This window comes from Microvirga sp. Mcv34 (assembly GCF_024519725.1).
Classification (GTDB): Bacteria; Pseudomonadota; Alphaproteobacteria; order Rhizobiales; family Beijerinckiaceae; genus Microvirga.
In genome coordinates this window covers 1-40,728 of sequence record NZ_JALJRK010000047.1, presented here as the reverse complement: position 1 = coordinate 40,728, position 40,728 = coordinate 1, and the positions used below count along the sequence as shown (strand labels likewise).

Annotated in this window: 43 protein-coding genes, 3 tRNA genes and 1 pseudogene; 31 read left to right on the top strand and 16 right to left on the bottom strand. The window is 64.3% G+C overall.

Annotation, left to right across the window (positions count from 1 at the left end):
- Positions 1-265: 265 nt before the first annotated feature.
- Complete coding sequence (locus OC446_RS20925; RefSeq protein WP_262030952.1) at positions 266-790, bottom strand: CoA-binding protein; 525 nt, start codon at positions 788-790, stop codon at positions 266-268.
- A gap of 49 nt (positions 791-839) precedes the next feature.
- On the opposite strand from OC446_RS20925, the gene OC446_RS20920 reads away from it, so the two are divergent.
- Together OC446_RS20920 and OC446_RS20915 are read left to right on the top strand one after the other, a co-directional pair.
- Entirely contained in the window at positions 840-1,274 is a 435-nt protein-coding gene (locus tag OC446_RS20920) for a PaaI family thioesterase (RefSeq protein WP_262030951.1), read from the top strand.
- A 17-nt stretch (positions 1,275-1,291) separates the two neighbouring features.
- Positions 1,292-1,534 carry a hypothetical protein gene (locus OC446_RS20915; RefSeq protein WP_262030950.1) on the top strand — a complete coding sequence of 81 codons (243 nt, stop codon included), beginning with the start codon at positions 1,292-1,294 and terminating at the stop codon, positions 1,532-1,534.
- Between the two features lie 5 nt (positions 1,535-1,539).
- Here the strand turns inward: OC446_RS20915 and OC446_RS20910 are convergent, their stop codons facing one another.
- Complete coding sequence (locus tag OC446_RS20910) at positions 1,540-2,109, bottom strand: glutathione S-transferase family protein (protein WP_262030949.1); 570 nt, start codon at positions 2,107-2,109, stop codon at positions 1,540-1,542.
- 34 nt (positions 2,110-2,143) lie between these two features.
- Between OC446_RS20910 and OC446_RS20905 the strand changes: the two genes are divergently transcribed.
- The 3 genes from OC446_RS20905 to rpsI all read left to right on the top strand — a co-directional run bounded on the left by OC446_RS20905 (position 2,144) and on the right by rpsI (position 3,400).
- Positions 2,144-2,281: a hypothetical protein gene (locus OC446_RS20905; protein ID WP_262030948.1), complete on the top strand. Its 138-nt coding sequence runs from the start codon at positions 2,144-2,146 to the stop codon at positions 2,279-2,281.
- A 174-nt stretch (positions 2,282-2,455) separates the two neighbouring features.
- The gene (gene rplM / locus OC446_RS20900; protein WP_009492703.1) at positions 2,456-2,920 is read left to right on the top strand and encodes a 50S ribosomal protein L13; all 465 of its coding nucleotides are present in this window, start codon (positions 2,456-2,458) and stop codon (positions 2,918-2,920) included.
- Between the two features lie 3 nt (positions 2,921-2,923).
- A complete protein-coding gene (rpsI, locus tag OC446_RS20895) occupies positions 2,924-3,400 on the top strand; it encodes a 30S ribosomal protein S9 (protein WP_262030947.1) in 477 nt (158 codons plus the stop codon).
- A gap of 56 nt (positions 3,401-3,456) precedes the next feature.
- Here rpsI and OC446_RS20890 read toward each other — a convergent pair whose 3' ends face one another.
- Complete coding sequence (locus tag OC446_RS20890) at positions 3,457-3,957, bottom strand: hypothetical protein (protein WP_262030946.1); 501 nt, start codon at positions 3,955-3,957, stop codon at positions 3,457-3,459.
- Between the two features lie 286 nt (positions 3,958-4,243).
- Here OC446_RS20890 and argC point away from each other — a divergent pair, with 286 nt between their 5' ends.
- Positions 4,244-5,212, top strand: a complete 969-nt coding sequence (argC, locus tag OC446_RS20885) for an N-acetyl-gamma-glutamyl-phosphate reductase (protein WP_262030945.1) — start codon at positions 4,244-4,246, stop codon at positions 5,210-5,212.
- A gap of 243 nt (positions 5,213-5,455) precedes the next feature.
- On the opposite strand, the gene OC446_RS20880 is transcribed toward argC, so the two are convergent.
- On the bottom strand, positions 5,456-6,340 hold the full coding sequence (locus OC446_RS20880) for a fumarylacetoacetate hydrolase family protein (protein WP_262030944.1): 885 nt from the start codon (positions 6,338-6,340) through the stop codon (positions 5,456-5,458).
- A 383-nt stretch (positions 6,341-6,723) separates the two neighbouring features.
- Here OC446_RS20880 and OC446_RS20875 point away from each other — a divergent pair, with 383 nt between their 5' ends.
- The gene (locus tag OC446_RS20875) at positions 6,724-8,064 is read left to right on the top strand and encodes an OmpP1/FadL family transporter (RefSeq protein ID WP_262030943.1); all 1,341 of its coding nucleotides are present in this window, start codon (positions 6,724-6,726) and stop codon (positions 8,062-8,064) included.
- A gap of 74 nt (positions 8,065-8,138) precedes the next feature.
- Here the strand turns inward: OC446_RS20875 and phaC are convergent, their stop codons facing one another.
- Positions 8,139-9,944 (bottom strand): class I poly(R)-hydroxyalkanoic acid synthase, encoded by a 1,806-nt coding sequence (gene phaC, locus OC446_RS20870; RefSeq protein WP_262030942.1) that lies wholly within the window; start codon positions 9,942-9,944, stop codon positions 8,139-8,141.
- Between the two features lie 111 nt (positions 9,945-10,055).
- Here phaC and OC446_RS20865 point away from each other — a divergent pair, with 111 nt between their 5' ends.
- The 7 genes from OC446_RS20865 to OC446_RS20835 all read left to right on the top strand — a co-directional run bounded on the left by OC446_RS20865 (position 10,056) and on the right by OC446_RS20835 (position 16,823).
- Positions 10,056-10,457 carry a hypothetical protein gene (locus tag OC446_RS20865; protein WP_262030941.1) on the top strand — a complete coding sequence of 134 codons (402 nt, stop codon included), beginning with the start codon at positions 10,056-10,058 and terminating at the stop codon, positions 10,455-10,457.
- Between the two features lie 43 nt (positions 10,458-10,500).
- On the top strand, positions 10,501-11,721 hold the full coding sequence (locus OC446_RS20860; protein ID WP_262030940.1) for an LL-diaminopimelate aminotransferase: 1,221 nt from the start codon (positions 10,501-10,503) through the stop codon (positions 11,719-11,721).
- A gap of 97 nt (positions 11,722-11,818) precedes the next feature.
- Positions 11,819-13,141: a homoserine dehydrogenase gene (locus OC446_RS20855; protein WP_262030939.1), complete on the top strand. Its 1,323-nt coding sequence runs from the start codon at positions 11,819-11,821 to the stop codon at positions 13,139-13,141.
- Positions 13,142-13,196: 55 nt separating this feature from the next.
- A complete protein-coding gene (gene glpX, locus OC446_RS20850) occupies positions 13,197-14,195 on the top strand; it encodes a class II fructose-bisphosphatase (RefSeq protein ID WP_262030938.1) in 999 nt (332 codons plus the stop codon).
- A gap of 117 nt (positions 14,196-14,312) precedes the next feature.
- The gene (locus tag OC446_RS20845) at positions 14,313-14,756 is read left to right on the top strand and encodes a GNAT family N-acetyltransferase (protein ID WP_262030937.1); all 444 of its coding nucleotides are present in this window, start codon (positions 14,313-14,315) and stop codon (positions 14,754-14,756) included.
- A 101-nt stretch (positions 14,757-14,857) separates the two neighbouring features.
- Positions 14,858-16,669 (top strand): single-stranded-DNA-specific exonuclease RecJ, encoded by a 1,812-nt coding sequence (recJ, locus tag OC446_RS20840; RefSeq protein WP_262030936.1) that lies wholly within the window; start codon positions 14,858-14,860, stop codon positions 16,667-16,669.
- A gap of 79 nt (positions 16,670-16,748) precedes the next feature.
- Positions 16,749-16,823, top strand: a tRNA-Glu gene (locus OC446_RS20835).
- An 88-nt stretch (positions 16,824-16,911) separates the two neighbouring features.
- On the opposite strand, the gene OC446_RS20830 is transcribed toward OC446_RS20835, so the two are convergent.
- The gene (locus tag OC446_RS20830; RefSeq protein ID WP_262030935.1) at positions 16,912-17,214 is read right to left on the bottom strand and encodes a hypothetical protein; all 303 of its coding nucleotides are present in this window, start codon (positions 17,212-17,214) and stop codon (positions 16,912-16,914) included.
- A gap of 217 nt (positions 17,215-17,431) precedes the next feature.
- Between OC446_RS20830 and OC446_RS20825 the strand changes: the two genes are divergently transcribed.
- Positions 17,432-17,665, top strand: coding sequence for a DUF6894 family protein (locus OC446_RS20825; protein WP_262030934.1), 234 nt, complete (start codon positions 17,432-17,434; stop codon positions 17,663-17,665).
- Between the two features lie 63 nt (positions 17,666-17,728).
- Here OC446_RS20825 and OC446_RS20820 read toward each other — a convergent pair whose 3' ends face one another.
- The 3 genes from OC446_RS20820 to OC446_RS20810 form a co-directional block, all read right to left on the bottom strand.
- Entirely contained in the window at positions 17,729-17,983 is a 255-nt protein-coding gene (locus tag OC446_RS20820) for a hypothetical protein (RefSeq protein WP_262030933.1), read from the bottom strand.
- Between the two features lie 93 nt (positions 17,984-18,076).
- Positions 18,077-18,685 (bottom strand): 2-dehydro-3-deoxy-6-phosphogalactonate aldolase, encoded by a 609-nt coding sequence (locus OC446_RS20815; RefSeq protein WP_262030932.1) that lies wholly within the window; start codon positions 18,683-18,685, stop codon positions 18,077-18,079.
- Between the two features lie 105 nt (positions 18,686-18,790).
- The gene (locus tag OC446_RS20810; RefSeq protein WP_262030931.1) at positions 18,791-18,988 is read right to left on the bottom strand and encodes a hypothetical protein; all 198 of its coding nucleotides are present in this window, start codon (positions 18,986-18,988) and stop codon (positions 18,791-18,793) included.
- Between the two features lie 396 nt (positions 18,989-19,384).
- On the opposite strand from OC446_RS20810, the gene OC446_RS20805 reads away from it, so the two are divergent.
- The 3 genes from OC446_RS20805 (at position 19,385) to speB (ending at position 22,260) form a co-directional block, all read left to right on the top strand.
- A complete protein-coding gene (locus OC446_RS20805) occupies positions 19,385-19,900 on the top strand; it encodes an Lrp/AsnC family transcriptional regulator (RefSeq protein WP_262030930.1) in 516 nt (171 codons plus the stop codon).
- 99 nt (positions 19,901-19,999) lie between these two features.
- Positions 20,000-21,199: an ornithine--oxo-acid transaminase gene (gene rocD, locus OC446_RS20800; protein ID WP_262030929.1), complete on the top strand. Its 1,200-nt coding sequence runs from the start codon at positions 20,000-20,002 to the stop codon at positions 21,197-21,199.
- Between the two features lie 20 nt (positions 21,200-21,219).
- On the top strand, positions 21,220-22,260 hold the full coding sequence (speB, locus tag OC446_RS20795) for an agmatinase (RefSeq protein ID WP_262030928.1): 1,041 nt from the start codon (positions 21,220-21,222) through the stop codon (positions 22,258-22,260).
- A gap of 156 nt (positions 22,261-22,416) precedes the next feature.
- Here speB and OC446_RS20790 read toward each other — a convergent pair whose 3' ends face one another.
- Positions 22,417-23,391 (bottom strand): DUF1624 domain-containing protein, encoded by a 975-nt coding sequence (locus OC446_RS20790; protein ID WP_262030927.1) that lies wholly within the window; start codon positions 23,389-23,391, stop codon positions 22,417-22,419.
- Positions 23,392-23,436: 45 nt separating this feature from the next.
- Between OC446_RS20790 and OC446_RS20785 the strand changes: the two genes are divergently transcribed.
- The 3 genes from OC446_RS20785 (at position 23,437) to OC446_RS20775 (ending at position 25,407) form a co-directional block, all read left to right on the top strand.
- The gene (locus OC446_RS20785; protein WP_262030926.1) at positions 23,437-24,192 is read left to right on the top strand and encodes an SIR2 family NAD-dependent protein deacylase; all 756 of its coding nucleotides are present in this window, start codon (positions 23,437-23,439) and stop codon (positions 24,190-24,192) included.
- A gap of 127 nt (positions 24,193-24,319) precedes the next feature.
- The gene (locus OC446_RS20780) at positions 24,320-24,940 is read left to right on the top strand and encodes a cold-shock protein (protein ID WP_262030925.1); all 621 of its coding nucleotides are present in this window, start codon (positions 24,320-24,322) and stop codon (positions 24,938-24,940) included.
- Positions 24,940-25,407 (top strand): DUF192 domain-containing protein, encoded by a 468-nt coding sequence (locus OC446_RS20775; protein ID WP_262030924.1) that lies wholly within the window; start codon positions 24,940-24,942, stop codon positions 25,405-25,407. Before OC446_RS20780 ends, OC446_RS20775 begins: the two co-directional genes overlap by 1 nt.
- Before the next feature lie 86 nt (positions 25,408-25,493).
- Here OC446_RS20775 and OC446_RS20770 read toward each other — a convergent pair whose 3' ends face one another.
- A complete protein-coding gene (locus tag OC446_RS20770; protein ID WP_262030923.1) occupies positions 25,494-25,754 on the bottom strand; it encodes a PilZ domain-containing protein in 261 nt (86 codons plus the stop codon).
- Between the two features lie 387 nt (positions 25,755-26,141).
- Between OC446_RS20770 and OC446_RS20765 the strand changes: the two genes are divergently transcribed.
- The 3 genes from OC446_RS20765 to OC446_RS20755 all read left to right on the top strand — a co-directional run bounded on the left by OC446_RS20765 (position 26,142) and on the right by OC446_RS20755 (position 26,659).
- Positions 26,142-26,218: transfer RNA gene (locus OC446_RS20765), tRNA-Pro, on the top strand.
- 37 nt (positions 26,219-26,255) lie between these two features.
- Positions 26,256-26,561: an ETC complex I subunit gene (locus tag OC446_RS20760; RefSeq protein WP_262030922.1), complete on the top strand. Its 306-nt coding sequence runs from the start codon at positions 26,256-26,258 to the stop codon at positions 26,559-26,561.
- A 21-nt stretch (positions 26,562-26,582) separates the two neighbouring features.
- Positions 26,583-26,659: transfer RNA gene (locus OC446_RS20755), tRNA-Arg, on the top strand.
- Positions 26,660-26,720: 61 nt separating this feature from the next.
- Here the strand turns inward: OC446_RS20755 and OC446_RS20750 are convergent.
- Positions 26,721-28,529 (bottom strand): PHA/PHB synthase family protein, encoded by a 1,809-nt coding sequence (locus OC446_RS20750; RefSeq protein WP_262030921.1) that lies wholly within the window; start codon positions 28,527-28,529, stop codon positions 26,721-26,723.
- A gap of 401 nt (positions 28,530-28,930) precedes the next feature.
- Between OC446_RS20750 and OC446_RS20745 the strand changes: the two genes are divergently transcribed.
- Positions 28,931-29,338: a hypothetical protein gene (locus OC446_RS20745; RefSeq protein ID WP_262030920.1), complete on the top strand. Its 408-nt coding sequence runs from the start codon at positions 28,931-28,933 to the stop codon at positions 29,336-29,338.
- Complete coding sequence (locus tag OC446_RS20740) at positions 29,335-29,652, top strand: c-type cytochrome (protein WP_262030919.1); 318 nt, start codon at positions 29,335-29,337, stop codon at positions 29,650-29,652. The genes OC446_RS20745 and OC446_RS20740 overlap by 4 nt, the downstream gene beginning before the upstream one ends.
- A 156-nt stretch (positions 29,653-29,808) precedes the next feature.
- On the opposite strand, the gene OC446_RS20735 is transcribed toward OC446_RS20740, so the two are convergent.
- Positions 29,809-30,336: a hypothetical protein gene (locus tag OC446_RS20735; protein ID WP_262030918.1), complete on the bottom strand. Its 528-nt coding sequence runs from the start codon at positions 30,334-30,336 to the stop codon at positions 29,809-29,811.
- Between OC446_RS20735 and OC446_RS20730 the strand changes: the two genes are divergently transcribed.
- Positions 30,335-30,529 (top strand): hypothetical protein, encoded by a 195-nt coding sequence (locus OC446_RS20730; protein WP_262030917.1) that lies wholly within the window; start codon positions 30,335-30,337, stop codon positions 30,527-30,529. The two genes, OC446_RS20735 and OC446_RS20730, sit on opposite strands and share 2 nt — an antisense overlap.
- Before the next feature lie 57 nt (positions 30,530-30,586).
- On the opposite strand, the gene OC446_RS20725 is transcribed toward OC446_RS20730, so the two are convergent.
- Together OC446_RS20725 and OC446_RS20720 are read right to left on the bottom strand one after the other, a co-directional pair.
- Complete coding sequence (locus OC446_RS20725; protein WP_262030916.1) at positions 30,587-31,573, bottom strand: phasin family protein; 987 nt, start codon at positions 31,571-31,573, stop codon at positions 30,587-30,589.
- Positions 31,574-31,657: 84 nt separating this feature from the next.
- Positions 31,658-31,855 carry a hypothetical protein gene (locus OC446_RS20720; protein ID WP_262030915.1) on the bottom strand — a complete coding sequence of 66 codons (198 nt, stop codon included), beginning with the start codon at positions 31,853-31,855 and terminating at the stop codon, positions 31,658-31,660.
- A 362-nt stretch (positions 31,856-32,217) separates the two neighbouring features.
- Here OC446_RS20720 and OC446_RS20715 point away from each other — a divergent pair, with 362 nt between their 5' ends.
- On the top strand, positions 32,218-33,423 hold the full coding sequence (locus OC446_RS20715; RefSeq protein ID WP_262030914.1) for an efflux RND transporter periplasmic adaptor subunit: 1,206 nt from the start codon (positions 32,218-32,220) through the stop codon (positions 33,421-33,423).
- Positions 33,423-36,569, top strand: a complete 3,147-nt coding sequence (locus OC446_RS20710) for an efflux RND transporter permease subunit (RefSeq protein ID WP_262030953.1) — start codon at positions 33,423-33,425, stop codon at positions 36,567-36,569. The genes OC446_RS20715 and OC446_RS20710 overlap by 1 nt, the downstream gene beginning before the upstream one ends.
- A gap of 13 nt (positions 36,570-36,582) precedes the next feature.
- Here the strand turns inward: OC446_RS20710 and OC446_RS20705 are convergent, their stop codons facing one another.
- Complete coding sequence (locus tag OC446_RS20705; protein ID WP_262030913.1) at positions 36,583-36,957, bottom strand: hypothetical protein; 375 nt, start codon at positions 36,955-36,957, stop codon at positions 36,583-36,585.
- Positions 36,958-37,102: 145 nt separating this feature from the next.
- Here OC446_RS20705 and OC446_RS20700 point away from each other — a divergent pair, with 145 nt between their 5' ends.
- Together OC446_RS20700 and OC446_RS20695 are read left to right on the top strand one after the other, a co-directional pair.
- Positions 37,103-39,136, top strand: a complete 2,034-nt coding sequence (locus OC446_RS20700; protein WP_262030912.1) for a prolyl oligopeptidase family serine peptidase — start codon at positions 37,103-37,105, stop codon at positions 39,134-39,136.
- A 302-nt stretch (positions 39,137-39,438) separates the two neighbouring features.
- A pseudogene (locus OC446_RS20695) lies at positions 39,439-40,728 on the top strand (hypothetical protein); the annotation flags it as partial.

The following is a 40,728-nucleotide window of genomic DNA, read 5'->3' as shown; positions in this document are numbered from 1 at the left end:
CCGTCTCCGGACTTGATCCGCGGATCGGTCCCGGCCACCCTGATCCGAAGAGCGCCGTGCCTCAATGGATTGGGATCACCGGCACGAGGCCGGTGATGACGTAGGGGGTGTCTCTCGGTAGAGCGACGTGAGCGGGCGTCATCCCCGGAGGCCGGGAAGGGGATCTGCGACCAAGCGCCGAGCGATGGTGTCCCTTCCCGTCCTATGGCTGCGCCATCTCTGGCCCGGAATGACAGCGGGGAGCACTCTTCCGAGCGGGCGAGCGTCAAGGCCGGTTGAGGCTCAGTTTCTGGAATCCTTTGCCCGACAGAACCGGCTTCTTGGAACTCAGCATCCGGGAGTTCACGCCCTGCCAGGAGATTTCGCCGGAGAGGCGTCCGAACTCGATCTTCGGGCAGCGGTCCATGACGACCTTCAAGCCTTTCGCTTCGGCCTTGGCGGCGGCTTCGTCGTTGCGGACGGAGAGCTGCATCCAGAGCACCTTGGGCAGCGGGTCGAGCGCCAGCGCCTCGTCGGTGATGGGACCCGCGGCTTCCGAATTGCGGAAGATCTCCACCATGTCGATGGGAACGGGCACCTCCTTGAGGGAGGCGTAAACCGTCTTGCCGAGGAGCTCGCCACCGGCCAGTCCCGGATTGATCGGGATCACGTCGTAGCCCCGCTCCAGCAGGTACTTGGTCACGATCCAGCTCGGACGGGCCGGATTCTGCGAGGCGCCGACCAGCGCGATGGTCTTCACGCTGTTGAGGATGCCGCGAATGTAATCGTTCGGATAATTGTCGTGCTTCATGAAGGAAACGTATGGGATAGGGCAGGGCAGTTCAATGAGCATTTGACGCATGGCTTCGCATCATCCGATCATGACGAAAGACGAGTTGACGGTGTTCCTCGACCGGGAATTCCCGCAGATGCATGCGGGAGGCCGCAGCTACTTCGTGGACGAGATCGGGCCTCTCTCCGCCCGGATGCGCATGGAGTACCACGAGCGCCATTTGCGTCCCGGCGGCACCATCTCGGGGCCGGCCATGATGGCGCTGGCGGACCTTGCCCTCTATGCGGCCATTCTCGCTCATATCGGCCCCGTGGCGCTCGCCGTCACCACGAGCCTCAACTTCAACTTCCTGAGAAAGCCCGAGCCCCGCGCGCTCATCGCCGATTGCCGCCTGCTGAAGCTCGGCAAGCGTCTGGCGGTCGGCGATGTGTCGATCACATCGGAGGGGAGCCCCGACATGGTCTGCCATGCAACCGGGACCTATTCGATCCCGGAGCGATGAACATGCGGACCGCACGGATGATCACCCTCATCGGGGTGCTGATGACTCAGCCCGTGATGGCTCAACCTTCCTCCTGGGAGTGGAAGGATGCTCACCGCAAATGCGCGTCGGCTATCGAGGGCAACGAAACTTGGCCCTCTGAGCCGGTCAAAGCATGTGCGGCCATGCATATGTGCGCCAATGAAGCTGTTCTCAGCAACAAGCAGCAGATGCTTCTGCTGTCGGCTATCCGGCGTATTCCCAATTGTCAGGATCCCTGATCTTCCTAGGCAGATCCTTGGCTCTTGGGCACACGCGCATCATCGATCTCCCGCGCCCGGACGGCCGCGGGACGCGAGCTGATGCGCTGCCAATAGGCGTCGAAGGCCGGGCGCTTGTCGAGCGTGCCGAACATCATGCCCCAGCCGATCTGAGAGCCTACATAGACGTCCGCCGCCGTGAACCGGTCGCCGGCGATGTACTCGGATTGGGTGACGGCATATTCCAGGGCATCGACTACGTTCTCGATGCTGCCATAGCCGACCATGCCGCGCCGGTCGGCCGGGACCTCGAAACCGAACGCCTTGTTGCTCAAGGAGGCTTCCACCGGACCCGCCGCGAAGAACATCCAGCGGTAATAGGCGGCCCGCTCCGACAGGGGCGGGGCAAGTCCGGCATCCGGGAACGCATCCGCCAGATAGGCGCAAATCGCGGCCGCCTCGGTGACGACCTTTCCCTTGTGGAGGATCGCCGGCACCTTGCCCATGGGGTTGATCGCCAGATAGCCCGGCGATTTCATGTCCGGGCCGAAATCGAGCACTTCCGTGCGATAGGGGCAGCCCGTTTCCTCCAGCATTCAGCGGACGATACGGCCGCGGGACATGGGATTCGTGAAGAAGATCAATTCGTCGGTCATCGGAAGCCTCTCCGAATCTGGCAACGGCACGAGCCGCACGGCCAAGCATAGCGGTAATCCGCCCGAAGCCAATGGTATGTGGTATCCTAATGCCGCTTTTGTGGTGTTATGATACCATTATGCCTCTAGCCGTTGTTTTATAAGGGTTTTACGGGACTTACTCCGATGAAAATGCGGTTGACTTCGGCGCTCGATCTTACTAAACAGCCCTCACTCGCCGTCGCGTCTCGCGGCGGTTTGTCGTTTTCAGAACCTGAGCCATACGGCTCCAACGGGATACAGCGCAATGAAGACTACGACTTCGCTGAAGCCCGCCGAGGTCGAGAAGAAGTGGGTTGTGATCGACGCGAAGGGCCTGGTTGTGGGCCGTCTCGCTTCGGTCGTTGCCATGCGCTTGCGCGGCAAGCACAAGGCGAACTACACGCCCCACGTCGACTGCGGCGACAACGTCATCGTCATCAACGCCGACAAGGTGGTGTTCACCGGCCGCAAGCGCGAGCAGAAGGTGTACTATCACCACACCGGTTATCCGGGCGGCATCAAGGAGCGCACCGCGAAGTTCATTCTCGACGGCCGCTTCCCTGAGCGCGTGGTCGAGAAGGCTGTGGAGCGCATGCTTCCCCGCGGCCCGCTTTTCCGTCAGATCATGGGCAACCTGCGCGTCTATGGCGGCGCTGAGCATCCGCATACCGCTCAGCAGCCTGAAGTCCTGGACGTTGCTGCCCTCAATGCCAAGAACGTGAGGGCCTAATCCATGGCGACTCTTCAGTCTCTCGCCGATCTGGGCCAGAACGCCCAGGCCGCCGCTCCGGAAGCTCCGAAGCATGTCCAGAAGCTCGATTCACTCGGCCGCGCTTATGCCACCGGCAAGCGTAAGGACGCTGTGGCCCGCGTGTGGATCAAGCCCGGTTCCGGCAAGATCGTGATCAACGGCCGTTCGGCGGAAGTTTACTTCGCCCGTCCCGTGCTGCGCATGATCCTCGCTCAGCCGCTCCAGATCGTCCAGCGCGAAGGCCAGTACGACATCACCGTCAACGTCGACGGCGGCGGTCTCTCCGGCCAGGCCGGCGCGGTCCGTCACGGCCTCGCCAAGGCGCTGACCTACTACGAGCCGGAGCTTCGCGGCCCGCTCAAGAAGGAAGGCTTCCTGACCCGCGATCCGCGCGTCGTCGAGCGTAAGAAGTACGGTAAGAAGAAGGCCCGCCGCAGCTTCCAGTTCTCGAAGCGCTAAGGCTTATTCAACCAGATATCTCGGAAAGGGCGGCTCTCGGGCCGCCCTTTTCTCATTCAGGCCAGGGCGCGTTCCAGTTCGGCCTTGGTCATGCGCGAGCGGCCGGGAATGTCCCGTCGGCGCGCCCGCTCCATGAGTTGCGCCTTGGTGGCGGAAGACGAGGTCTTGCGCGCGGCTGCGGCCTTCTTGGCGATGTCCCGCGGCTGCTTGGAGAATTGCCGGCCCTTGCGTGTGTCGGCCCGCTTCTTCTCGGTCGTGCGCTTGTATTCGCCGTCCGTCAGCGCCTTGCGGCTCTTCGCCGGCAGATAGCGCTCCCCGGTCTCGCCGCTCTTTCGGCCTGACTTCGTGCCCCAATCCTCATCCTCCCATTGCCGGAGGTGATTGTCGGCGGATTTCCGGCCCTCGTAGCCGCCGCCTTCCTTCTTGTATTCCGCGACGGCCATCTGGGCCTTGCGGGCGGACCACTGGCCGGGTTTGCCGCCCTTGGCCCCCTTCGTCACCTTCGCCTTCACCATCTCCCAGAGCTTGGGATTGGTCTTCTTCGCTGTGCCTGCCATGCGAGCCGCCTGTCTGACCTGAAACTGCGGGAGCAACCTCGGGAGGCCTCGCGGGTTCCGACGCGGTTCCTTGACAAGCATGGCCTTGCGGCCGCATAGATCGCGCCATGACGATCTTTTCAGACATCCGACGTCGTGACTTCGCCGCGCCTGCGCGCCTGCGATGAGGGCCGTTCGTCCGCTCGTCTGCCAGCCGCGCCGGGAGCGCGGCTTTTGTTTTTCTGAAACCTTGCAGGGCTGAAGCGTTTCGCCCTATCTCCAGCATCGACGACAGATTGGATCGACCATGACCGCGACGCTCGACAGATCATCAGGCCTCGACCAGCAGACCAGGACGGTCTTCATCGACGGCGAAGCCGGCACGACGGGCCTCGGCATCCGCGAGCGCCTGAGGGACGTGAAGGGCGTCGCCATCCGCAGCATCGATCCCGAGCGGCGCAAGGATCCCGCGGCCAAGCGCGAGATCCTGGCCGAAGTCGACCTGGTGGTGCTCTGCCTGCACGACGATACCGCCCGGGAGACCGTGAGCCTCGTCGACGGCCTTGCCGGCAAGAAGCCCCGCATCCTCGACGCCAGCACCGCCCACCGGGTCGCTCCGGGCTGGGTCTACGGCTTCGCCGAGCTCGACCCGGCGCAGCGGGAGGCGGTCGCCAGGGCCGACCGGGTCGCCAATCCCGGCTGCTACCCGACGGGCGCCATCGCGCTCATCCGGCCGCTGATCGATGCGGGCCTGGTCCCGGCCGACTACCCGATCAGCGTGAACGCCGTCAGCGGCTATAGCGGCGGCGGGCGCTCGATGATCGAGGCCTATGAGGCCGGCACGGCGCCTTCCTTCGAGCTCTACGGTCTCGGCTTCGAGCACAAGCACGTGCCGGAGCTGCAGAAATACACCGGCCTGACCCGCCGGCCGATCTTCATCCCGTCCGTCGGCAACTTCCGGCAGGGCATGCTGGTGAGCGTGCCGCTGCATCTTGACCTGCTGCCCGCCAAGCCCAAGGCGGCCGATCTCGAGGCGGCGCTGCTGAACCATTATCGGGACGGCGGCCTCGTCAGCGTCGTGCCGACGCTCCGGGACGGCAAGAGGATCGAGCGGATCGAGCCGGAGGCCCTGAACGACACCGACCGGCTGGAGCTCTTCGTCTTCAAGAACGACAGCTACAATCACGCCGTCCTGGTGGCGAGGCTCGACAATCTCGGCAAAGGCGCGTCCGGTGCGGCCGTGCAGAACATCCAGCTCATGCTGGGGCTCGCGTAGGGCCTGTCATCGCCAGCCTCGTGCCGGCCATGACGAAGAGGTGACGCAACGGGCACTTGCTGGAGCCCTCATCCTGAGGGATTGCGTCAGCAATCCGTCTCGAAGGGCGAGGGCGGCTCCAGTGCGCGTGGGACGATCCTTCGAGACGCAGCTGCGCTGCTCCTCAGGATGAGGGCTGTGGGCTGGCAATCAGGCGTGGATGGCCGGGACGAGCCCGGCCATGACGCAGGGCCTACAGGGCCGTCAGTTCCCCTTCCAGCTCTTGCTCGTGTCGAGCGCCGGTCCGTCGAAGGCGACGAAGCGCTGGCGCTGCTCGCCGAGGCCTTCGATGCCGAGGGACACCACGTCACCGGCCTTCAGGTAGCGCTGGGGCTTCATGCCCATGCCGACGCCGGGCGGCGTGCCGGTGGTGATCACGTCGCCGGGCTCCAGGATCATGAAATGCGAGACGTAGGACACGATCTGCGCCACGTTGAAGATCATGGTCTGGGTCGAGCCGTTCTGCACGCGCTCGCCGTTCACGTCGAGCCACATGGACAGGTTCTGCGGGTCGGGGACCTCGTCCTTGGTGACGAGCCAGGGGCCGAGCGGTCCGAAGGTCGGGCAGCCCTTGCCCTTGGTCCAGGTGCCGCCGCGCTCCAGCTGGTATTCGCGCTCGGACACGTCGTTGCAGACGCAGTAGCCGGCCACGTAATCGAGCGCCTCGTTGGCGCCGACATAGGACGCCCGCTCGCCAATCACGATGGCGAGCTCCACCTCCCAGTCGGTCTTCTGCGACCCGCGCGGGATGATCACGTCGTCATTGGGCCCGACGATGCAGGACGGCGCCTTGTTGAAGACGATCGGCTCAGCGGGGATCGGCGCTCCCGTCTCCGCTGCATGGTCGGCATAGTTGAGACCGATGGCGATGAAGTTGCGCACCTGTCCGACGCAGGCTCCCAGGCGCTGCCCCGAAGGAGCGACGGGCAGGGTGGAAGGGTCGGTCCTGCGGATGCGCTCCAGAGCCCCGGACGACAGGGACGAGCCGTCGATCTCGGACACGATGCCCGACAGATCCCGAATCTGGCCGCTGGAATCGATCAGTCCCGGCTTCTCCTGTCCAGCATCTCCAAATCTCACCAGCTTCATCAAGCGCTCCTCTCGTAACGGCACGTGCATAATTGGCGCGAATGCGCCGAGCTACAATGCATGTTCTAGCCGCAAATATGTTGCCGTTTTGCCACGAGCGCGAACAAAGCGGCGGATGTCCACGTCATGGCGACAGTCGGCTCACCCCAAGATGAGAGCCGACTATACATCGGTTTACATATGAACCATTGGCGCGTACTTGCCGCTTATTCGGCGCCAGTTACGTAAATGGAAGTAAAAGAAGAAAGGAAGAAGCCGAATTTAGAAATTGTTAATCCGCTCTTCGGCTTTCACGAAAGGATTGCGGCCAAAATTAAGCATTGGCACATTGCCCTTACGGCGGGATTCTCCCGCACAAAAAAGCATAAGGGCAGGAAATCTCCATGGGTCTTCTCTCTCGTTCCTTGTCGCTGGCCGCGGTTTCCGCCGCAGCGCTCATCGTCGCCCAGGGCAACGCGCATGCGGGTGCCTTCGCGCTGCGCGAGCAGAGCGCCACGGCGCAGGGCTACTCCTTCGCCGGCGCGGCCTCCGGTTCGGGTTACCTCTCCTCCATGTTCTGGAACCCCGCCGTCATCACGATGATGCCGGGCTGGTGGAGCGAGGGACATGCTTCGCTCGTTATTCCGCAGGTCGACATCAACCCGCTTCCGTCCGTTCCGACCTTCGTGTTCGGCGGCTCGGGCGATATCGGTGAGGACGCGCTCGTTCCGTCCGGATACAGCTCTTTCCAGATTAACGACACGTTCTGGGTCGGTCTCTCGAGCACCTCGCCCTACGGCCTCGTGACCGATCCGCGCCAGAACTGGTCGGGTCAGCTCTACTCGCGTTCGTCCCGGATCTTCTCCGTCAACGTGAACCCGGTGCTCGGCGTGAAGGTGAACGACTGGTTCTCGTTCGCGGTCGGCCCGTCGCTGCAGTATTTCGACATCCGCCTCAAGCGGGCGGTGCCGTTCCCGGGCGCTCCGGCCGCTTCCGCGACCCTACCCGGCGCTCCGAGCGCCATTCTGGACGGCGACGATATCGGCTTCGGCTTCACGGCCGGTGTGACGATCACGCCGTTCGCCGGCACGACGATCGGTATCGGCTATCGGTCCCAGGTCGAGCACGAGCTCGAAGGGAGCCTGGAGGCGCCTCGCGGTTCAATCGCCGCCTTGGGCCCGTTCTCGAACGTTCCGATCACCGCGAAGCTGAAGACCCCCGACCAGCTCACGATCGGTATTTCCCAGGTCATCACGCCCGCGATCACGGTCCATGCCGGTTTCGAATGGACGAACTGGAGCGTGCTCAAGACGCCGCTCGTGACTGGTCCCGGCGGCGTTACCGTCACGGACATCCCGCTCAACTACGAGGATGGGTACTTCTACTCCCTCGGCGCGGATTACAAGCTGAACGATCAGTGGACCCTGCGCGCCGGTCTCGCCTACGAGCAATCGCCGATCGATACGGAGATCCGCTCCACCCGTCTCCCCGACAACGACCGCATCTGGGCGTCGATCGGTGCGGGCTACCAGTGGAACGACCGCCTGTCCTTCGACGTGGCCTACACGCACATCTTCACGAGGGAGACGGATATCCGCATCCTGCCCGGTCACCAGGACTTCGAGGGCCTTCCCTTCGTGGCGAACGTCGATGCCTCCGTGGATATCATCTCGGCGGGCCTGCGCTATCGTTGGGACGACCCGAAGGTTGCGATCCCGGCGGTTCCGCTCGTTCGCAAGTACTGAGCGACCACGACCCGACAGCAGAAAGGCCGGCTCATGCGCCGGCCTTTTTTATTGCGCGGTAAAGCCCGAAGGGTTCAGGATTTTTCCAGAACGTAGGTGCCCGGTGCATCGCAGAGCGGCTCCAGCTTGCCGCCGCCCGGCTCCCGTGCGGCGACCATCCTGGGGGCCTGGGCCTTGATCCAGTCGAACCAGTAGGGCCACCAGGAGCCCGAGGTCTCGGTCGCCTGCTTCATCCAGTCTTCCAGTTCGCCGTCGACGGGACCACCGGTCCAGAACTGGTATTTCGGCTTGCTGGGGGAATTGACGACGCCGGCGATGTGGCCGGAGCCGGCAAGCACGTAGCTCACCGGTCCGCCGAACATCTTCGAGCCGACGAACACGGAGCGGGCCGGGGCGATGTGGTCTTCCTTCGTGGCGAGGTTGAAGACCGGCACCTTCACCTTCTTCAGGTCCAGTTTCACGCCGGCCAGTTCCATCTCGCCCTTGGCGAGCTTGTTCTCGAGATAGCAGTTGCGGAGGTAGAAGGCGTGGTTCGCCGCGGGCATGCGGGTGGAATCGGCGTTCCAGTAGAGCAGGTCGAACGGGAAGGGCGACTGGCCCTTCATGTAGACGTTGACCACGTAGGGCCAGATCAGGTCGTTGGGCCGCAGCATGTTGAACGCGTTGGCCATGCGCGAGCCTTCGAGATAGCCGCGCTTCTTCATGGTGGCTTCGAGGCTGCGCACCTCTTCCTCGCCGGCGAAGATCTTCAGATCGCCCGCATGGGTGAAATCCACCTGCGCGGTGAAGAAGGTCGCGCTGTCGATCCGCTTGTCGCGCTTGGCCGCCATGTAGGCGAGGGTGGTCGCCAGCAGGGTGCCGCCGACGCAATAGCCGATGCCCGTCACCTTCTTCTCGCCCGTCGCCTGCTCGATGGCGTCGAGCGCGGCGAAGATGCCGTCGACCATGTAATGCTCGAAACCCTTCTCCGCATGCTGCTCGGCCGGATTGACCCAGGAAATGCAGAAGACGGTGAGCCCCTGCGAGACCGCCCAGCGGATGAAGCTTTTCTCCGGATTGAGGTCGAGGATGTAGAACTTGTTGATCCAGGGCGGCACGATCAGCAGCGGCCGCTTGAGGACCTTTTCCGTGGCAGGGGCGTATTGGATCAGCTCGATCAGGTCGTTGCGGAAGATGACCTTGCCCGGCGTGGTGGCGATATTCTCGCCGACCTTGAACCGGCTCGTGTCCGATTGCCGGATCTTCAACTCGCCACGCCCGGCCTCGATGTCCTCCGCCAGCATGCTCATGCCGCGCACGAGATTGGCCCCGTTCTCCTTGAGGGTTTCGCGGATCAGCTCCGGATTGGTCAGGAGGAAGTTCGACGGCGAGAGAGCGCTGGATAGCTGCTTGAGATAGAACTGCGCCTTATGCCGCGTGCGTTCATCGAGTCCCTCAGCATTCTCGACGAGATCCTCCGCCCAGCGGGAGGAGATGAGATAGGCCTGTTTCAGGAAGTCGAAAATCGGGTTCTCGGACCATTCCGGGTCCTTGAACCGGTTGTCCCTCGGCTCCGGCTCGGCCACGGGGTCGGCAGCTTCGCCCTGCGCACGTTTCAGGGTCGAGGCCCAGAGCGACAGGAATTGCGTGCCGAGGCGGGACTGGGCCTCGAAGCTCTTCTGCGGATCGCTCATCCAGACCTCGGCTACCCGCCCGAGGGATTTTATGGCTTCCGATGCGTCACTTGAGAGTTCGGGTGAGGCTTGGCCTTCCTGGACGGGCTTGAGGTAGGCGGCCGCGGCCTTGCCGGCTCCCTCGACGAAGCGCGCCATGTTACGGGAGAGTTCCTCGAAGTCCGGCACGGGGCTTTGAGTCTTCTCCTCACCGTATGGCTTGTCCATAAGGCGATCTCCCTCTATCGCAGCAGCATTGCTCGCAAGCCGCATTTCCGACATCTTAACGTTCGACCCGTCGGGTATGCCAGAGTCATGTTGCAGATCTTAGGTATCACAATGCGTATGAAGTCCTTTTCGATCCGCTGTGCTTCGGCTGCCGCCGTGACGATGCTCGTTGCCGGCTGCAACGGCAGCTTCAATCCCGTTCGGGACGTGGCAGCGGCCGTTGGGGCAGGCCCGCAGACGGCGGCGAGCCAGGATTTCGTAGTTCAGTCCAGGCCGACCAACCTGGAATACATGCCGATCGGCGCGGCGGTCCAAGGCCGGCCGACGCCGGCACGCACGGCCGATGAGGTCAAGGCCGCCGAGGCGGAGCTCGATGCCCTGCGGAGCCGGAACGAAGCCGCCGGCGCCGCGGCCGCGGAACTCGGCAAGACGCCGCCCCCGGAGCCGGTCAAGCTTCCGGCCAACGGGTCGCAGCAGACGCGCCAGAAGACGAATTCCAAGAGAAAGCCTTAGAACCTATACCGGAATCCCGTGATTCCGCCCGAGGACGAGACCCATGCCTGACTTTTACCGGATTAAGCGCCTTCCGCCTTACGTCTTCGAGCAGGTCAACCGGATCAAGGCAGCCGCCCGGGCCAACGGTGCCGACATCATCGACCTCGGGATGGGCAATCCGGACCTCCAGGCACCCCAGCACGTCATCGACAAGCTCGTCGAGACGGTTGGCAAACCGCGCACGGACCGCTATTCCGCCTCCAAGGGCATCGGCGGTCTGCGCCGCGCCCAGGCCGGCTACTACGAGCGCCGCTTCGGCGTGAAGCTCAACCCCGACACCCAGGTGGTGGCGACCCTCGGGTCCAAGGAAGGCTTCGCCAACATGGCCCAGGCGATCACGGAGCCTGGCGACGTGATCCTGGTGCCGAACCCGAGCTACCCGATCCACGCCTTCGGCTTTCTGATGGCGGGCGGCGTCATCCGCTCCGTTCCGGCCGAGCCTACCCCTGAGTTCTTCGTCGCGGCCGAGCGGGCGGTGGCCCATTCCATTCCGAAGCCCGTCGCGCTCGTGGTCTGCTACCCGTCGAACCCGACCGCCTACGTGGCCTCCCTCGACTTCTACCGGGACCTCGTGGCCTTCGCGAAGAAGCACGAGCTGATCCTGCTGTCGGACCTCGCCTATTCGGAGGTCTATTTCGACGAATCGAACCCGCCGCCCTCGATCCTGCAGGTGCCCGGCGCCATCGACGTGGCGGTGGAGTTCACCTCCATGTCCAAGACCTTCTCCATGGCCGGCTGGCGCATCGGCTTCGCGGTTGGCAACGAGCGCCTGCTGGCGGCGCTGGCCCGGGTGAAGTCCTATCTCGACTACGGCGCCTTCACGCCGGTCCAGGTGGCGGCGACTGCCGCCCTGAACGGGCCGGACGACTGCATCCGCGAAATGCGCGCCACCTACAGGCGGCGCCGGGACGTGATGGTCGAGTCCTTCGCCAAGGCGGGCTGGGACGTTCCCGTGCCGACCGCCTCCATGTTCGCCTGGGTGCAGATTCCGGAGAAGTTCCGGTCGATGGGCAGCCTCGAATTCTCCAAGCTCCTGGTGGAGAAGGCCGATGTGGCCGTGGCGCCGGGAATCGGCTTCGGCGAGCACGGCGACGAGTATGTGCGCATCGCTCTTGTGGAAAACGAGCAGCGCATCCGCCAGGCGGCGCGCAACATCCGCAAGTTCTTCGATCACGCGGACCAGACGCTCCACAACGTGGTGCCGATGGTGCGTCGGGGCTGATTTTCGCAGGGGCGGAATCCACCGGATGCCGCCTCCGCATGGACAGGACACCTTGGCGGTCGTAAAAGCAGCCCGACAATTTGAGGAGCTGTTGTTCGTGACACGTCCCCTTCGGGTCGGCATTGCCGGCCTCGGCACCGTCGGCGCATCGGTCGTTCGCATTCTCGACCGCCAGAACGAGGCTGTCGCCCAGCGTGGCGGCCGGCCGGTTGAGATCGTGGCCATCTCGGCCCGCGATAAGACCAAGGATCGCGGCTTCGACCTCTCCCGCTTCACGTGGTTCGACAGCCCGGTCGAGCTGGCGCGTTCGGCGGATGTGGATTGCGTGGTCGAACTGGTCGGCGGTGCGGACGGCGCAGCTCTCGAGACGGTGCGGACGGCCCTTTCGCTCGGGAAGCACGTGGTCACGGCCAACAAGGCGCTGCTCGCCAAACATGGCCTCGAACTGGCGAAGCTGGCGGAGGAGAAGGGCGTGTCCCTGGCCTTCGAGGCCTCCGTCGCGGGCGGTATCCCGGTCATCAAAACCCTGCGCGAGGCGCTGCCCGCCAACCGGATCTCGCGCCTCTACGGCATCCTGAACGGCACCTGTAACTACATCCTGTCGCGCATGGAGCTCGAAGGCCTCACCTTCGCCGAATGCCTCAAGGATGCGCAGCGGCTCGGCTATGCGGAGGCCGACCCGACCTTCGACGTCGAAGGTTACGATACGGCCCATAAGCTCGCGATCCTGACCAGTCTCGCCTTCGGGACCGAGATCGACGCGGACGCGATCTATGTGGAGGGCATCTCCTCCATCACGCCGCTCGACCTCGCCATGGCGAAGGAGCTGGGCTTCCGCATCAAGCTGCTTGGCGTCGCCGAGCGCACCAAGACCGGCATCGAGCAGCGCGTGCACCCGACCATGGTGCCCCGGACCTCCTCCATCGCCCAGGTCATGGGCGTGACCAATGCGGTCACCATCGACGCCGACGCGGTGCGCGAACTGACCCTCATCGGGCCGGGGGCAGGGGGCGATGCCACCGCCTCCGCCGTCGTGGCCGATATCGCCGATGTGGCCACCGGCAACGTCCAACCGCTCTTCGGCACCCGGACCGACCGCCTGGAGAAGGCGGCCCGCGCCCCCATGCAGCGCCACGAGGGCGGCTATTACGTCCGCCTGACGGTCCACGACCGTCCGGGTGTCGCCGCGGGCGTCGCGACCCGCATGGCCGAGGCGGACATCTCCCTGGAGAGCATCCTGCAGAAGCGCTCGGAAATTGCCGCGACCCAGGACCCGCACGGGCGCTCCGGCGCGCCGGTCTCGCTGGTGCTGATCACCTATGCGGCCACGGAAGCTTCGATCCGCTCGGCCTTGGAAAAAATCACGAGGGATGGTCTTATCGCCGAGCCGCCCCAAGTCATTCGCATCGAACGCGAGTAACGCAACACCGGTCCATTCCGGACCCCGACGATCACAAATGGGAGACGACAAGTCCATGTCGCAAGGCATTACCGTCCAACCGGGCCAAATCATCGAGCGCATCCTGACCCTGGAGCTCGTCCGCGTCACCGAGCGCGCGGCGGTGGCCTCCGCCAGGCTGCGCGGCCGCGGCAACGAAAAGGCAGCCGACCAGGCCGCCGTGGATGCCATGCGCCGTGAGCTGAACAAGCTCCCCATCGACGGCACGGTGGTGATCGGCGAGGGTGAGCGCGACGAGGCGCCCATGCTCTTCATCGGCGAGAAGGTCGGCAACAAGCAGGGGCCGAAGGTCGATATCGCGGTCGACCCGCTGGAGGGGACGACGCTCTGCGCCAAGGACATGCCGGGCTCCATCGCCGTGATGGCCATGGCCGAGGCCGGCACTCTGCTGGCGGCTCCCGACGTCTACATGCACAAGATCGCCGTCGGCCCGGGCTATGCCGCCGGCGTGGTCGATCTCGACGCCTCGCCTGAGGAGAACCTGAACAACCTCGCCAAGGCGAAGGGCGTGAAGGTGAACGAACTTACGGCACTCGTGCTCGACCGTCCCCGCCATGCCGACCTCATCGCGGCCATCCGCAAGACCGGCGCCGGCGTCCGCCTGATCTCGGACGGCGACGTCGCCGGCGTGATCTTCACCACGAAACCGGCGGAAACCGGGATCGACATCTATCTCGGCATCGGCGCCGCCCCCGAGGGCGTTCTGGCGGCTGGCGCCCTGCGCTGCATCGGCGGCCAGATGCAGGCCCGCCTCATCCTCGACACCGAGGAGAAGCGCTCCCGTGCGCTCCAGATGGGCGTGACCGATCCGAACCGGAAATACGACATGACGGACCTCGCCCGTGGCGACGTGATCGTGGCCGCGACCGGCGTGACCGACAGCGCGCTCACCCGCGGGGTTCACTTCGGCAAGGACGTGATCACCACCGAAACGGTGGTCTACCGCTCCGCCACCGGCACCGTGCGCCGCATCTACGGCGAGCACCGGGAGCTGTCGAAGTTCCACCTGGACTAGCTCGTCCCGAGGTTCTGAGAGCAATCCAGATCGAGTCATGGCCGGGCCTGTCCCGGCCATGCACGTTTGGGGCCGAGCAAGGCCAAACATGACGATGCGGCAAGTCAGGGAAGTGACATGATCGAAATCCGCCCCATCACCGAAAGCGACGGGGCCGCCTGGGAGCCCCTCTGGCAGGCCTACCTGACGTTCTATCAATCGTCCTTGCCGCCCGAGGTGACCGATGCCACGTGGCGCCGGTTCTTCGATCCGGCCGAGCCCATCAATGCCCTGGTGGCCGTTCTCGACGGCAGGATCGTCGGCATCGTCCACTACCTCTATCACCGCTCCACCTGGACCACGGCCGATTACTGCTATCTGCAGGATCTGTTCACGGCCGAAGAAGCGCGGGGGCGCGGGGTGGCGCGGGCCCTCATCGAGGCCGTGTACGAAAAGGCCAAGGCCCATGGCGCTGCGCGGGTTTACTGGCTGACCCATGAGAGCAACACGACGGCCCAGGCTCTCTACGACAAGGTCGCCGCCCGCAGCGGCTTCATCCAGTACCGCCACCTGCTGGGCTGACGCCGGTGTTCGGTGGGCGAAGGGCAGCCATGACCACCGAAGAGCAGCTGGGGTACTTTGCCAGGATGCTTTGACCACGATTCGCGGATAAAACTCCCGCTGTGACCGAATCATCTCCTCTTCTGCTGCCGAAGCCGTTTCTCGGCGTCACCCATTCCGCCCTCGGGCGCACCTGGATCGAGCGCTGCGATGCCGCCCAGGGGACCATTGCGCTCGCCATCGCCCAGACCCATGGCCTCCCGGACGTTCTGTCCAGGGTCCTGGCCGGGCGCGGCGTGGGCATCCATGACACGGAAGGTTTCCTGAACCCGCGCCTGCGGGATCTCATGCCGGATCCGCATGTGCTGACCGACATGGAGGCCGCCGCCTCCCGGCTGGCCGATTCCGTGCAGCGCAACGAGAAGGTGGCGATCTTCGGCGATTACGACGTGGACGGAGCCTGCAGCGCCGCGCTGCTGGCCGAGTACCTGCGGGCCTGCGGGCTGGACTATGCCATCCACATCCCGGACCGGATCACGGAAGGCTACGGCCCGAATGTCGATGCCATCCGGGCGCTGAAGCAGCAGGGCGCCGATATCCTCGTGACGGTCGATTGCGGCACGGCGAGCCTCGAACCCCTGGCGGAGGCGAAGCGTCTCGGTCTCGATCCCATCGTCCTCGACCACCACCAGGCGCCTGAGCAACTGCCCGACGCGCTCGCCATCGTGAACCCGAACCGGCAGGATGATCTCTCGGGGCTGGGCCATCTCTGCGCGGCCGGCGTGGTGTTCCTGTTCCTCGTCGCCCTGAACCGGACGCTGCGCTCCCGCGGCTTCTTTCAAGGCCGGGCCGAGCCCGACCTGATGGGGAGCCTCGATCTCGTCGCTCTTGCGACCGTTGCCGACGTGGTGCCGCTCATCGGCCTCAACCGGGCCTTCGTGCGCCAAGGGCTGGCGATCATGAAGAGCCGCCGCCGGGTCGGGCTGGCGGCGCTCCTCGATACGGCGGGCCTCGCCGGAGCGCCGGAAAGCTGGCATCTCGGCTACCTCGTCGGGCCACGCATCAACGCGGGCGGCCGCATCGGCGATGCGGCCTTGGGCTCGCGGCTCCTGCTGACCGAGGATCCCGTGCAGGCCGGGCGTTTGGCCGCCGAGCTCGACCGGCTCAACCGGGAGCGTCAGGCCATCGAGGTCGTGGCGGTCGCCGAGGCCGAGGCGCAGGCCATGATGGCGCTGGAGCGCCTGCCCGACATGCCCGTTCTCGTGACGGCATCCGCCGAGTGGCACCCGGGCGTGGTCGGCCTGATCTCCGCCCGCACCAAGGAGCGGTTCCGCCGGCCGGCCTTCGCTTTCACGCTGAATCCGGACGGTACGGCCACCGGTTCAGGGCGCTCCGTCCCCGGGGTCGATCTGGGCTACGCGGTACGCGCCGCCGTCGATGCGGGCATCGCCATCAAAGGCGGCGGCCATACGATGGCGGCCGGCGTAACGATTCAGGCCGTCGATCTGGAGCGGTTTCTCGGCTTCGTGACCGACAGGCTCGGCGATCCGGTGAGCGCCATGCGCCTGAAGGACAATTTCGCCATCGACGCGACCCTGACGGCCGCCGGCGCCCAGCCCGCCGTAGTCACGGCGCTGGAACGGGCCGGGCCCTTCGGCCAGGGCCAGCCGGAACCTGTCTTCGTCTTTCCCCAGCATCGGCTCGTCGAAGCGCGCGAGGTGGGCAGCGGCGGGCATATGCGTGTGAAGCTCAGGGGCGGCGACGGCAGCATCATCGGCGGCATCGCCTTCCGAGCTGCCGGTCAGCCCCTCGGCATCGCGCTGTCGCAGGCCATGGGCAACACGCTCCACGTGGCCGGGACGCTCTCCATTGATCGTTGGGGCGGCAACGAGAAGGTCGAGGTGCGGATCATGGACGCGGCGAGGCCGGAATAATTCCAATCAGGTGCTTGCGATGCGTCACGAACCCATCTATAGGTTCGCCCACTTCGGAGGCACTGCCACGAAGCAATGCGCGCCCTTCGTCTATCGGTTAGGACATCTGCCTTTCACGCAGGAAAGAGGGGTTCGACTCCCCTAGGGCGCGCCACTCTCCAATCCCTTAGATCCAGCTCTTTTCAGCCTAGAGGTTCGATACCTCGCGGGTTCGATATTATGCCGATATTGGCGGGCGTCGCTCAGGCCGGGTTGCCCTTGATCTTGGTGACCATCTCCCAATTGTCGCCGGTGGCGATGAGGCAGGCTTTTCCGTCCGGCAGGGTCATCACCATGGTCCACGAGCCTTTCGACGAGGCGAAGACTTCGAGCACCTGTCCGGGCTGGGCGAGGCCGATCCCGACCGGATCCTCCTTGTACTGGTCGGCCAGCAGCTTCACGAGCTGTTCGCGCGGGCCGCACGACGTCTGCGCGGTGGTGGGCGTGATTCCAAACGCGGCGATCGCGCCTATGAGGGTGGCGGAAGCGAGAGGGCGACGGATCATGACATGCCTGTAACGGTTGACCCGCTATTACCCTTGGCGTGCCAATCAACGCGCGCTCATGAAAAAAGCTCCATGGAACGAGCGGGTGTGCGGCACCCTTGCGATAGGCGTCATCATTTCCGGAAAAGACGTGTATAGGAAAATGCAGGTGCCTGATCGAACCTGCCGCCCGCAAGGGCGTTCTTCCCGCCAAACATCCATCCGAAGCTTGATCCCCATGCCCCGCTATTTCTTCAACATCCGAGACGGCTACGACGTCGATGAAGACGATGAGGGGATTGAACTCCCCGATCTCGAGGCCGCTCGGGCCGAGGCCCTGGCCACCGTCGAGGAATTACGGGACGAGCTGGCCGACGCGGGCAATATCGAACTCGAGATCACCGACGAGACCGGTCGGCGCCTCCTGACTGTCCCGTTTTTCCGCAGCGGGCAGGGCGGACGCCGCCGCTGAGGCGGTCGAAAAGGAAAGGCCCGGCACGAGGCCGGGCCCGGATTGGCGAAGACAAGAACCCGATCAGCACTCGGTCTTCTTCTTGGTGGTCGTGTCGCCGAACTCGTCCGTCTTCTGCTTGGTTTCCGTGGTGCAGCCCACTGAACCCGTGCTCGTGGTGACCGAGGTGGAGGACGTCGTGCTCGGCTCCGTCTTGCGCTCGATCGTCGTCTGGCTGCCCAGAATGCCCTGTTCCTTCTTGATGGTCGTGGTGGTGTCCTGGGCGAAGGCGGCCGTGCTGAGAAGCGAAGCCGCAAGAATCAGTACCGTCTTCTTCATCGTGAATTCCTTGAACAAGCATTTCTCCCTGAGAACGGCTTTCGCTCCCAGGGGTTCCTGCTCAGGTCATTCAGAACGAACAGAGTTTGCGGATCAGGCCGTCAGGTTTCGCCAGGACTGCGCGAAATCGCGGGCATTACGCCCGATGTCCTCGACACTCATCGCAGGCGTGAAGAGGGCCGATCCGAGACCGAAGCCGTTGGCGCCTGCATCCACATAAGGCTTCATGTTGTCAGGCTTGATGCCGCCGACCGGCAGGACGAGCGCGTCCTTCGGCAGAACGGCCCGCCAGGCCTTTACGACGCCAGGGGGAATAGCTTCGGCCGGAAAAATCTTGATGGCGTCCGCCCCGGCCTTGAGGGCCGCGAAAGCCTCGGTCGGAGTCGCGACGCCGGGGGTGCAGAGGAGGCGGTTCGTCTTGGCGGACCGGATCACGTCCAAGTCCGCATGGGGCATGACGATGAGCTTGCCACCCACATCATGGACGCCCACCACCTGCTCCGGCTCCAGGACAGTTCCCGCACCGACAAGCACGTCCTTCGGCATGGTCTTGGCCAGGATCTCGATGCTGCGGAAGGGCTCGGGCGAGTTGAGAGGTACCTCGATGATCCGAAAGCCGGCCTCGACCAGCGCGAAGCCGACAGCCTCGGCATTTTCGGGCTTCAGGCCACGCAGAATGGCGACCAGAGGAAGATCGGTCATATAATCCCGCAGCACAACAGCACCTCCAATCCCGACGTGAAACAGCAACTGCCCTCATGGCGCTGACGACAGGCCGGTACTAGTTGGCAAAGGGGGAGGCGGGTTTCAACCTCTTGCGGTCTGCGGCGGCAGAAATCGTACGAGGTAAGAAACGGCGCTGCGAAGCGTGTCGCGGCCGTCCGTGCTGTGTTCGATGAACCAGTCCTCCAAAGCCGCGTCGGGATACATCTCCTCAACTCCAGCAAAGAACTGCATCAGCTTGAGCGAGTCGAAGCCGAGAGAGTGAGTCAGTGACATATCCATGCCGACTGTACTTCTGCAATTCTCGCTAAGGGATCTGCAAAGCGCCGAAATGCTGTCGGCGACATCCGTCTCCGAAAGAAGATTCACTGATCTTGGCCCTCAAAAAGTGACGTAGAGTTATACTCAAGCTTCAAGGCTCTTCAACAATGAAACGATATAGAGCTGTGAAAAATGAACACGATCAGGTGTCTATTGTGCAATATAGTATCCATACATTGTGGCCTGATTGTGAAGAACGTTCAACTTCCGACTGACGAACCCTGGTGGGTGCAGCAGCCGGTTGTGGCGCTGCCTCATTCCTTATGTGGAATTGCAACGCTCATGCTTCGTAGGTTAGAGACCTGACGATCTGTCGTCGGCCCGTGCCGTTCTCGGGGGCCCTGTGCGAGCCGAACCATGAAGCCGCCTTCGAAGCTGCTGAGTCGCAGCGTCAAACCTTCCCTCGACCGGATCGACCTGATGATCCTCGATGCCCTGCGCGACCATGGGCGCATCACCTACCAGGCTCTGTCGGAGCGGGTCGGGCTGTCGGCGCGTCCCTGCCTCGAACGCGTGAGGCGCCTCGAACAGAAGGGCGTCATCCGTGGCTATACGGCTCTGATCGAGCCGTCCGCGCTCGGGCATGACATCATTGCGCTGGCCGGGATCAGCATGCGCGATCCCTCCACCGGAACCCGGCAGCGTCTGGAACGAGCACTGACAGCCAATCCTGCTGTGATCGAACTCCAGGTCGTCAACGGCGAGTATGATTATGTCGCCCGAATCGTGGCTCCGACGCTGGCCGCTTATGAGGCTCTGACCGAGGCCTACCTGGCAGATCCGGGGTTCGGAATCGGCCGCATCCACACCACCTTCGTGCTCAAAACCCTCAAGGAATTCGAGGGCTATCCGGTGACCGACCGCCAGGATTGAGCGCGGGCACCTTGCCCTACGACAGAAACGGCTGTGGGTGCACGGGAATTCAGCCTCGATCGAGGAGTGAAGCTCATAAGCTTATCCATGGAGGAACCCATGGATTTCATAGCTCTCGAACGATCGGTCACGGCTGCCAATTACGATCCCCTGCCTGTCGTCCTGAAGGAGGCGAAGGGCGTCTGGGCCACAGACACGGAAGGCCGGCGCTACCTGGACATGATGAGCGCGTATTCGGCCGTCAGCCTGGGCCACGGCCATCCGCGCATCCTGAAGGCGATGATGGAGCAGGCCTCGAAACTCGCCGTCACCAGCCGCGCCTATCACACGGAACTGCTCGGCCCCTTCCTGGAGCGCCTCGTCCAGATCACCGGCCTCGACATGGCGCTTCCCATGAACACGGGAGCGGAAGCCGTCGAAACCGCCATCAAGGCCGCCCGGCGCTGGGGCTATAACCGGAAGGGAATCGCGAAGGATCAGGCGGAGATCATCGTCGCGAACAACAACTTTCATGGCCGCACGACCACCATCGTGGGATTCTCGTCGGATGAATCGTATCGCGAGGGCTTCGGTCCCTTCGCGGGGGGCTTCAAGCTCGTGCCGTTCGGCGATGCCGATGCGGTCGAGCGTGCGATCACGCCCAATACCTGCGCCATCCTGATCGAGCCGATCCAGGGTGAGGCGGGTATCGTCGTGCCGCCCGAGGGATACCTGAGGGACCTGCGCGCCCTCTGCGACAGGCACAACGTGCTGCTGATCCTCGACGAGGTGCAGTCGGGCCTCGGCCGCACCGGCCGCTGGTTCGCCCATCAGCACGAGAACATCAAGCCGGACGGGCTGATCCTCGGCAAGGCCCTGGGCGGCGGCGTCTATCCGGTCTCGGCCTTCGTGGCGACGCAAGAAGTCATGAATGTCTTCAATCCCGGCTCTCATGGTTCCACGTTCGGCGGCAATGCCCTCGCGGCGAGGATCGGCCTGGAGGCGCTCGCGGTGATCGAGGAGGAGCACCTCGTCGATCGCAGCGCGGAGATGGGCGGCTACCTGCAGGACCGCCTGCGCGCCATGCGCAGCAATATCGTGAAGGAGGTGCGCGGCCGCGGCCTGTGGGTCGGCGTCGAGGTGGATGCGAACGTGGTTTCCGCCCGCGCGGTCTGCGACGCGCTGCTCGAGAACGGCGTCCTCTCGAAGGATACCCACGGGACGGTGCTGCGCTTCGCGCCGCCTCTCACCATCACCCGGGACGAGATCGACTGGGGGATGGAGCGCATCGAGCGGGTTTTCGCCCGCGCCGTTCATTGATGCAGAGGGAAATTCCATTGATGGCACAGAACCTCAAGAAGATGAGTGAGCCTGCGAGCCGGGAGCAGCGGCTGGAGAATTATCAGCCGTTGTCCGGGATGGTGGTGCCGCGCTTCGCCGGCATCTCGACCTTCATGCGGCTGCCCTATCTCGCCCCCACGCATGCGCCCGATGAGATCGACATCGCCATCCTCGGCATTCCGTTCGACGGCGCCACCACCAACCGTCCCGGAACCCGCCTCGGCCCGCGCCAGGTGCGCGAGGCGTCCTCGCTCATGCGCCTGGTCAATTACGGAACCCTGGTCGCGCCCTACGATCTCTGCGCCTGCGCGGATGTGGGCGATGTTCCGGTTAATCCCGTCGACGTGCAGGATACGCTTCGGCGCATCGAGGCGGAGGTGTCCTATCTCTATCAGGGCGGCGTGACGCCGCTCTCCATCGGCGGCGACCATATCATCTCGTATCCGATCCTGCGGGCGCTCGCCGCCAAGAGCGGCCCCGTGGGAATGATCCATGTGGACGCGCACAGCGACACGGGCGACACCTATTTCGGCGGCCAGAAGCTCACCCACGGAACGCCCTTCCGCCGGGCCATCGAGGACGGCGTGCTCGATCCCAAGCGAATGGTTCAGATCGGGATCCGGGGCCACATGTATGCCGCCGACGAGCGCGAATGGGCGCTCGAACAGGGGATCCGCATCATCGACATGGAGGAGGTGGCGGAGAAGGGCATTCCCTATGCGATCGCCGAAGCGCGGCGGATCGTCGGGATGGACCCGACCTATTTCACTTTCGACATCGATTCCATCGATCCCGCCTTCGCGCCCGGCACCGGGACGCCGGAGATCGGCGGCTTCACCAGCCGTGAGGCGCTGCAGCTCGTCCGCGGCTTCCGGCACCTGAATCTGGTGGGCGCCGACATGGTCGAAGTGTCTCCGCCGCTGGATCAATCCGGTGGCACCGCGCTGGTGGGAGCGTCCATCGCGTTCGAACTCCTCTGCCTTCTGGCGGAAGCGAGGGTGGAGCGCGCCGCGAAGGAGACGCGGCTGAACGTGGTTTAGCCCTCACCTTTTGTCCACCCAACCACGCACCACGTCGTCACCGACCTTGTGAAGGTGATCTCGATTGGAAGAGCACAGCGCCTCACGGAAGCGAGATGGCCGGGCCTGATCCCCGGATCAAGTCCGGGGACGGCCATGACATGCGGGAGGACGCCTCTACGAGGGTGGGCTCTGGCGCATGCATTGCTGTGCCGCCCGCGAGATCCGCATGTTGTCCTCCGCGGCGGCCTTGTTGGCGAGGAGCCTTTGCCAGAGTCCGCGCTCCGGGACCTGTTGCAGGATGCAGGAGCAGACCGACGGGCAGAGGGCAGGGTCTCCGTTCTGCATCAGGCAGATCTGCCGGCAGGCCGCCGACGGGGACGGCCCCACGATCTGGGCGACGCCGTAGAGGACCCCGAGCAGGACGATCTGGTGCGTCAGGTAGATCGGCAGGCTCTTGCGCCCGGCCCAGATCAGGAGCGTGAAGATCGGATTACCGGCGCGCCATCGCGCCAGGCCGAGCGCCTCCCCCTGAGGCAGGAGCCACGTCCCGGCCGCAACGCCGATCAGCACAAGACCGAACCAGGGAAAGATCGGCACGTAATCGTTCGTCACCGGTTCAGCCGCGCCGAGGCCCAGCCAGTCGAGCCAGGGCGCGTCGAGGGCAGGGCTCGTGAAGAGCCAGGGGCCGACCAGAAAGAAGGCGGCGGCGACCAGAGTCAGGCCAGGGGGCAGGCGCAGGAAGGGCAGGGCCAGCACGCTCGAGACGGCGATGCAGTGAAGGATGCCGAAGAAGATGTAGCTTTCGGGAAAGGCGAAATAAGTCCCCAGGGTCACCGCCAAAGCGGCGCCGCCGACCCTCAAGAGACGCTTCAGGAACGGGATCCGCCGGAAACCCTGGACATGGGCCAAGGCCAAGCCAAACCCCGCCAGCATCAGGAACGAGCCGGCGATCCCGCGTGCGAACCAGCGCCAGGCCGGGACCTGGAGGATGTTCGTCCCGATCAGCTGCAGGAAGCTCAGGTCCCAGCTGAAATGATAGACGATCATCGCGGCGATCGCGAGGCCGCGGGCAACGTCGATGGCATCCCATCGTTGCGACGCGGCGGTGCGGGCCTTGGGGGAGGTGGAGGTCAAGTCGGTCTGTCTCATGGGCAAAGGCATTCCCTCACAGCCTGTCGGCCTTATGTGAGTGACATGACCGAGAGCCTCGCCGCATCAATCGCCACATTACGGGGCATGATTCAAGACGCCCGCGTGATCGCCGGCTTCACGGGGGCGGGCATTTCGACGGAGAGCGGCATTCCCGATTTCCGGTCTCCGGGCAGTCCCTGGATGCGGCACAAGCCGATTTCGTTCGATCTTTTCCAGCAGAGTGCGGAAGCTCGCCGCGAGGCATGGCGACGGAAATTCGCCATGGACGACCTTTATCGGGGCGCACGTCCGAGCCTGGGGCATCTCGGTTTCGCATCCCTCGTTGCCATCGGCAGGATGCCGGCCGTGATCACCCAGAACATCGATGGCCTGCACCAGGAATCGGGCCTCGGAGAGGACCAGGTCATCGAACTGCACGGCAACGGCACCTATGCCAAGTGCCTGTCTTGCGGGCGGCGCCATGAGCTCGACTGGGTGAGGCGGTGCTTCGAGGCGGACGGGGAGCCGCCCGTATGCCGGATCTGCGGCGGCATTCTCAAATCGGCGACCATTTCCTTCGGCCAGACCATGCCGGAGGGGCCCATGCGCCAGGCGCAGCGACTGACGGCGTCATGCGACCTCTTCCTGGTCGCGGGCTCCTCCCTCGTGGTTTATCCGGCGGCGGCTTTTCCGGCCTTCGCCAAGGAGAACGGGGCCCGTCTGGTGATCATCAATCGGGAGCCTACACCCCTCGACGAGGTTGCCGATCTGGTGATCAATGCGGAAATCGGCGCCGTCTTCTCAGAGTTTGTATCGTAATTTCAAGAACATGAAGACTGCCGAAAATTTCATCGCGCTTCGATGCGCGTTTCTGGCTTCCCCTGATTCAGGACGATGTTATCCTCTTATTAAGAATCGGGTTCATGATTCGAGTTTGGGTATTTTCATGACTGGCGATTACGGCTCCAATTCTTTCAGTCTCCGCGAGGAGAATTCCCCTTTAGATCAGGGCCACCGCGAGGTCGCTCAGCCCGTCTCGGAAGAGGGCGCTCTCGAGCTCGTCCAGGTCAGCGGCCGAATCAAATGGTTCGACGTCGCCAAGGGCTTCGGCTTCATCGTTCCCGACAACGGCATGCCCGATGTTCTGCTCCATGTGACCTGCCTGCGCCGGGACGGCTACCAGGCGGCCAATGAGGGGGCCCGGATCGTCGTCGAGGCGGTTCAGCGCCCGCGCGGGCTCCAGGCCTTCCGCATCCTGTCGCTGGACGAATCCACCGCCCTGCATCCTTCCGAGCTTCCGCTGCCGCGCACCCATGTCCAGGTGGTGCCGACCAGCGGGTTGGAGCCTGCGGTCGTGAAGTGGTTCAACCGCCTGCGCGGCTTCGGCTTCCTGACCCAGGGAGAGGGCAAGCCGGACATCTTCGTCCATATGGAAACTCTGCGCCGTTACGGCATTGCCGAACTCAAACCGGGTGAGCGCGTGTTCGTCCGATTCGGCGACGGATCCAAGGGTCTCATGGCCGCCGAGGTTCGTCTGGCCGACATGGCTCTGCCACACTCCCATTGATGAGCTTGCCCGTGCTGTCGCGTATCCGGCCGGCGTTATCGGCCTTCGGCCTTCTCGTCCTCATCGCCGGCGCGGCCTACGCGCAGGCGTTCGAGAACCTATCCATCGCGACCAAAGCGGGGCAGCGGCAGTCCTTCAAGGTCGAGGTCGCCCGCAACGATGCGGACCGGGCCCAGGGGCTGATGTTCCGCCGGTCCATGCCGGCCGACCAGGGTATGCTGTTCGATTTCGGCCGAGTCGAGCCCGTCTCCATGTGGATGCAGAATACCTATCTGCCTCTCGACATGCTGTTCATCCGTGCCGACGGCACGATCGCCCGAATCGCCGCCAATACCGAGCCGCTCTCGACGCGGACCATTTCCTCGGGAGAGCCGGTGCTGTCCGTGCTCGAACTCAATGCCGGCACGGCGGCCAAGCTCGGAATCAAGCCGGGTGACCGGGTGGAACACCCGCTGTTCAAGCGCTAGACGGATTCGGACACGTCTTGTCTCCGGCGGGTCGTTCCGCTCTCTCGACAGCCAGCCCATCTGACCGGTACGCCCGTGGGGGCGCGTCAATCCATGAACTTGGCCCCGTAGTGTATCCCGGTCGTCCAGATGAGCCGGACATTCGCCTTCGCGTCTTCGGAGGGGATCTGGAGCTCGAATTCCAGGGGAACGTCCGCAGGCGGGGGCACCACGAGCCGGACGCCGGCTTCCGACAGGTCCCAAACCGTACATTCGATCGGTTCGCCGGCCGTCCCAATTGCGATCCAGCCCTCCAGGAAGGCGGGATAGCGCTGACTTGACCGACGCTCCGGAATCCAATGGCTCATGCTTGCGATCCTGCCTTCGAGAGAATGATCTTTCTAAAGGAGGAAGCTGGTGTGAAGATGGTCTTGGGTTATCCGCTGAGTTCCGTAGCGGAGGGAATGGCTCGCGCCAAAAAAGAAGCGCCTCCGGATGGTGGCGCTCAGGTACGATCCGTAGGGGCAAACCTGGACCGGGATTCGGATTATGCTTCCGGCGCTGCCAGAGGGAAGAACCCGGCCGCCGATCATGCGAGGTACGGGACACCTCGGAAGAGTATGGCATTTGGGATGGGATTGGGCTCCCTGGGGACCGGCCCAAGGAACAGGCATTTCCTTTGTTCTCCGAGAGAGGAACCTCGCCCTTGCGTATCGGTTCTCAAATCGATAGAGAAACCAAGCTGTTGAGGATTACGGGGTGTAGCGCAGTCTGGTAGCGCATCTGCTTTGGGAGCAGAGGGTCGCGGGTTCAAATCCTGCCGCCCCGACCATCTTCACCGGATGAGTCTTGGAGAGAGTCCAAAACCAATGCCTGCACGGATCTATAAGCCCGCCAAGTCCGCAACGCAGTCCGGCATGGCCCGGACCAAGCAGTGGCTTCTCGTTTTCGAGCAGGACAAGCCTCGCGAGATCGAGCCCCTGATGGGCTGGACGAGCTCGGGCGATACCCGCCAGCAGCTCCGCCTCTGGTTCGACACCAAGGAGGAGGCCATGGCCTATGCCGAGCGCGAGGGCATCGCCTACCGGGTCGAGGAGCCGCACGAGGTCAAGCGGCGGACGATGTCCTATTCCGACAATTTCAAATTCAACCGCGTCGGGCCCTGGACCCACTAAGGACAGGGCGGCCGGTCCGATGGCTCCGTAGCTCAGCTGGATAGAGCAGCCGCCTTCTAAGCGGCAGGTCGTAGGTTCGAGCCCTACCGGAGTCGCCATTCCCTTATCCGCCCAGAAGGCGCCCGAAGACGCAACTTCCTTCTGACGGTCCCCGTTGCATCAGCCCTGGAGCACATAGGTGCCGGGCGCCTCGCAGAGAGCCGGATACCCTTGCGCCGGTGCTCCCATGGGCGGCGGAGCTGTCGGCTCGCCGGAACGGGACGCGAGCCAACGCACCCATTCGGGCCACCATGACCCTTCGAAGCGAGGCGCGATCTTGGTCCAGGTGTCGGGATCCAGGTAATGCCCCGCAGCGGATCGCGTCAGCACCTGGAACCTCCCTCCCGTCCTGCTCGGATCCGCCACGATGCCGGCATTGTGGCCGCCGGTCGTGAGAAGGAACGTCACGTCCGTGTCGGACAGGAGATGGATTTTGAACGCCGAGCGCCATGGCGCGACGTGATCGCGCTCGGTGCCGACCGCGAAGATTGGGACGCGGATATCGCGGATCGCGATGGGGCGCTCGTCGACGAGGAAACGTCCTTCGGCCAGGTCGTTGTTGAGGAAGAGCTGCCGCAGGTAGTCGGCATGCATGCGGTAGGGCATGCGGGTCGCGTCGGCGTTCCAGGACATCATGTCGTTGAGCGGCGTGCGTTCGCCCAGGAGGTAGTGACGGATGAGCCGCGACCAGATCAGGTCGTTCGAGCGCAGGAGCTGGAACGCGCCGGACATCTGCCTCGTGTCCAGGTAGCCCTGGCTGCGCATCAGGTCCTCGAGGAAGTGGAGCTGGCTCTCGTTGATGAAGAGCGTCAGTTCTCCGGCTTCACGGAAATCGGCCTGGGCGGCCAGGAGCGACAAGGTTTCAAGGCGCCTGTCGCCGTCCCGCGCCATGGCGGCCGCCGCGATGGACAGAAGCGTGCCGCCGAGGCAATAGCCGACCGCATGGACCTTGCGATGGGGCAGGACGGCATTGACCGCATCGAGCGCCGCCATCACCCCGAGCTTGCGATAAGCGTCGAGACCGAGATCCCGATCCTCTGCGGTCGGGTTCTTCCAGGAGATGATGAAGACCGTGAAGCCCTGATCGGTCAGGTAGCGCACCAGGGAATTTTCGGGCGACAGGTCGAGGATGTAGTACTTCATGATCCAGGCCGGCACGATAAGGAGCGGTTCCGGCCGGACCTTGTCCGTGGTCGGGCTGTACTGGATCAGCTCGATGAGGGCGTTGCGGTAGATCACCTCGCCGGGCGTAACCGCCACCCTGCGGCCGGGCCGGAAGGATTCGGTGCCGGCCGGAGGCTTGGAGCGGATGATCCTCTCCCAGTCGTCGACGAAGTTGCGCAGGCCCTGGAGGAGGTTCTGTCCGCCCGTCTGGAGAATGCGCCGCTGAACCACCGGGTTCGTCGCGATGAAATTGGACGGGGACACCATGTCGAGGACCTGGCGCATGGCGAACTCGACCACCGCCTGATGCTGACGGGTCACCCCGTCCACGTCTGTCGTGGCGTTGTCCCACCATTGCTGCTGCAGCAGAAAGCTTTGCTGGATCAGGTTATACGGCCAATGGGACCACTCCTTCTCGGCGAACCGATGGTCTTGAGGGAGCGGTTGGATGCATGGCTCGGCGGTGCCGCCATTGATCGCGCATCGGGAGGCGAACTGCGTCAGCCGGGACCATTTCCGCGCGGCTTTCGTGGCAAGCTCGACCTGCTTGCCCGGAGAGATCGCGAGATGGACGCCCCAATCCATGAATGCGTCGATGATGGCTGCGGGTGAGAGGCCGGCGGTCAGATGCGCAAGTCCGGCATGGGCTGTGTGGTCGAGCGCGTCCCGGAGTTGATGAAGTTCGGCATCGTCCGAGGGCTCGGGCGAGGGAGGCGGTGCGGGGAGCGGCGCACTCGCGGCGGCGGATGCCCGCACCGGCTGCATGGATGGATGCGATGTGGAGATTCGACGATCTTTGGACGTGGAGGATGTATGAGCCGGCATTGCGAACTCCGGGACTACTTGCCCCGACGGGGGCTAGGCGACCGTCACATCATGGCCGCTCCTCGGACCCGTTCCTTGCGGTCGATCAATTGTCCGTTCATCTGACCGTCGAAGCCGGAGGATGGGACTCAGCCTACGTTGCCCAGGGCTCCCCATGACAGCCATCTTTCGGGTTACCCAACAGATGCTCCCCGAGATCGCCGGAACAGCCCGTTGCAGTCCCGCTCATGCCTCAATTTGACGTGAATCAAGGAAGCCGGAGGATTCAATCCTAGTCTTTGCCTGAGCTTTGCCTCAACAGGCAGGCCCATGAGAGGCGCGCTCGCCGTCGGGAGGGACAATTGCTGTACCACATCACCCTGCACCTCGCCCGCAACAAGCAGTTTCCGGAGGGCAGTCCGCGCTACGGCTACGAGTTGACTGCGCCGCTCGACGCCAGCGGGCACCTGGATCAGGAGGAATGGGCGCGCAAGCGGTCCCTGTGCCGCGTCCGCCGCTTCTGGGGCGACGAGGGCGAGCGCCAAGGGGTTCTGATCCACCGCCCGGGAGGGTCCGGTGGCGCGACCTGGATGATCGACTACAACCAGGGACGCCCTGGCGACGAAGAGGCCGGCTATCACCTCAACCAGCATCGCTTCGTCGAAGGCGAGTACGTCACCATCCAGGATGAGGACGAGAAGCCCTATACGTTCGAGATCGTTTCGGTCCGGCATGCGGAGCCGTCGCCAGCAGAAGGACGCCGGTTATGAGAATATTCGTCATCTGCGGCCTCGGAATCGTGCTTGGATCGACGGGCGCCATGGCCCAGGCCGGGCGCATCCAGCGCGGTCAGACTTTCGCACAGACCAACTGCTCGCAATGCCATGCGATCGGACGGGTCGGCGAGAGCCCCATTCCCGAGGCGCCGCCGTTCCGGACGCTGCATACGCGCTATCAGATCGAGGATCTGGCGGAGGCCTTCGCGGAGGGCATCACGACGGGGCATCCCTCCATGCCTCAGTTCCAGCTCGATCCTGCTCAGATCAACGATCTGATCGCCTACCTGAATTCCATCCAGGGCTAGAGCCTCGGACCCAAAAGTGGCTTCCACTTTTGGGATTCATCCGATGCTCCTTCTCTTGGCTGGCGCATCGGATGGACCGAAAAACCGGGTCCACTTTTCCGTCCGATGCGCTAGTGACACCCGCGCAGCATGGAGACAGCAGTCGTCGGGCGGTTCTCAGGCGAATGTCTTCTCGATCCGGGAGCGCAGAACCGTGAGTTCCTGGACATAGGGGGCTCGCCGCTCCCGATGTAGCCGCCAGAGCCGGTCGATCATCTCGCTTTTGCGGTCCTCATCAGCTTCGCTGTGCCTGATGGAATCGAGGATTTTCTCGTAAGCGAAGTCGATGTCTGCAAGATCGGCCAGCACCGATTGGAGCTGAGGAAGAATGTCGGGAGAGTAGAATTTTTCGGTGCGCGATACCTTTTGGAAATGCTCGGCGTCTGAGTCCATAGCTTCCTCCGACGGTATTCTCTTAAGCTTGGTGTCCTTACGCGACAAACATGGACTAAAAATATGGCGGTGATCTGTATCGTCAGCATAACGTTGCGGAACGCGATCTTGATATAACCATGCAGGACTCGATAGCCGCAAGCTTTGATTCCGATCAAATCTTCCGAAGAAGTTTCTGCCAGTGTGGTTGCCTGATTTTCGGCCGAGCCGTGTCGGATGATGATCCCCGCGCGTAGCCTTGGAAGCGTTCATGATCGGATGGGTCGTTCGGTTCTTGATGATTGCGGCCGGTGTCGTGACCGGGTGGTTCGTCGCCAAGGATGCGCCGATCTTCGGCGTGGCGCAGGTCATGGTGGCCCTGCTTCTCCTCACCTTCACCGTGGCCGTCCTGGCTTTCTGGCCGCACCGTTGGACGAACGCCCTGAACCGATCCGTGAAACACTGACGGACCCGGTAAACGAAACGCCCCGACCATCGGCCGGGGCGTGATCTTGCGGACGCGCTAGGCCGCCCGGTTGGCGCGCTCAGCGAAGTCCTTCACCTCGGCGGTTGCCGTGCGGGTCGTCTCGTCTGCCAGTTGCATCATGAGTTCGGCCATGCGGCGGCTGTTGTCGATCGTCTGCTCCAGGTTGTCCCGGATCAGGGAGCCGTGAACGGCCACGAAGTCGTTCATGGTGCGGCAGCGGGCGAGAGCGTTCAGCCCCTCGAGATTCGTCTGCAGGCGCTTGTGGCTGAGCTCGAACCATTCCCTCGACACGTCCTGAAAACCCCTGGTCAGGTGGCTGTTGGATTGTGCGATGGCCCTGAAGTTCCCCACACTCTGCTCGCCCACTGCACGCGCCTCGCCATTGGGGCGAGCGGCCATCTGCATCGCCTGGCCCGTGGAGCGGCGCGCCAGTTCGGAAAACAGGCCGAAGCTGGTCTGGATGGCCATCTGCATGGCCTGGGCGATGCTCTGGGCGTTCTCCGTTCCGGTCTTCACGGTTTCGGCAAGGTCATCGGTCATGCGCTGGACCGTTTCCACCTGGTCGCGCGCGCGGCGCGCCTCGAACCGTTTCGTCTCGTCGATCGCTGCCATTTCATCCTCCACCTTCTCGGCAACCGCTTCCGCCTCATCGTCGCTCAGGACCTTGAGCACGGCCGGGAGAAGCTCCTTCCTGTCATCTCGGATATGCTGCTGAAAGACACGTCTCAGTTCGGCGACCTTGGAGAGAAACTCTGCGGTGTTCTTCGGCATCCGCTCCAGGTCCGTCAGGAGCGTGTTGGTTTCCTCGTTGTCGGCGAGGGCCTGCCTGACCAGATCGGACATTCCGTGCCGGCGCAGGACGGGCAGGAGGTGCTGTTCCTGCAGGGTTGCCAGGAGTCGCAGCTCTTCCTGCAGGTCGGCAAACAGCCGCTCTCGGGATTTCACGGCGCTGTCGGAGGTGGCGAGAAGCTTTTCGAAGAGATCCCGCGCCTTGTCCGGAGGAGTCTGGGTTATTTTTCGCATGGTGATGATCCATTCACAAAAGTCGGATGAAATGCAGCCCTGCGCGGGGCGCAGCCGTCCAGGTGCTGAAGGGGGGAATACTGCCTAATGCTGGACGCCGAGCGGCCAGGGGGCAAAGAGGTTCGGCCGTCTCCACAGGACGAAATGGTCCTGCACGGCGAGATCCAGGCGTGTGTCTTTTTCCAGAAGCGCAATCTGGGCTTCGATCGCCTTGAGCTCGCGCTCGAGCTTGGCGGTCCGACGGTTCTCGGAGAAAACGGGTTTTCTTTTCTTGGTCTTCATCAAGCACTCCATGGTCCGGCGCAGCCCGCTGCATTCTCGAAAGAAGCGGACGGCATACGGATGGCCATGTTGGTGCCCCCGGAGAGTCTGTTCATTCTGTGTTTGGGCGGGATGATACAGAAGTGCGCCTGTTCGTCTGTCAGGAACCCGACACAAAGAAAGAAATTGTTAACACAGGTTAAAGTGCCGCAGGTCCGGTGTCCCGCGCGAAGCCCGAAGTCATTCGCAGGCCTAGCGGAACCCGCGCATGGCCAAGGTGTTCACCCTGCAGGGTGAAGATCCACTGACGGCCGCTCGCCCACACGTGTCGAAAAGGCCGGCCCTGCGAGAGGTGCCCGGCCTGAATGAGTCCGGAGGGTCGGGTGATCAAGCGAATTCTCCTGGTCATCATGGTCGGCGCGGCGCTCGCAGCGGCGGGCTACTTCTTCCTGATCCGCACGCCCCGTCAGGCGCCAGCGCCGCAGACGGCGTCTGCGGCTCTCCCGACTCCCCAGGTCGGCATCATGGTCGTTCAGCCGGCGGAAGTACCGTACCCGGTGGAATATGCCGGCCGTGTTTCCGGGTTCCGTGACATCGAAGTCCGCTCGCGCGTGGGCGGGCTTCTGCTCAAGCGTGAATTCGACGAGGGTGCACGCGTCAAGCAGGATCAGGTGCTCTTCCGCATCGATCCGGCGCCCTACGAGCTTGCCCAGACCCGGGCGGAGGCCCAGCTGCTCCAGGCGCAGGCAGCCGTTCGACAGGCGGAGGAGAACTTCAACCGGATCGAGCAGCTCGTGCGCCGGGGCGTTTCGACGGCGGCCCAGCTCGAAGATGCCCGCTCCCAGCGGGATCAGGCCAGGGCCGGCGTCCAGCTCGGCGAGGCGGAGGTCCAGAACGCCAAGCTGAACCTGAGCTACACCACGATCACGGCGCCGGGAAACGGCGTTACGGCCCTGGAATCGCCGCCGGTCGGCGCGCTCGTCCAGGCCCAGCAGACGCTCCTGACCACCATCTCCCAGATCGATCCGGCCTACGTGATCTTCTCCTTCACCGACGAGGAGGGCAGGGCATTCCGGGCCCTGAACGAACGGCGGGAGAAGCCTATCTCCGAGCGGGACCTCACCGTCGAACTTCAATTCGCCCAGCAGGGCAAATACCCGCAGACGGGCAAGATCGATACCGCTGCCCAGCGGGTCGATCTCCAGACCGGGACGATCCAGGCCAGGGCGGTCTTTCCCAATCCGGACGGGGTTCTTCTGCCGGGTCAGTTCGTGCGGGTGCGCCTCTTGGGCATCACCTTGCCGGATGCCATCGTCATCCCGCAGCAGGCCGTGAGCCAGGGGCCGCAGGGACCGCTGGTCTATGTGGTCGGCGGGAACAACATTGCGCAACCGCGCCCGATCCGCCTCGGCCCTGAGCTCGCATCGGGCTGGGTCGTCCAGGACGGCCTGAAAGGCGGCGAGAGGGTGATCGTGGACGGCGTCATCCGCGTCCGGCCAGGGCAAGCCGTCAGGCCCGTTGAGATGGACCCGAAAGCCGCCCAGGCCACCGCCTCGCCGGGCAGCCCGGGTTCCGGGGGGCAGCCATGATCTCGAAGTTCTTCATCGACCGTCCGATCTTCGCCTCGGTTCTGTCCATCGCCATCGTGCTTATCGGCCTGATCGCGATGCGGATCCTGCCGGTTGCGCAATATCCCGAGATCGTGCCGCCTCAGGTGGTCGTCTCGGCCAATTATCCGGGCGCGAGCGCTGAGACCATCGCCGAGACCGTCGCGGCTCCTCTGGAGCAGCAGGTCAACGGGGTCGAGGACATGATCTACATGCAATCGACCTCCACCGGCTCGGGAACCATGAGCCTGTCGGTCTACTTCCAGACCGGCACGGATGCCGACCAGGCGACGATCAACGTCAACAATCGCGTGCAGCGGGCGACGGCCGTGCTCCCCGAGGAGGTGCGACGGCAGGGCGTGACCGTGACCAAGCGGTCCTCCTCGATCCTTCAGATCGTCGCCCTGTCCTCGCCGGACCGGCGCTACGACACGATCTACATCTCCAATTACGCGCTCATCAACATCATCGACGAGTTGCGCCGCACGCCGGGAGTCGGTGACGCCTCGCTCTTCGGCGCGTCCGATTATTCCATGCGCGTCTGGCTCAGGCCCGACAAGCTCGCGCAGTACAACCTCACACCCGGCGACGTCGCTGCTGCCATTCGCGATCAGAACGCGCAATTCGCGGCCGGGCGCTTCGCCGAGGAGCCAACGCCGGGACGGCAGGCCTTCACCTATTCGGTCACGACCCAGGGCCGCTTCGCGGATCCGCGCGAGTTCGAGCAGATCGTCCTGCGCTCGGACGAGAACGGCGGCGCTCTGCGGTTGAAGGATGTCGCCCGGGTCGAGCTCGGATCGCTGAACTATTCGACCCAGTCGACCCTCAACGGGGCGCCGACGGTGCCAATCGGGATCTATCTTCAGCCAGGAGCGAATGCGCTCAGCGTTTCGGCCGAAGTCGACGCGACGATGAAGCGGCTCGCCCAGCGCTTCCCGGATGGTCTGCGCTATGACGTTCCCTACAACACGACGAAGTTCATCCAGGTCTCCATCGACGAGGTGGTCCGGACCTTCGCCGAGGCCATCGTGCTGGTCGTGCTCGTGGTCTTTCTCTTCCTGCAGAACTGGCGAGCGACCCTGATTCCGCTGCTGGCGGTGCCGGTCTCCATCATCGGCACATTCGCGGGCATGTACGTGCTCGGCTTCTCGGTCAATCTGCTCACGCTCTTCGGTCTCATCCTCGCGATCGGCATCGTGGTTGACGATGCCATCATCGTGCTGGAGAATGTCGAGCGCATCATGTCGACCGAGCACAAGCCGCCCCGCGAGGCCGCCATCCAGGCCATGCAGGAGGTAAGCGGCCCGGTGATCGCCGTGGTGCTCGTGCTCTGCGCGGTGTTCATTCCCGTGTCGTTCCTCGGCGGCCTGGCCGGCGAACTCTACCGGCAATTCGCCGTGACCATCGCGGTCTCGGTGGTGATCTCCGGCATCGTGGCGCTCACCCTGACGCCGGCCCTGTGCGCGATCCTCCTCAAGGAGGGGCACCGTGAGCCATGGATGCCCTTCCGTGTCTTCAATCAGGGATTCGATTGGGTGATGCGGACCTTCACCGCCGGGACGGCCTTCTTCCTGCGACACGCCTTGATCGCCCTCGTGCTGATCGGCGCGATGCTCGGCGCCACATGGTGGCTGTTCGAGCGGGTGCCGGGCGGCCTCGTGCCGGCGGAGGATCTGGGCAACGTCTTCGTGGTCACCGCGCTACCGCCGGCCGCTTCTCTCGATCGGACCCTCGACATCACGTCGAAGGTGAGCAAGGAGCTCAAGGACAATCCGGCCGTCGCGGACGTGGTGACGATCGCCGGCTTCGACCTCCTGTCGGGCGCCCAGAAGACCAATTCCGGCGTGTCCTTCGTGACCCTCAAGGACTGGTCGGAGCGAACCGATCCGCGCCTCGACGCCCGCAATCTCGCGCCGGCTTTCGCGGGTCTGAACGTCAATTTCCGGGACGGCGTCGTGTTCGGTTTCAACCCGCCGCCGATCACGGGCATGAGCACCACGGGCGGCTTCGAGTTCTTCCTGCAGGACCGCTCCGGCGGCTCCCTCGAAAGCCTCTCGCAGGCAGCGCAGCAGGTGGTTCAGGCTGCGCGGGAGCGGCCCGAACTCTCGGGCGTCTCCACGACGTTCAACACGAACGTCCCGCAATATCGCATCGACGTCGACCGCGACAAGGCTAAGGCGCTCGGCGTGCCGATTTCGGCGATCTTCGACACGATGCAAAGCACGTTCGGCAGCCTTTACGTGAACGATTTCGGCCTGTTCGGGCGGACCTATCGGGTGAGCCTGTCCTCCGAGCCTCAGTTCCGGATGAGCCCGAACGATCTGCAGCACGTATTCGTGCGGTCGGACAAGGGCAACATGGTGCCGCTCAGCGTCCTCCTCTCCACGTCCCGCATCGTCGGGCCGGATGTGGTCGACCGCTTCAATCTTTTTCCCGCCGCCAAGATCCAGGGCAATCCCGCGCCGGGCTACTCGTCCGGGCAGGCGATTGCCGCGATCGAGCAGATCGTGTCGCAGAACCTGTCCTCCGATTACTCCATCGGCTGGACGGGATCGGCCTATCAGGAGCTGCAATCGGCGGGAACGGGATCCCAGGGCTTCCTCCTGGGCCTCGTCATGGTGTTCCTGATCCTCGCTGCGCAATACGAGCGGTGGTCGCTGCCGCTCGCCGTCATCACCGCAGTGCCCTTCGCGGTCTTCGGCGCCATCGTGGCGATCTGGCTGCGCGGGATCGAGAACGACATCTATTTCCAGGTCGGCCTCGTCACTCTCATCGGACTGGCGGCCAAGAACGCGATCCTGATCGTTGAGTTCGCGTCGGAGCGCCACAGGGCAGGGGAAAGCGTCTACGAGGCGGCCCTGGATGCGGCCCGCCTGCGGTTCCGCCCCATCGTGATGACCTCGCTCGCGTTCATCCTCGGCGTCGTGCCGCTCGCGATTTCGACGGGTGCGGGTTCGGCGAGCCGTCACTCGGTGGGCACCGGCGTCATCGGCGGAATGCTGGCCGCGACCTTCCTGGCCATTCTCTTCGTGCCGCTGTTCTTCCGTCTGGTGACGCGGGAGCGGAAGCGGTCCGACCAGGCGGGCGCGCCCGTCATGCCCGAAACCGCGCCCGCGCGGGAGGTTTGATCGACTCGGCCCGTCAGCGCTTGCGCAGTCGCTCGATCGCCTCCTTGTGGGCGGCGGGATCGACATCGTATTCCGTCGCCAGGCGCTGGATCTCAGCCTGCCTGTCTTCGGCGGAAAGCCGTGGGTTCAGGCTCGCGACCGCGGCCAGGAAGGACGCTCCCGCGAAAACCGGATCTCGGCGCCTTGCGGTCTGCTCGCGCTCCTTCTTCAGCTCGGCCTGACGCTGTTTGTAGGTCTCGAGCGGCCCGAGAGCTCTCAAGGCCCGGTTGCGCAGGGCCGGGATCGGCAGGTCGTGCTCTCCGGCGATATCCGCCAGGACCTGCTCCGGGTCTTCTCCAGCCATCAGGGCTTCGGCGAGTTCTTCGAGTGCGGATACGAACGGATCCATGGAGGCCCCTTCAAATTCTCTATCGTCAACGGGTGGTGAGCGATCCAGTTCTGAGCGGAGGTGTTGCTCACGGCGCGGAGTGACCAATAATCCCTCCAACCGATTCTCGCCCTCGATATCATCAACCTCAACGGAACGCGCAACCATGGCCGAACGGATGCAGGAACGCCCCGATCCCTATCTCTGGCTGGAGGACGTGGAAGGCGAGGAGGCGCTCGCCTGGGTGCATGGTCATAACGAGATCACGAAAGCGGCCCTTTGCGATGCCGCCTTCGATGCCGACAAGCGGGTGCTCTACGAGATCTCGACGCGGCCGGACAACATCCCCTTCATCACCCGGAGGCGCGGCCGGCTCTACAATTTCTGGCAGGATGCCGACCACGTGCGCGGCCTGTGGCGGCGCACCACGATGGACGATTACCGCAGGGCGCAGCCGTCCTGGGAGACGGTCCTCGACATCGATGCCCTGGCTCGCGCCGAGGGGGAGGACTGGGTCTGGAAAGGATGCGGCACGCTCGAACCGGAGCAGCGCTACGGCCTTGTCAGCCTGTCGCGCGGGGGAGCCGATGCCGTCGAGCTGCGCGAGTTCGACCTTGTCGAGAAGCGCTTCATCGAGGACGGCTTTGCCCTTCCGGAGGCCAAGGGCGGAGCCACATGGCTCGACCCGGACCGCCTGCTGGTTTCCACGACGCTCGGCGATAACGCGGCGACCGCTTCCGGCTACCCGCGCACGGTCCGCCTCTGGCGACGCGGCTCGGACTTCGGTCAGGCACCGGTCCTCTTCCAGGGCGAGTTCAACGATATCTACATCTCCGCTTCGGTCGACCGGGAGCCGGGCTACGAACGGGTCTTCTACCGGCGGCAGATCACGTTCGAGGAGGGGATCAGCTATCTTGCCCAGGAAGAGGGCGAACCCCTGCTGATCGATCTTCCCCACGATGCCCGCTTCGATGTGGAGAAGGATTGGCTGGTCGTGAAGCTGAAGAGCGCCTGGGCCCTGCCGGAGCGCACTTATCCGGCCGATGCGCTGCTGGCCATCAGCTTCTCCCGCTTCATGGAAGGCGACCGGCGCTTCGAGCTGCTCTTCGAACCGGGGCCCAGGCGCGTCCTCTCCAGCTTCTGGTGGACCAAGTCCCGGCTGGTCCTGACCGTGCTCGACAATCTCGCGAGCCAGATCTGGCTCGGCACCACTGGTGAACCCTGGCATCTGGAGCGCCTGTCGGGATTGCCCGATACCGCATCGGTGCAGGCCATGTCGCTCGATGCCGGGCAGCTCGACCGCACGGACGAATTTCTGCTCGCGATCTCGAGCTTCATCGAGCCGACCAAGCTGGCGCTCGTCACCGAGGATCGGCTGATCGACGTGCTCAAGGAAGCGCCTGCCGCCTTCGATGCTTCAGGCCTGGAGGTCACGCGACACGAAGCCGTTTCCGTCGATGGGGAGAGCATTCCCTATTACCAGATCGGTCCGAAGAACCAGCAGGGGCCGCGCCCGACGGTGCTTTACGGCTATGGCGGGTTCTCGGTGTCCATGACGCCGGGCTATCTCGGCGGCATCGGCAAGACGTGGCTGGAGCGCGGCAATGTCTGGATCGTCGCCAACATCCGCGGCGGCGGTGAGTTCGGGGCGGCCTGGCACAAGGCGGGAATGCGGGAGGGCAAGCGCCTCTCCCATGACGACTTCGCGGCCATCGCCCTGGACCTGGCGAGGCGAGGCGTCACCACGGCGAAACAGCTGGCGGCCTATGGCGGATCGAATGGGGGCCTGCTCGTCGGCAACATGCTGACCCGCTATCCGGAGCGTTTCGGCGCCATCTGGTGCGCGGTGCCGCTCCTCGACATGCGGCGCTACACGCGGCTTTTGGCGGGCCCCAGCTGGGTGGCGGAATACGGCGATCCGGAACGGCCGGAGGATTGGGCCTATATGGCGGGCTTCTCCGCCTATCAGAGCCTCGAAGAGGGGCGGTCGTATCCGCCTGTCCTGCTCGTCACATCGAGACGTGACGACCGGGTCCATCCGGGCCATGCCCGCAAGATGGCAGCCCGTTTGGAAGCCCTGAAGCAGCCGGTCTTCTTCTACGAGCCGGACGACGGCGGGCATGGAGCGGCGAACAAGGAGCAGGCGGCCTTCCTTTCGGCCCTGGGACTTTCCTTCCTCAGGAAGACGCTGGGCGGTTAAGGGCTGTTTGAGTTGCCAGGGGATAACCTGTTACAAGGATCGGCTCTCCATAGCCGTCGATCCCTTGATAATGCACTCTGCCATGGACACATGAGGGAGAGGAAAGAGGCGACGGGTCAAAGCTTTAAGGCTGATCCTTCCTGTCTCGACCCGACCTGAGCGGGTCGATCGACGTCCCTGAGACCGATCCCTGAAAACATCCGGGCCCTCCGCGAGTTGAATCCTGGCTCGTGCCAGAGCGGCAGACGCCCCATGAACGAGGCCGGAGCGGCGACAGGCGCGCTCCGCCATGCGGAACCATAATGCCGAAGAAGTCAAAGAACCTTGTCAGCCTCAACCACCTGCCGGGGATCCTCCTGGCCAGCGAGGCCGAATGCGAGCGCTGGATCGAGGCCGGGCTCATTCCGGTGGCCGATCGGCGGACGTTCCAGAAGCGTGGGCGGACTTTCGAGGCTCCCATGTTCGACCCGGATGTGGTCGCGCAGTTGGCTGGAGAAGTGCCGGCTTGGCGGGAGCAGGGCGGAGAGATGCCAAAGGGTGGCTCCCGCACGTCCCGGAACGGCGGCGAACAGCAGCCCGCGGATGATGCCGCCCACCGTCGCCGGCAGAGCATCCTAGCGCCGGTCCGGCGGAACACCGGACTCTACGTCGCGGAGGATATCCGCCGGGTCGAAAGAGGCCCATGGAAGCCGGAGCGCGTCTTCGCGGGCTACCGGGCCGTGTTCAGCAAGCCGATGCAGATCCTGCCGGAGACGGCGCCCATCGGCATCGTCATCGAGTATGCCTTGTCCGAGCCTCCCGAGGTCGCCGCCGTCGCGCTTGCGCCCGCGCGGGTGGAGCGTAACGAGCTCGCGGCGGCGTCGGACGCTCTCGAAGCCAGGATCGTGGCGCTGCGCGATGAGGTCTTCGAGGCCTGCGAGCAGGAAGTGACGAGCTGGCGCGACGAGCTCGAGACCTATCTCGATGCCTTCGAAGACGCGGGCGAGCGGCAGGCGATCCTCGACGGCATTCAGGCCGCCATTGCGAAGCTCGACCGCATCCAGGCTTCCGACAAGGGCGGGCCGGCCGGTGCGGGCCGCAAACTGCGCCAAAAGATCGACGATTTCCGTTCCAAGGCGGCCGCGCGGCGGCTTCGACACCTGCGCGAGGCTCAGATCCGCGAGGCATCCGGCTACGAGCGCTATGCGGCCATTTTCCCCGTCGCGCGCGCGCTCGACCGCCGCTTCCTCTTCCTCGCCGGCCCGACCAATTCCGGCAAGACCCATGAGGCTCTCAAGCTGGCCGGCGAGGCGGAGAGCGCCGAGATCCTGTCGCCCCTGCGGCTCCTCGCGCTTGAACACTATGAGCGCCTAAGCGCGGACGGTTTCGCCGCCGGCATGATCACGGGTGAGGAACGGGTGCTGCCGGATGGCGCGACCCATATCGCCCGCACGATCGAGACGCTGGATCTTCATCGGGTTGTGGACGTCTGCGTGATCGACGAGGTGCAGATGCTGGGCGATCCGAGCCGCGGCTGGGCCTGGACCCAGGCTATGATCGGAGCGCCCGCGAGGCTCGTCGTGCTGACCGGCGCCCCGGAGGCGATCCCCCTG

Excerpts from the sequence above, each read along its gene's own strand:
- OC446_RS20920 (WP_262030951.1), top strand. The coding sequence starts at position 840 with ATGGCTTCGCATCATCCGATCATGACGAAAGACGAGTTGACGGTGTTC.
- OC446_RS20700 (WP_262030912.1), top strand. The coding sequence starts at position 37,103 with ATGGCCGAACGGATGCAGGAACGCCCCGATCCCTATCTCTGGCTGGAG.
- OC446_RS20750 (WP_262030921.1), bottom strand. The coding sequence starts at position 28,529 with ATGCAGCCGGTGCGGGCATCCGCCGCCGCGAGTGCGCCGCTCCCCGCA.
- rpsI (WP_262030947.1), top strand. The coding sequence starts at position 2,924 with ATGGCGACTCTTCAGTCTCTCGCCGATCTGGGCCAGAACGCCCAGGCC.
- argC (WP_262030945.1), top strand. The coding sequence starts at position 4,244 with ATGACCGCGACGCTCGACAGATCATCAGGCCTCGACCAGCAGACCAGG.
- phaC (WP_262030942.1), bottom strand. The coding sequence starts at position 9,944 with ATGGACAAGCCATACGGTGAGGAGAAGACTCAAAGCCCCGTGCCGGAC.
- OC446_RS20830 (WP_262030935.1), bottom strand. The coding sequence starts at position 17,214 with ATGATCCGTCGCCCTCTCGCTTCCGCCACCCTCATAGGCGCGATCGCC.
- speB (WP_262030928.1), top strand. The coding sequence starts at position 21,220 with ATGGCACAGAACCTCAAGAAGATGAGTGAGCCTGCGAGCCGGGAGCAG.
- OC446_RS20825 (WP_262030934.1), top strand. The coding sequence starts at position 17,432 with ATGCCCCGCTATTTCTTCAACATCCGAGACGGCTACGACGTCGATGAA.
- OC446_RS20880 (WP_262030944.1), bottom strand. The coding sequence starts at position 6,340 with ATGAAGCTGGTGAGATTTGGAGATGCTGGACAGGAGAAGCCGGGACTG.
- OC446_RS20785 (WP_262030926.1), top strand. The coding sequence starts at position 23,437 with ATGACCGAGAGCCTCGCCGCATCAATCGCCACATTACGGGGCATGATT.
- OC446_RS20760 (WP_262030922.1), top strand. The coding sequence starts at position 26,256 with ATGCCTGCACGGATCTATAAGCCCGCCAAGTCCGCAACGCAGTCCGGC.
- OC446_RS20705 (WP_262030913.1), bottom strand. The coding sequence starts at position 36,957 with ATGGATCCGTTCGTATCCGCACTCGAAGAACTCGCCGAAGCCCTGATG.
- OC446_RS20770 (WP_262030923.1), bottom strand. The coding sequence starts at position 25,754 with ATGAGCCATTGGATTCCGGAGCGTCGGTCAAGTCAGCGCTATCCCGCC.
- glpX (WP_262030938.1), top strand. The coding sequence starts at position 13,197 with ATGTCGCAAGGCATTACCGTCCAACCGGGCCAAATCATCGAGCGCATC.
- OC446_RS20735 (WP_262030918.1), bottom strand. The coding sequence starts at position 30,336 with ATGAACGCTTCCAAGGCTACGCGCGGGGATCATCATCCGACACGGCTC.
- OC446_RS20915 (WP_262030950.1), top strand. The coding sequence starts at position 1,292 with ATGATCACCCTCATCGGGGTGCTGATGACTCAGCCCGTGATGGCTCAA.
- OC446_RS20725 (WP_262030916.1), bottom strand. The coding sequence starts at position 31,573 with ATGCGAAAAATAACCCAGACTCCTCCGGACAAGGCGCGGGATCTCTTC.
- rplM (WP_009492703.1), top strand. The coding sequence starts at position 2,456 with ATGAAGACTACGACTTCGCTGAAGCCCGCCGAGGTCGAGAAGAAGTGG.
- OC446_RS20810 (WP_262030931.1), bottom strand. The coding sequence starts at position 18,988 with ATGGATATGTCACTGACTCACTCTCTCGGCTTCGACTCGCTCAAGCTG.
- OC446_RS20925 (WP_262030952.1), bottom strand. The coding sequence starts at position 790 with ATGAAGCACGACAATTATCCGAACGATTACATTCGCGGCATCCTCAAC.
- OC446_RS20780 (WP_262030925.1), top strand. The coding sequence starts at position 24,320 with ATGACTGGCGATTACGGCTCCAATTCTTTCAGTCTCCGCGAGGAGAAT.
- OC446_RS20720 (WP_262030915.1), bottom strand. The coding sequence starts at position 31,855 with ATGAAGACCAAGAAAAGAAAACCCGTTTTCTCCGAGAACCGTCGGACC.
- OC446_RS20890 (WP_262030946.1), bottom strand. The coding sequence starts at position 3,957 with ATGGCAGGCACAGCGAAGAAGACCAATCCCAAGCTCTGGGAGATGGTG.
- OC446_RS20865 (WP_262030941.1), top strand. The coding sequence starts at position 10,056 with ATGCGTATGAAGTCCTTTTCGATCCGCTGTGCTTCGGCTGCCGCCGTG.
- rocD (WP_262030929.1), top strand. The coding sequence starts at position 20,000 with ATGGATTTCATAGCTCTCGAACGATCGGTCACGGCTGCCAATTACGAT.
- OC446_RS20845 (WP_262030937.1), top strand. The coding sequence starts at position 14,313 with ATGATCGAAATCCGCCCCATCACCGAAAGCGACGGGGCCGCCTGGGAG.
- OC446_RS20820 (WP_262030933.1), bottom strand. The coding sequence starts at position 17,983 with ATGAAGAAGACGGTACTGATTCTTGCGGCTTCGCTTCTCAGCACGGCC.
- OC446_RS20805 (WP_262030930.1), top strand. The coding sequence starts at position 19,385 with ATGAAGCCGCCTTCGAAGCTGCTGAGTCGCAGCGTCAAACCTTCCCTC.
- OC446_RS20815 (WP_262030932.1), bottom strand. The coding sequence starts at position 18,685 with ATGACCGATCTTCCTCTGGTCGCCATTCTGCGTGGCCTGAAGCCCGAA.
- OC446_RS20775 (WP_262030924.1), top strand. The coding sequence starts at position 24,940 with ATGAGCTTGCCCGTGCTGTCGCGTATCCGGCCGGCGTTATCGGCCTTC.
- OC446_RS20910 (WP_262030949.1), bottom strand. The coding sequence starts at position 2,109 with ATGCTGGAGGAAACGGGCTGCCCCTATCGCACGGAAGTGCTCGATTTC.
- OC446_RS20875 (WP_262030943.1), top strand. The coding sequence starts at position 6,724 with ATGGGTCTTCTCTCTCGTTCCTTGTCGCTGGCCGCGGTTTCCGCCGCA.
- OC446_RS20860 (WP_262030940.1), top strand. The coding sequence starts at position 10,501 with ATGCCTGACTTTTACCGGATTAAGCGCCTTCCGCCTTACGTCTTCGAG.
- OC446_RS20790 (WP_262030927.1), bottom strand. The coding sequence starts at position 23,391 with ATGAGACAGACCGACTTGACCTCCACCTCCCCCAAGGCCCGCACCGCC.
- OC446_RS20740 (WP_262030919.1), top strand. The coding sequence starts at position 29,335 with ATGAGAATATTCGTCATCTGCGGCCTCGGAATCGTGCTTGGATCGACG.
- OC446_RS20730 (WP_262030917.1), top strand. The coding sequence starts at position 30,335 with ATGATCGGATGGGTCGTTCGGTTCTTGATGATTGCGGCCGGTGTCGTG.